Genomic DNA, 57,461 nt, shown 5'->3' on the forward strand with positions numbered 1-57,461 from the left:
CCTTTGCGGTCCGCCAGGCTGCCCCACAGCGGTGATACCAATGCAGATACTAAAAAAGTGCCACTGAATACCAGACCGGACCAAATACTCAGAGATTGATGGCCGCTAACACCGAGCTGTTCGACATACAGCGGGAGAAAAGGGAGGATTTGGCTCATTGCCAGCCCGGTAAAGAAACAACCGAGCCAGACCGAAATCAGATTGAGTTTCCACGCTTCCATCAGCTTGTCGTACCACTTTGAATTAGGAGGGAATTATTGAGCAGAATAATAATAACACCAGTTATCAGACCGTGCCGGGTGAAATAAGTGAGCAAAAGTAAAACCCGCCGGGCGGCGGGGAGATTTACGGCTGGTTATCTTGCTCTACGGCGTCGTAAAGTCGCTGCAAAATATCAGGGAAGGCGGACTGCACACGGTTCCAACTCGGTACAAAAGGCTTATCGCCGGGATTTTCGCTAAAGGCGTGGCCCGCCTGTGAAATCACGCGGGAAAACAGTTCGACCGCCGATTCTTCGCTGTGACGATCGAAGCTCAATCCATTCATTTTTGCATCATGTTCGAAGGCGTCGATCATATCCAGCGCAGTGCGATAATACGTGGCGCGCAGTACACGGAAAGAATCGCTGGTAATCGGCACACCCTGTATCGCCAATTTGCGATACAGCGCTTTGGTAATGTCATTCGCCATACGTTGCAGGCCAGTATGCGGATCATCCTCTGACATGGGTTGATGTTTGTGGTCGTAATGATCGGCAATGTCCACCTGGCAGATGCGGTTGGTGGCAGTGTTGCGGTGGATTTCTGATAATACGCCGATCTCCAGGCCCCAATCGCTGGGAATACGCAGGTTGTTGAGGATATGGGTGCGCATGGCGAATTCGCCGGAAAGCGGGTAACGATAGCTGCGCAGATAATCGAGAAAATCCGAGTTGCCGTAGACTTTTTGCAGCGATTTTAGCAGTGGAAACACCAGCAAACGGCCCACACGGCCATTAAGCTTACTGCCAGCCACCCGGGCGTAATAGCCTTTACAGAAATCGTAATGGAATTGCGGATTGGCTACGGGGTACAGCAAACGTGCCAACATGCGCCGATCGTAGGTGATGATGTCGCAGTCATGCAGTGCTACGCAACTGCTACGACGCGATGCCAGGGTGTAGCCGACGCAGAACCATACATTGCGGCCTTTACCCGGTTCGTTGGGCGCCAGACCTTCAGCACTAAGCTGCTCGGCAATTGCCGTTAGACGCAGTCCGTCATTCCACAAAATGCGATGGCGTTGTGGCAGGCGCGAAAAGAAATTTTTGGCATGTAAAAACTGCTGATGGTTGGCACGATCCAGGCCAATCACGATCTCTTCCAGATAGGGCACTTGCGCCAGGATATCGACAATCTTGTCCAGAGCAGGACCTTCAAGCTCGGAATAGAGCGAAGGTAAAATCAGCCCCATGGTGTTGCGCCCGGAAAATACCTGCAACTCGTATTCCAGCTCGGCCAATTCACGCTGGGCGAGGTTATGGAAGTTGGTGATGATGCCGTCTTGGTAAAATTCACTCATGGTGGGCACTCCCGTTTAGCAGAAAATAGTCCAACCCTTCGCGCCACCCGTGTGGGCCTTGTTGCCGAGTGCGGTACAGACGACCGGCGAAGTCGCCCGGCAAGTCGAGTGGTTTGGCTTGTTGGCCGCGAATCAATACCGCCAGATTGCTGGCGTACAGCAACGAGAGATCATTGGGGCCATCGCCCAGACTGAGGGTAATTAGTGGGAAACCTTGGCTTAATGGAAAGCGTGCTGCCAGCCAGCGAGCGGCATTGCCTTTGCTGATCTGTTTGCTCATTACGTGATAAAAGCGCCCGCCCTGAGTCAGGTGTAAATCATGCTGTTCCAGCAACCTGCGCAAGCATTCTAGCTGTTGGGCAGTGCCTTCCCAGCGCAAGGGTTCGGAGCCCGTACGCTGTCGTGCCTGATGTGCTTGCGCCAGTGTCAATCCAGTCCATTGTGCTACCGTCGCGTCATCCACGTCAGCAAACCCCAGAAAGGCGAACCCCGTCTGGCGGCGCAGTTCGTGCAATATTGCCGTCAGGTGGGTGTAATCCATGCCCAGGGTTTTCGACGGGTAGTCGGGATCATTGTGCCAGCCTTCGGGGAAAACAATCTGCGCGCCGTTTTCAGCGATAAAGGGCCAGTGACTCAGCCCCAGTTGCTGTTGCAACGTGCAGACTTCGGCCGCGGTTTTACTGGTGGTAATGATCAGTGGCGTCTGAGCTCGTGCCAGACGATCAAGCCAGGATTGTGCCGGTTGCCAACGGTAGCTGTGATGGTCCAGCAGTGAGCCGTCCAGATCGGTAAAAATTTACAGGTTGGGACTCAGCTTCAGCATTTCATCTCCATTCTATCGTGCACAATTCACTGATAAATAGGCGGATTACTTTGTTATTAACCGGGAAATCGACAGCGATATCTTCGCCGTAAGGACCCTGGAATTGTGATGCAAGTCACAGTTAACCCTAACGGCTTCTCACCGGTGGTGCAAGTTTGCCGATTGCCGGCGGTTATGCTGTCATGGTGCTATAGCAAGGAAACAACGTTGATCAGGAGATGCGGGGCATGACATTTAAGTTGCGAGAAATGGGGGCGGCCGATGTGGTACCAGCCTATTCACTGTCGCAAAAAGTACAGTGGCCTCATCGGCTTGAAGATTGGCAGCAGTCGTGGTCATTGGGGGCTGGGGTTATCGCTGAGGCTGACGGCGTGCTGGTCGGTTGTGCTCTGCGTTGGCTGTGGGGCGAGCATCGTGGCACGCTAGGATTGGTGATTGTGGCTGAGCAGCATCGCGGGAAAGGCATTGCCAGGGCGATGATGCAGAGATTGATGGCCCCGTTGGGCGACTATCAGCTTCAACTGGTGGCTAGCGACCAAGGGAAACCGCTGTATCGGCAGTTGGGGTTTGTCGATAAGGGCCCCTTGGCGCAACACCAATACCGGGCGTTACCTGCGCGTATCACCGCGCCATTGCCTAAGGGGTTAAGCCTGCGTCCCGCATTACCGCAAGACATTCCTGTGTTGAGTGCGTTGGACTTTTCTGCCAGCGGTATGCAACGTCAGCCGCTGTGGGCCGCATTGTTGGCAAGTGCAGATCAAGCGTTGGTGCTGGAACGACAAGGTATTGTGGTGGGGTTTGCCCTGCGGCGTCGTTTTGGTTATGGCAGTATGATCGGCCCCGTCGTTGCACCTGAACTTGCGGGGGCCATAGCCCTGATTGATGCTTTGTGTCAGCCTTGCAGCGGCCAGTTCTTGCGGGTGGATACACCGCTGGACAGTGGTCTTAGCGAATGGTTGGTTGGGCGGGGGTTGCCCTGTATTGATACGCCCACCATCATGGTTAGAGGCGAGTCTTATAGACCGAATTACGATCTTGCACAGACGTTTGCATTGGTTTCGCAAGCGCTGTCATAAAATTGAAAATCAGTGGTTCATGGCAGTGCATTGCCAGATGCATTGCCCAAATGTTGTGCAATAGTTATCAACTGATGACTATGTTGTAACCGTTGGCGCTGCTGTTCCTGCACCGCTGTACGCCGCCGCGCGAGAATTATTCCCCAGCTATTCGCAATTGGCACAGGCCATGCATTGTCATCATCAGTCTTTGTTATCTGAGTAACAAAGGGTGGCGTGATGACAACTCAACAACAGCGGGCGAACTATGGCAGAGCATCCAGATGTAATCGCACAAATCGAAGCGTCCTTTGCAGTACAGACCCCGACCGGGAAACGTATTGCCGGATATCTGCTGGCCAATTTGGCACAGGTGCCGTTTGAAACCGCCGACAGTATCGCCCGCAGCACAGCCACCAGCGGCATTTCAGTCGGACGCTACCTACGCAGTCTGGGTTACCGCAATCTTGACGATTTTAAACGCACGCTGCGTGAACAGGGTACGGCGCTGTATCAACCTTGGGGCGTGACCGATCGCCTGGGCGCTTATCGCCAACGACGCGAACAGCCACAGCCGCAAAAACTGCGCCAGTCGCTAACGCTGGAGCTTGAAGCGATCGAGCATGTGTATCAATTAGCCGGTGGTGATGCTTTTGCCTTGGTCAGTCGACAGTTGGCGCAGGCGGAAGCGGTGTTTGTGGTCGGTATTCAGTCCACACGTGGCATTGCCAACGCCTTCTACAGCCATTTGGAATACCTACGGCCCAAGGTTTACTACGCCGATGGTCTGTCTGGTACCTACGTAGAGTCACTCAATTCAGAATTCAACTCACCGTATCTGGTGCTGACCGATACCCGAGCCTATTCCACTATCGCTCAGAAATACTGTCAGGCGGCCTGCGCGCGTGGGCTGCGGCTGGCACTGATTACCGATATTTACTGCCCCTGGGCACGAGATTATCCCATTGACCTGTTGCAGGTGAAGACTGACACCGGCCAATTTTGGGATTCATTGGCACCGCTGAGCTGCTTGTTCAACCTGCTGCTGTCCTCCGTGCTGGAACAAGGGGGGGCGGCGGTAGAACAACGACTGGCGAATAACCGCATCCTGCAAAAAGAATTGGGGCAATTTGAATCTTAATCGCTATGGGAAAATGCAATGAGTGACAATGTAACGTTAATCAATCTGGCAGCCACATTCCCCGACTTGCCGATTGATCTTAAATACGCCACCGCGGACAACCTGACCGGTCGGGCAATCTACCGTGAAAGCCGCTGCTTGCTGCATCCTGATGCAGTGAAGGGGTTACGGCGCTGCTTGTTGGCTGCACGTCTGGCCGGTTTTTCTCTACAAGTGTTTGATGCTTATCGACCGCAGCAGGCGCAGGCACTGTTGTGGCTGGCATGTCCCGATCCACAGTATGTCACCAGCACACAAACCGGTTCACATCACAGCCGCGGTGTTGCGATCGATGTGACGTTGCTGGACACCAACGGCGTAGCGCTGGATATGGGCACTGGATTTGATGAGATGAGCGAACGTTCTCACCCGTTTTACCCTGACTTCTCTCCGGAGGTGCAACGCAATCGGCTGCTGCTGAATGCGGTGATGGCCGCCGGAGGTTTTCGCGGCATTGCCAGCGAATGGTGGCATTTTGAACTGCCTAACGCCGGTGATTACCCGCTGTTGGCCGATCAATTCGGCTGTTTTTCTTACGATTAAAACAACACACATTCAACGCATCAGGAGCTTTGTTTATGAATAAGATCAAATACGCCGCTCTGGCGGCTGCAGTGACGTTGGGCATGGTAGTCATGGGCCAGGCGCAGGCAGCGGTACCCAAAGACATGCTGGTGATTGGCAAGGCGGCCGACCCGCAAACGCTGGATCCGGCGGTGACGATTGATAACAACGATTGGACGGTAACTTACCCAGCTTACCAACGGCTGGTGCAGTACAAAACCGAGGGCGGTAAAGGCTCGACTCAGGTTGAAGGCGAACTGGCAGAAAGCTGGACGGCTTCAGACGATCAACTCGTCTGGACCTTTAAACTTAAACCGGGCAACAAGTTTGATGACGGTTCGGATGTCAATGCCGATGCTGTGAAATGGTCGTTTGAGCGCCTGATGAAGATTGGTCAGGGGCCGTCCGAAGCCTTCCCGAAAGACTTGCAGGTTACGGCGGTGGATCCGCTAACCGTGCGGTTCACCCTGAAAACTCCGTTTGCGCCATTCCTGTACACCTTAGCCAACGACGGGGCCGGTATTGTTAACCCGGCCATTGCCAAGGCTAATCCGGCCGATGAAGGTAAAGCCTGGTTATCGAATCACAGTGCAGGTTCCGGCCCGTACAAGCTGGATCGCTGGCAGAAGGGACAACAACTGGTATTGGTGCCGAACCCTCATTACAACGGAGCCAAACCGGCGTTTAAGCGTGTGACGGTCAAAATTATCGGTGAAAGTGCCACCCGTCGTTTGCAACTGACACGCGGCGATCTGGATATTGCCGAATCACTGCCGATCGATCAGCTCACTGCGTTGAAGAGCGAAAATAAGGTAGCGGTAAACGAATATCCGTCATTGCGGGTGACGTATTTATATCTCAACAACGGCAAAGCACCGCTGAATCAGGTGGATCTGCGCCGTGCCATCTCTTACGCGGTGGATTATCAGGGCATGGTGAAGGGGATTCTCGGCGGTAACGGCAAACAAATGCGTGGCCCGATCCCGGAAGGTATGTGGGGCTACGATGCTACCGCGCAACAGTACAGCCAAGATGCAGACAAGGCCAAAGCAGCGCTGGCGGCGGTGAAGGATAAACCCGCGTCGCTTAACTTCTTGTATTCGGTCAGCGATCCTAACTGGGAGGCGATTGCGCTTTCGGTACAAGCCAGCCTGGCGACAGTGGGCATCAACGTCAAACTGGAGAAATTGGCGAACGCCACCATGCGTGACCGCATCGGTCAGGGTAATTACGATATTGCGATAGGCAACTGGAGCCCGGACTTTGCCGACCCCTACATGTTCATGAACTACTGGTTCGAGTCCGACAAGAAAGGGCTACCCGGAAACCGTTCGTTCTACAGCGATCCGCAGGTCGATGCACTGTTGAAGAAAGCGGTATCGGTGTCCGATCAACAGATACGTACTGCTGATTATCAGGCGGCGCAGAAAATCGTTATTGACCAGGCGGCTTATGTCTATCTGTTCCAGAAAAACTATCAGGTAGCGATGAACAAAGAAGTTAAGGGCTTTGTATATAACCCAATGCTGGAGCAGGTATTCAACGTTGGGCAGATGAGCAAGTAATCTTCTTCGGGCAGCCGTTTGGCTGCCCATGCACCATGGGAAATCGCTATGAACGTTTGGAGCCTTATCCGTCAGCGTTGCTGGGGACTGGTGCTGGTGATGTTCGGGGTGTGCGTGATCACCTTTACCATCTCACACTTGATTCCCGGCGATCCGGCACGGCTGTTGGCCGGTGATCGGGCCAGTGAGGAAATCGTCCAGCACATTCGCCAGCAACTCGGGCTAGATCAGCCGTTATATGTGCAATTTGGCCGCTATGTGCTGGATCTGCTGCATGGCGATCTGGGGACATCTATCCGCACCGGGCGGCCGGTATTAGAGGATTTACGTGCCTTCTTTCCCGCTACATTAGAGTTGGCTTTTTGCGCGTTGTTGCTGGCGATCGCGTTGGGAGTTCCGCTCGGCGTGGTGTCGGCAGTTTACCGTAATAAATGGCCCGACCATTTGGTACGGCTAATGTCGGTGACCGGCATATCCACCCCGGCTTTCTGGTTGGGGCTAGGGGTGATCATTTTATTTTACGGCCAACTCAATCTGTTGCCCGGCGGCGGCAGGCTGGACGACTGGCTAGACCCACCCACGCATATCACCGGCTTTTATCTGCTTGATTCATTGCTGACCGGCAATGGCGAAGCATTTTGGAACAGTCTGAGACATCTGATTTTGCCAGCACTGACCTTGGCGTTCGTACACCTCGGCGTGGTGGCGCGGCAAATCCGCTCGGCAATGCTTGAACAGTTGGGGGAAGACTACATCCGTACCGCGCGTGCCAATGGCCTCTCACACTGGCGGGTGGTGCTGGGCCATGCTTTGCCGAATGCGTTGATCCCTTCGGTAACGGTGTTAGGGCTGGCGCTGGGAGACTTGTTGTACGGCGCGGTGCTGACTGAAACGGTATTTGCCTGGCCAGGTATGGGGGCTTACGTCGTGGACTCCATTCAGGCGTTGGACTTCCCTGCGGTGATGGGCTTTGCCGTTGTGGTGTCCTTTGCCTATGTAATGGTCAATTTGATCGTCGATCTGCTCTATCTGTGGATCGACCCGCGAATGGGGCGCGAGGGATAATGACGATGACTCAAATCGAACAACCGCCCGTGGCGGAAGTGCCGTTGCGTTTTGTCAGCCTGCGTCGTGCCTGGTACCGGGTACGTCGCAGTCCGCTAACGCTGTTGGGGGCGGCCATCATGATTGCTGTACTGTTTCTGATGCTGTTTTCGCCGTGGCTGGCACCGCATAACCCAGACGCTATCGATCTCACTGCACGGTTATTACCGCCTTCAGCAGAACACTGGTTTGGTACCGATGAGGTAGGCCGCGATCTGTTCAGTCGGGTGCTGGTTGGCAGTCGGCAGTCTGTGGCCGCCGGGTTGGCTGTTGTAGTGCTGGCGGGCGGTATTGGTTCATTGCTGGGCTGTTTTTCTGGTGTGATGGGGGGCACGGTAGATGCGCTAATCATGCGTTGCATGGACATCATGTTGTCAGTGCCCTCGTTGGTGCTGACCATGGCATTGGCGGCGGCGCTGGGTCCCAGTCTGTTCAACGCCATGCTGGCGATTGCCGTGGTGCGCATCCCATTCTACGTCCGGTTGGCGCGCGGGCAGACATTGACGCTTCGCCATCAGGCCTATATGCAAGCGGCACGTACCTTTGGCGCCTCACGCTGGCACCTGATCAGTTGGCACGTACTGCGTAATGTGATGCCACCGCTGGTGGTGCAGGCATCATTGGATATTGGTACCGCGATTCTGATGGCGGCCACGCTGGGCTTCATCGGCCTGGGTGCGCAGCAGCCAACCGCCGAGTGGGGCGCGATGGTGGCCAATGGCCGGAACTATGTACTCGACCAATGGTGGTATTCGGCGTTCCCCGGGACGGCGATCCTGATCACCGCCACGGGGTTCAATCTCTTCGGCGATGGTCTGCGTGACCTGCTGGATCCTAAAACCCGGGGGCGTTGATGAGTGAAGCTACCGTTTTATCTATTGATGAGTTGCAACTGGAATTCCCGGTTTACGGCGGCAGTATCAAAGCGCTTAACCGTGTGTCGCTGCAGGTGAAGGCTGGCGAAATTGTTGGCGTGGTCGGTGAGTCTGGTTCCGGCAAGTCGGTGACGGCGATGATGACGTTGCGTCTGTTGGCTGAGGACGGCTACAGCGTTACCGGCGGCTCGCTGGAAATGTTGGGCACTGACGTGCTTAACGCCAGTGAACAGCAAATGCGCCAACTGCGTGGCGCACGGGTGTCGATGATTTTTCAGGAGCCGATGAGTGCGCTGAACCCAACGCGCAAGATTGGGCGGCAAATGTGTGAAGTGATCCGCCTGCATCAGCAGTTATCTTCGCAAGTAGCACGAGACAAGGCGATCCAACTGCTGCGTGAGATGCAAATTGCCGACGCGGAACGGGTGATGGAGCGCTACCCGTTTGAGTTGTCTGGTGGTATGCGCCAGCGAGTGTTGATCGCCATGGCGTTCTCTTGCGAACCGGAACTGATCATCGCCGATGAACCGACGACCGCACTGGATGTCACGGTACAGCGGCAGGTACTGCGTTTGCTGCAACAGAAAGCGCGTGCCAGCGGCACGGCGGTGCTGTTTATCACCCATGATATGGCCGTGGTGTCGCAGCTGTGTGACCGGGTGTACGTGATGTATGCCGGCCACGTGATCGAAAGTGGTACCACGGCCAGGGTGATAGACAACCCCCATCATCCGTACTCTATCGGATTGTTGTTAGCCGCGCCGGAACGTGCCGAACCACGCAGTCTGTTACGCGCTATTCCTGGCACGGTGCCCAATCTTAGTGCGCTGCCGACCGGGTGCGCCTTCAGTAATCGCTGTAGTCATGCTGACGCTCAGTGTCTGCAAACACCGCGGTTGATGCCATTAACGTCTGAACCCACCCAGCACGTGGCCTGTTGGCATCCGCAGTCTATTGATTTGGAGGGGCGAAATGAACGTTGAAGCACTACTTGAGTTGCGCGATGTGCGTCTGCGTTTTCCTGCCAGTTATAACTGGCGTGGCAAACCGCAAGAGTATGTGCATGCACTCAATGGGCTGGATCTCAATATCATGCGTGGCGAAACGCTGGGTATCGTCGGTGAATCCGGCTGTGGCAAAAGTACCTTAGCGCAGTTGCTGATGGGATTGTTAAAACCGAGTAGCGGCGAATTGCTGCGTGCACGCAACGAGGGTTCTTGGTTTGGCAGCGGTATGCAAATGGTGTTTCAGGATCCGCAGTCATCGCTCGATCCACGCCTGCCGGTGTGGCGCATAATCACTGAGCCGGTGTACGTGCAGCAGCATAACAGTGTGGCACAGCGGCGATCACTGGCTGCGGAGTTGGCACAGCAGGTTGGCCTGCGGCCGGAGGCGATTGACCGATTGCCGCATGAGTTTTCCGGTGGGCAACGCCAGCGTATCTCCATTGCGCGAGCGCTGTCTTCGCAGCCGGATATCATCGTGCTGGATGAACCGACCTCTGCGTTGGATATTTCGGTACAGGCGCAGATCCTCAATTTGCTGGTAGAATTGCAGCGCGAACGCAATCTGACTTATGTGCTGATTTCGCACAACGTCTCGGTGATTCAGCACATGAGTGATCGTGTGGCCGTGATGTATCTGGGGCAAATCGTCGAACTGGGGCCGACCGCACAGGTACTGCGTCAACCGCAGCACCCCTACACGCGGTTGTTGTTGGATTCGGTCCCGCGAGCAGGCCGTTCGCTGAGTGACAGCGCGATTGAAGACCGCAAGGGTGAGCTGCCGGGTAATCGCCAATTACCGCCAGGCTGTTTCTTCCGCGAGCGATGTCCGTATGCCGGTGAGGGGTGTCAACTGCCGCAAAGTTTACGGATTAATCTGGGGGGATCGGCGGTACGTTGCCATAAGGTGACATGACGGCCATAGCGGTTCCATGCCATTCACAGCGCCCCCTATTAAAATCTGGGGCACTGTGAATGGATGGGTGTCAAACAGAGGCTCAACGTGAAACGCAATCAGTTATTGGTTTCTTCATTCAATATGTAATAAGACACAGGAACAGTTTCCATCTTATTAGCTTTGTCGGTCGTCATCTTTCGTGCTAATGCGGCATCGACATTAATAAGCTGGCGGCCATCTTCATTGAACAACATTTTACTTATTTCTTCGTCATTATACGTGGTGCATTGTTTATACACGTTGCGGAATAACGCATTGTAACCGTCGGAGAACTGCTTAATTTGTGCTATTTCGTTGGGCTTTAAATAGTCTTGCTTGATGTTTGACGCGGCAGCGGGGTGCAGCATAAAACTGGCGGCGGGCATGGCGAGCCTTTCTTTACCGGCACAATAGAACATAGTTGCCGCTGAACCAACAAACGCCGAGTTAATCGTGGTAATGGGTACCGGTGAGCTCTTGACTGCCTCATAAGCCATGTAGCCGCTGGACATATCACCGCCACCGCTGTTGATATACAAATACAGATGTTTTAATTCTGGGTAGGTGGCGTTAATTTCATCGATGGAGGCAATCAGTTCGGTGACACTCTTTTCCGTGACATTGCCGACATACAGAATTTTGGCGGATTCGACGTTATTGTTTTTTATATTGCTCTTTTTGACGACAGATACAGTCGCAAAAGAGGTCGTTGAAAATACCGCTGCGCAGACAAGTGTTATTATTTTAAAGGTGTTTTTATGCATTTGAATATTCCTTATTCAATTAATTCGTGCACTATTGTAAAGCGAGTTGGCGAACAGTTTTTGAATTAATTAGGTTGGTTTAGTGTTTATTTATCCCTACGAACAATACGGAAAGAATATAACATTGGCAACCGAGGCCAGTATTCACGACAGGCAAAGTGCAACGCACTCCACCTGTCTATCTATGCGGTTTCAGGGCATAGGCCAGTCGGTAGGGGTGTTGCTCACCACTTCGACATACATATCCCACGCGTTTGACCAGAAATGCACAAATCCTTCCTGGCTGAAACTGATGCCCATCAGGCCCATAACAAACCAACAGGTGGTAAATAGCCCCAGGCTACTGAACATAAATGCCATACCGTTGCGGCTGGTCTTACGGCAAACGACATTTAGCTGACTGGCCAAAAACATCATAACAGCGCTCAGTAACTCCCAGCGCATCATAATAAAACCTGTGGCTATGGTACTCATCGAACATGATCCTTGGTGAAAAAGCCGCACCCGGCGGTGCGTCGGGAAATCAGTGCGGGCAAGGGTAGGTTAGTGTGATCTGTGTCACATTGTAGCATCGCTGCAAATCATCGCTCAATCCCTGAGCGGGAGAAAAATCGGCATTTGGTAACATTCAAACATGCTGAAACATTTATGCCATTTCATTAGCAACCTTTTAATGGGGAGCGTTAGCCAATAACGCTATGCTTGCCGACTTTTCACTGCCCTGATTTATCTTGGGAAAATGTGACGTCAGACAGGTAACTCGCCACGTATGGCCCTATTAAAAGATAAAATTCGTGACCATTCCGCTGAGGAAATGTTGTTTATTCGCCGTGCTGGCGTGGCGATGGTGTTGGTTGTCGCCTGTTTTGGCGTGTTGATCGCAAACCTGTACCGCCTACAGGTTAAACAGCATGCTTTTTACCAAACACGATCCAATCAGAACGACATTAAAATGGTGCCGATTGCGCCGAGTCGCGGGCTGATATTTGACCGTAATGGTATCCCATTGGTGCGTAATATTACGCTGTACCAGATCCAGATTATCCCCAGTAAAATTGACAATATGGCTGCACTATTGCAGGCGTTGACGCCGATTGTCGATCTGACCCCCGAAGATATCACTGCTTTTCGCGATGATATGCATCACAACGGTCGCTATAAACCGGTGACGCTGAAAACGGGCCTGACAGAAACCGAAGTGGCACGTTTTGCGGTAAACCAGTATCGCTTTGACGGGGTGACCATTGATACCTATCAGCAGCGTGAATATCCCTACGGGGCCGAATTAGCCCATGTCGTGGGCTACGTCTCGAAAATCAATGACAGTGATTTAAAGCGATTGGATAAAGCTGGTTTGAGTGAGAACTATGCTGCCGACCGCAATATCGGTAAGCAGGGCATCGAGGCTTACTATGAGTCTGAACTGCATGGCACGACCGGGTATCAAGAAGTGGAAGTGGACAACCATGGCCGCGTGATTCGCCTGCTGAAGGAGCAACCGCCACAGGCCGGAAAAAATATCTATCTGACGCTGGATTTGTCTCTGCAACAGTACATCGAGTCGGTATTGAAGGGGCAGCGTGCGGCGGTGGTGGTTGAAGATCCGCGCGATGGTGGCATTTTGGCCATGGTTTCCAGCCCCAGTTACGATCCCAATCCTTTTGTGAAAGGCATCAGTTATAAAGCCTATAAAACACTGCTGACCAACCCAGATTTACCGCTTATTAACCGCGTCACGCAGGGATTGTACCCACCGGCCTCCACCGTGAAACCGTACATGGCAACGTCGGCGTTGTTTGCTGGTGTTATCACCCCCAACACCACTTTTTTTGGTGCGCCGACCTGGACACTGCCGGGCACCCAGCGCCGTTATCGTGATTGGCTCAAGAGCGGACACGGTATGTTGAATGTGACCAAGGCCATTGAGGAATCTGCCGACACCTTCTTCTATCAGGTGGCGTTTGAAATGGGTATTGACCGCATCCACAGTTGGCTAAGCCAATTTGGTTACGGACAGGCGACGGGGATCGATCTGAACGAAGAGTATCGGGGTGTGCTGCCAAGTCGTGAATGGAAACAGCGGGTGCATAAGAAGCCTTGGTACCAAGGGGACACCATATCGGTTGGGATTGGTCAGGGGTATTGGGTTGCCACGCCTATCCAGATGGTGAAAGCATTAACCACGTTGATCAATAACGGTAAGGTGAAAACGCCCCATTTACTGTATTCCATGCGGCAGGGTAATCAGGTAACGCGCTATTTGCCACCGAAGCAGGCGGCACAGGTAGGTGATGCCAAATCGCCGTATTGGGGCATCGTACGCAATGGGATGTATGGTATGGCCAACCTGCCGAACGGTACCGGCTATAAGCTTTTCCATACAGCACCGTACCAGATTGCCGCCAAGTCCGGGACTTCACAGGTATTCGGTTTGAAAGAAAATCAGACTTATAACGCCAAAATGATCCCGGTGCGGTTACGTGATCATATTTTCTATACCTTGTTTGCCCCTTATAAAAATCCACGAGTGGCAATGGCGCTGATTCTGGAAAATGGCGGGGGTGATGGTGTGGTGGCAGGGCCAACCGCGCGGGCGATTCTCGACCATATTTTTGACCCGGCTAACGCGCCGCAGCCTAACGCGGACCAGAAAGTTAAACCGGAGTTAAACGACAGCGCGGATGTGCAACAGTAAACGCGTTTGTTTTTACTTTCTTACAAACTGCAATCTTCTAAAGATTTCCGTCAGGTTAGACTGAAATAATTACATAATCCGAATAAAAACGCAGGGTTAACAGTGGCGCCATCAACAAAAAAAAGCGGTAAAAATTATTCAAGTCTTCGCTTTGGCTGGATTTGCGGCGGGATACTGGTGTGCTTTTTTCTGCTGGCGTTCAGGGTCGGTTATTTGCAACTGATGGAGCACCAGCAGTTGGCTGACCAGGCGGACCAACGATCGATCCGCACGCAAGTGGTGCCAACCAATCGGGGAATGATCACCGACCGCAATGGTGAAGCTTTGGCGGTGAGTGTGTCATCACGAGATATTGTGTTGGATCCCAAGCATATTCTGGATACCAATACCGATACCAGTAATGAGCGCTGGCAAAGTCTGGCTAACGTACTGAAAATGCCGCTGAGTGAAGTGCAGAAACTAATACAGACGAATGCTCATAAGCGCTTCGTCTACCTGGCACGTAAGGTAGAAGACGATAACGCAAACTATATCAGTAAGTTGCATTTGACCGGTGTGAGCACAGAACAGGACTTCAGTCGCTTTTACCCGATGAGTCAGGACGCTGCCGGGCTTATCGGTATTGTCGGGCAGGACAACCAGGGGTTGGAAGGCATTGAACTGGGCTTTAACCACCTGCTGCAGGGCAAAAATGGTCTGCGGGTATATCAGAAAGATGGCAGCGGAGCGGTGATTGGCGTAATCAAAAGCGTCGATCCTGTGCCGCCACCGAACGTGACACTGAGTATCGATAAATTCATCCAGTATGTGTTGTACGCACAAATTCGCGACGGTGTGGTAGCCAACCAGGCTGATTCCGGTTGTGCAGTGCTGGTGAAAGTGAACACCGGTGAAGTGTTGGGGATGGCTAGTTACCCGTCGTTCAACCCGAACAACTATGCCAATACGCCGGCAAAAGATATACGCAACGTGTGTAGCAGCGACAGTTTTGAACCGGGTTCCACGGTGAAACCGGTGGTGGTGATGGTGGGGCTGGAACATCGTCTGATTAAGCCGGATACCGTACTGGACACTACGCCTTATCGGGTCAACGGTCACTTGATCAAAGACGTGGGGCACTGGTCGAAGCTGACCATTACCGGCGTGCTGCAAAAATCCAGTGACATCGCGGTATCACATATTGCGCTGGCGTTACCCGCAACCGTATTGCCCGCTGTTTATAAGAGCTTTGGCCTGGGTATGCCGACGGATCTGGGCATTGGGAACGAAAGCAGTGGCTATTTGCCGCAACACCGCGAACGTTGGGCGGATATTGAACGTGCGACCTTCTCCTTTGGCTACGGCTTGCGCGTGACACCACTGCAGATGGCTCGTGAATACGCCACTATCGGTTCCTATGGTGTGTATCGTCCCTTGTCGATTACCCGGGTTACGCCACCCGTCATGGGGCAGCGTATTTTGCCGGAAGATACGGTAAGAACGGTGGTGCATATGATGGAAAGTGACGCTTTACCTGGTGGCAGTGGGCTCAGTGCCGCCGTGCCGGGTTACCGGTTGGCGATTAAAACCGGTACGGCAGAGAAGATGGGGGCTAACGGTAAATATGATGGGGGTTATATCAACTACACCGCGGGTGTGGCACCCGCCAGCGATCCGCAAGTAGCCTTGGTGGTCATGGTCAACAATCCGAAAGCCGGTAAGCACTTCGGCGGCTCGGTGGCGGGTCCGGTGTTTGGCAAGATTATGGCTCAGGTGTTGGAACATATGAATATCTTGCCTGACGCACAACCGCTGAACGTGGTGTCCCAGGTTAAGGGATAGCGCAATGCCCCCCGGTAGGTAGGGGGGCGGTCTGATTAGAAGTAGTAGCCGATGTTCAGGTTAGTACGGAAATACCATTTATTGCTGCCGGAGGACTGGGTGCTGGTCCAACCGGTGGCATTCTCGGCACCGCCCCACGGGTTGGCGTTTTGCGCCCAGGTCAAATCAACCCACACCATCACTGGCAGGGCAAAGACCTGCACCCCAAGGGTATTCATTTTAGAGTCAGAACCGCCGTCCTTATCTTTCCACAACACGCTGTAGTCGTTATAAAAACGCAGTTTTTTCACTGGCCCCCAGGGTACCTCGACATCACGCGCCAGGTTGATTGATGCCGTGGTGGCCTGCGCCGGAATTAAATAGGCAGGCGTCAGGCCGTTACCCCCCATTAAAATTACCGAGTTGTTTGCTCCCTCAGGCCCTTTGGCATCATAAGAATAACGGATAATTTGCGTCGACAGATGCCATGGATCGTGGTTCACCAAAGCATGCAGGCCCGTTGCCCAGAAGGTGCCATTATCCCCGGTGTCATGATTATAGAGTCGGGAAACGGCCAGCGAACCGCCGAGCTCGTTGTTCCAGTCGCCCTGATGGAATTCACGTGCCAGGCGTAGGTTTACCTGGTCGCGTTTCTCGTTAGCTTGCAAATGCTGCGAACCGTAGTTGGTATTTTTCAAATCGTCGAAATTGCCCACTTCCGGCGCATAGCGCACCCCTGCCGGCATCATGCGGGGAAAATAGGCGGCATCCAGCGCCCAGCCATTGTCATGGAATTGGTATTTGGCACCTAACCCGTTATTGACCCCGAAACCGAGATAAAATGGAATGCCATAGGACCAGCCGAACTGTGGGTAAGGCTGTAAGCCAAAGGGTTTGAAAGGTGCGCCCAGCTGCAGGTCAGAATTCCCGCTCAGGTGATAACCAACATAGGCATGGTCGATGGCGTATTTCCGGTGGTCCTGAAACCAAAAGCCGGAGTCGAAGTAAGCTTCATTATAATTGCCACTGGTATCGATACGAAAGGTATCAAAACGTAAGTGGGGTGGGTTGCGATAATTACTGCTGCCCCAGTCTTCATAACGATAATTGGCGCGCAATGCGCCACCGATATCAATGTTTTTATTATTATCCTCACTCTGCCAATGCAGATGTGGGAATGCCGAACTACTCTTCTTTTCCTCAGGCTTTGTGACGGGTTTCTCACTGACTGGCGTGAGGGTGCTTGCGTAACTCATTGGTGAGATTAGTAAAAATGCGATAATGGTTTTGCGCATAACGTTCCCCTGATGCTATCTGGTGTTTAAAAAGGCGAGAGTATTCCGCCATGAAATAATGGAGTTGCTCGTTTTGTTTTATATGTGAGACAAGTTTTAGTTAAGTATTTATTATTTTTATTCGACAAAGTTTCAAATGTGAAACTTTGTTTCAAATTTCTTGTGAAAACTATAATCCTGACGTTCTGTAAGTCAAGAAATAAAAATAACCGGGCTGGGGAAGCGGTAACATCGGTTGTGAAGACGTTGTAAATCGAGGGCGAGTGTTAGCAGGGCTGGGGTGATATTATAAATGAGATTTATGGTTCCGGCTTTATTTTGTGGGAAAATAAGAACCGCTGACATTATTAATGTGTTAATCAGAAATGATAAAAATAATAGATTAGAAAAACTTTCAGGTCGGTTATTTATCTTTAGCCCATAACCGACCCGAAATTTTATTTTTCTTGCAGGGATCAGCGACTGGTCTGGTGACCAATGATGCCGCCCAAGGCCGCACCACCCAGGGTTCCCAGTGTACTGCCATCAGTCAAGACTGCACCACCCAGTGCGCCGACGCCAGCGCCGATAGCGGTGTTGCGATCGCGGTGAGACATATTCCCACAGGCAGTCACGGAAAGCGTTGCCATGATAACAACCATTACGCCTGCGGCACGTTTAAGGTTCATAAGAGTTTCCTGGTAAATTGCCTAATTAACAGACAAAGAAAGTACTGATTAATCGGCCAGTAAAAGTTGAGATGAATGTATTCTTCCGGAAGAAAATAGAATAGGTAAATATTCTTAATTTTGAGAAAGCGCTTTTATTTAGCCACTGCTAAGTGCGTGCTTGGTGATTAAAACATCAGCGCCCCCTTCAGTGGGATGGGCTGGGAGGTCATTCAAATCCGTTAAAAATCCGAAGGCTCGTCATTATTATGACTTTTCAGAGCGTCGGGTGGAGAGGCCGTAGGGGCGGATCAAAAGCCCTGGAGAGAGCATTTTTTTGCATTGCGGTAATGCAACTGTGTAAGTTACATTAGCGACGTAAGGTTGTGATCTCCATCACAGATTGAAATCAAGCAAAAATAACCTTAAGAAATTCCAGGGAAATACCCCTTTCTGGAAGGGTATTCCTCTGCTTCAAAACCAGGAGAAAACGATGTTAGAAATGATTGAGAGTTTGGCAACCGTGGTGATCCTGGTGCCGGTAATGATAGCCGTGTTGCTCGGCTCGATTTATGGCTTGGGTGAGTTGTGCAATATTTTCTCTGCCATTGGCAGAAAAAAAGACTGAATTTAATGCTCTGGGGGCGCAATGCCCCCCGATGCAGGTTTAACGCAACGTCGTCACAAAGTCGTATGTTTTTTGATACAACGGCCTATCAAATGTCGGTTATAGCCTAGCCGGTTTTCTTGCTTTTCCCTGACTTATCAACCAGGCAGTGGATGATACGTACTCATGGAATAAATTTCCCTGCATTACGCCGTATTCCTCCCATGGGTAGATGACAGAATCATCGCCATCACGTTTTTGAACATGCTGCTATCAGGATTCGCCAGTGCGTTTACCAGCGTAAAATGATTGCTATGTCTGTCTTCCAGTAGCCTGACGTTGAGGCCTTTTTCTAGGCAGGCGTTGTAATAGGCCAACGTTTGGTTTTTAAACCCTTGTGTTTCATGGGCTCCGACGTCGAGCAGAATCTGCGGTGCATTCGCATTATCCGGCAGCATAAACAGTGGGCTGAGTGTTGCTGCTTGCTCAGGCATGAGACGCATCCAGTCGTTGACGTAGATATCACATAATGGGCGAATGTCGTACAGACCGCTCAACGCCAGTGCACCCTTGATCACATTGACCGGGACCCGGTAAAGATGCTGCCAGTCATCGGCGATCAACATGCCACTAAGATGGCCGCCAGCCGAACTGCCGCTGACAAAAATTCGCTCGGGATCGATGCCATATTGGCTGGCATGGTGATAAAGCCAGCTAATTGCGCTGCGTACCTCACGGACGATCTCAGCGAGTGTGGCTTCCGGTTGTAAGGTGTATTCCACTGTAGCGACCGCCACGCCATGGTGCGTGAAACTGGCAGCCATTGAACAGGCTTCTTCTTTACGTTGGGAATGCCAATAGCCGCCGTGAATAAAGACCAATAGTGGCGAAGGCTGGTTGGCTGCCGGGAACAAATCCAGCCGCTCTGCGGCACCCATTCCGTAATGAATGTCATAGATCCCCGGCGTTTGCGCTTTGGCCTCTGTGGCCAGCGCTGAGTATTGCGCCATACAGGCGTCAAAATCGTCAACCGAGGCACGGGCGTTGTATTGCACGGCGCGTTCAGCAAGGTCATTAAACATCAGGTCGATTTTCATCATGCCTCCTTGAGCAGGTTCTCCCATCATCTGCCTGAAGAGGTTTTGGTGCTTGCGCCTTAATGCGGGTCTATTTAGACAATGGCATGGCGTTCTATGCACTAATAAACTGCATGTGCTGCGTCTTCCGCCATGCTCTGTGCTGGAATAGGCTACTGAAAGATTCTTTCAGGAGACAACGCGATGAAGCGCAATGTTCACTATGCTACCGGCAATACAAACTCAAGCGGGATCCTCATCAGCCTTTCCCTGTCGATGCTGGTTTCATCGCTGGGTGCCAGCATTGCCAATGTGGGGTTACCCACGCTGGCACAGGCATTCAATACCTCTTTCCAGGCAGTTCAGTGGGTAGTTATTGTCTACCTGTTGGCCATCACTACATCCATTATCGCCATCGGTCGCCTGGGGGACCGGATGGGGCGGCGTCGTTTGTTGTTGTTGGGAATTGCACTTTTTACCTTGGCGTCTGGGCTATGTGCCGTTGCACCGGGTATTTGGCTGCTGTTGGTGTCGCGCATTGTGCAAGGCGTGGGAGCAGCAGTCATGATGGCGATGACTATGGCGTTGGTGGGAGAGACAATCGATAAAGAAAACACCGGTCGTGCCATGGGACTGCTTGGCAGTATGTCGGCGATCGGCACGGCACTGGGTCCGTCTCTCGGCGGTGCGTTGCTTTTTGCTTTTGGTTGGCGGGCGATGTTCCTGGTTAATATCCCAATGGGGTTGCTGGCGTTTATTCTGGCCTATCGCTACCTGCCGAGGGGACATCAGCCGTCACAAAAAGATCGCGGCAGATTTGATTTGCCTGGCACCTTGCTGCTCGGGATGACGCTGGCCTGCTATGCGCTATCTATGACGCTGGGGCGTGGTGATTTCGGTGCCATTAATTTGGCATTGCTGCTGTGTGCTGCGTTGGGGATCGGGTTATTTGTGCGGTTGGAAAACGTCACGGCATCTCCCCTAATACAACTGGCGCTGTTCCGGCAACCGGGGTTGGGTATTGGGTTGGCAATGAGTGCACTGGTGATGACAGTGATGATGACAACGCTGGTCGTAGGACCATTTTATCTGACGCGTGGGTTGGGATTGACGGTGGGGCAGGCCGGATTGGCAATGTCTGCCGGGCCGACCGTGGCGGCTTTGCTCGGCGTACCGGCTGGCCGATGGGTAGACCGTTTGGGTGTGTACAGAGTCACTGCTGCGGGTCTGGCGATCATGGCCGCAGGGGCGGGCGTGATGTCGATGATGTCGGTAAAGCAGGGCATCTTGGGTTATCTGGTACCACTTTGTTTGATCACCTTGGGATACGCGTTATTTCAGGTCGCCAACAATACGGCACTGATGAAGCATGCTGCTCCTGAGCAACGCGGTGTGATTTCCAGCATGATTAATCTCTCACGCAATCTTGGGTTGATCACCGGTGCTTCCGCCATGGGGGCATTGTTCATGCTGGCGGCGAACACCAGTGACATTAAACTGGCAACAGCGGATGCCGTGTCAAATGGCATGCGTGTGACATTCCTGGCGGCCGGCGTGTTAGCTGTTATCGCGCTGGTGATGACCCTCTGGACCCAAACAGCCAGTAAGCAGGGGGGCGATTACAGCAGATCACCTCGGTAGGCGATATGAATTTTGTTGCCATCAGCGTCGCGGCTCAATGAGTGATAAAAAGCGAGAGGCGACGAAAACAGCCTGACGTTATCAGGCTTTCTGTAATTTCGTGCTAATGGATGTGGTTCCAGCGCAGTCTTTACCTCTCGTTATTGCGCAGCCACGCCACTGTATCTTTAAGCGTTTGCTCCACCGGACGGAATGTCAGCCCCAGCTCCCGTTCACTTTTGGTGTGATTGAAATGCGAGCGATTAGCCTCTTTTACCATCAGACGCACTGTTGCCATACTGAGCAATACCGGTTTTCCGCTGAGACGGGCATAGGCCTCCTGGAGCGTTGCCACTAAGTACAGTAACGGCAGTGGCAGTGTGCGCGTTGGTGTTTTGACACCGGCAATGTTCCCCAACAGCGGTACCAGTTCGTGCATGCTCATATGGCGTCCGGCAGCCAAATAGCGCTCCCCGCATTTGCCCCGTTCTGATGCCAGGATCATGGCCAGAGCCACATCCCGTGCGTCAACCACGGAAAAGCTACCCGAGACTAATCCCGGTAATTTGCCATGTATTACGTCATTCGCCAATTGACCGGAAGAGGTGGGACCAAGATCGCCTGGTCCCCACATCCAGCCTGGCAAGATCAGGCAGCCGTTCATCTCTGGATACTGTTGCAGGAACTTTAACACCACGTCATCTGCCAGTATTTTACTGCGGTAGTAATCATCCGCATCTTCGGGGCGTCGCAAGCAGGTTTCATCGATCGGCATGCCGGGTTCGCCGTTGAGCACCGCGATAGAGGATGTATGCACAAAACGGCGGATGCCCGCGTGGTACGCCTGTTCAAGAAGTTGCGCGGTGCCATCGACGTTGATCGCTTTCAGTTGCGCCCAGTGACTACCGCCCTTGTAGTTATCACGGAAATACGCCGCGGTATGGAATAACACGTCACACCCTGGCAGGTGTTCGGCGAAGGCGGTTACGTCGGTCATATTGCCCGCAATCAATTCGATACTGTCTGTCGTTCCAAACTGTTGGCGACCTTTTTCAATCGAACGTACCAACGCTTTGACGTGATATCCCTGAGAAACCAGCTCACGTACCAGGTTGTTGCCGAGCAATCCGGTCGCGCCGGTGACAAACGCCGTTTTTATTTTCATCATGATTAAAATCTTACGTGGCTTTCAAATTTCAAGTGATATTTAAATCTAGAGCTAGAGCTTTAAAATATCAAGTGATATCTTGAATGCTTATAAGACAGCGTTAATCAACGTAGATTTGATACCTATGAGAATGATAAAAAAACGATTATCTCGCGAAGAGAGCCAGCAACAGACTCGGGAACGATTGATTGAAACCGCACGCCAATTGTTCACTGTCAGGGGATATGGTGGCACCTCTATTCGAGATATCGCCAGCCAGGCAGGTTATTCACAAGGGGCTTTCTATTCCAACTTTGCTTCCAAGGAGGATTTGCTGTTGCAGCTTTTACAGCGGCATATGGAGTCAGAAGCAGAGCAACTTACCCACCTGACCCAAAGTAATACTGGCAGCGCGGAGCAGGTGTTAGACGCGTTGGCGACCTGGTCGGCCACGTTAAACCGGGAAGTGGACTGGTGCATGCTGTCGATAGAACTGCAACTCCATGCTCAACGCAGTCCGTCCTTTGCCGTTGAATATCAAACCATCTGGGATGCCCACCAGGAAAGAATTGGCACGGTGATAAACTCCCTGTTTCAACAGCTAGGCAAGGTACCGCCAGCAGAACCCAATGAGTTGGCTGCTGCTTTTATGGCGATGGCACATGGGTTGGCGTTGCAACGCACGCACGCGCAAGCCGATCCCTCCGGCCGCTTGATTATGCTGTTTCTGCGCAGTCTGCTGACGGCGCCACCAGCAGACTGATCACGTTTTTATCCAACGGCAGACAGCGAAAATCGGTCATGATTTGCTGCTCTCCTGCTGCACTGATCGCCGTAACATAGCGTTTTCTGAATTCTGTGGGCGTCATACGGCAATATTTATTGAAGGCGAAAATGAGCTGTTTGTGGCCACTGAAACCGCAGCTGTAGCTGATCTCGGTAATCGGGATATTGGTGTCTTTTAACAACAGTTTGGCTTTGTTTATCCTGATCATGGTCAGATATTCTTTAAAGTTGTAACCGCTGATCTTTTTGAACGTTCGTGAAAAATGGTGGTAACTGACACCGGCATTCTCAGCAATAGTTGCCAGATTGAGCTCATCGTCAAAATGTTGGTTGATAAACGCGATGCCATATTTGACCAGCTGTTGATCTTTCTTTCTGACGGTAAGTTGTTGCCGTACAGACATTGTTTCCCCCGCAGACAGCAGTGCGCCAAGTAGTTGATAGACCAAGGCAATACGGGTAAATGACGGTTGTGAACCGATCACATGCTCCAGCAGAGCGATGACACTATGCTTAACCTTCAAGTCTGTCTCGCGTTCTTTCTGGGTTGCCAACAGCGCATAGTCCATGATGGGGGCTGGGTGTGTTTCATCGAACAAGTTGGGGGAGAATTGAATCGTCAGTAATTGACTATTGGGTTTGTGTGCTTCTAACGAATGAATTTCGTCCGGGTTGATATAAAGCAGGCTGCCTGCGGCGGCAACCGAGGTGGCATGTCCCAGGGTGACAGAGAACTCGCCCGACAGAATGCAGATCAGCTCGGGAGCTGAGTGCCAGTGGGGTTCGCAATAGTAAACTTCGGCAGCGAACACATTCAGTTTTTCTGCGTCAAACGAGATCAACTCATAGCCGCTCCCTTCATGGATCGCCGTAGATGCTTGCCGATGCGATTTTAGCCTTGGCTGTTGCGTGACAGAAAATGGAAACATCAGCTCGGTTCTCCATGGGGTAAAGTAGGGCGCGTTATGTTGCGCCCGTTAGCAACTATGTCCTAACGCGCGTATCCACGTCAGGGTCTTGCAGCGCTGCGGCTAACTCTGACCGGGTTATATCAATGGCAAGGAATTCCGTTAGGGCAATAAACAATCCGCAAAACAGATCTGGTGCAATGGCTATCAATTTTTCTCTTACCTGTGATTCTGGCAAGGCATTTTTACTGACGAGCAGTTTAACCACACGATCAAAAGCAGGCGGGTTATTGATCAGTTGTTGCAACGAATTGTCTGCTTTTAGTGGCAGATAATAGGGTTTGACGCACAGACTGACTGTTGTGCTGATCGCAATATCTCGTGATGAACGTGCGACGTGAAGGTGATATTCACCGGCGTCCACAACCCAGGCAGCAAGAGCAGGGTGGAAACAGGCAAAATCTTGCCAGTTAAGCACCAACGTCACGGTTTTGGTTTCGCCCGCGTTAAGGTGAACTTTGGCAAAGGCTTTCAAGGCTAGTGCTTCGCGTGTCAGCTCCCCTTGAGGGGCGGACAGATATAGTTGCACGATTTCTTTACCCGCCATTTTGCCGCTGTTGGTCACGTCAACACTGACGCTTAACGCATTGCCTTCCAGAAGTTGTGAAACCGAGGTCGTCAGATTGGCATAACTGAACTGGGTGTAGCTCAACCCAAAGCCGAACGGGAATTGTGGCGTGAGTTTACGCCGGTCATAGTAACGATAACCTACGAATATGCCTTCGCTGTAGTGATGCCGCAGGTTTTCTCCAGGATAACTGAGCCAAGCGGGCGTCTCTTCCAGCGTGTTTGGAACTGTTATCGTCAACTTACCGCTGGGGTTGGCATGCCCGAACAGAATGTCGGCCACTGCGCGGCCCATACCTTGTCCAGCAAAGAAGGTTTCCAACAATGCCTTGCAGTCCGATAACCAAGGCATGACCACGGCATCGCTATTTGCAAGCACCACCACCACGTTAGGTTGTTGTCGGGCGACGGCACGAATCAGCGCGTCGTGGCTAGGCAAGATATTCAGATCTTTGCGATCGCCATTCTCCCCATCTTCGCCAATGGCGGTGCTGACGAAAACGATCGCGATATCGGCGTTTCTGGCCACGTCGACGGCGTGAGCTTGGGCGTCTTCATCGATACTGTTATCTTCAGGAGTTCCGATGGCATATTGGATCGTGAAATCGTCACCAGCCACGTCAAAAATTTCATCGAGGGGGCGGTCGAGCCTATAAGGCACCGTTGTCGCACAACCTGAGCCTTGGATCACCGGTTCTTGCGCCGGCTTACCTAACACCGCGATGGTAGTTTTTCTCCCGGCTTGCAGTGGCAGAATATTGTCTTCATTTTTCAGCAGGACAATCGACTCTGCGGCAAGCTGCTGCGCAAGTCGGTGATGCTGGTGGTAATCAGCTTTGACGCCCACTTTGCGGTGTTGCTGTACTTTGTCGACCAACGTCAGCATCCGCATGCAGGACTCATCGAGGACGTTTTGTGGAATTTCACCCTGATTGATCGCCTGCAATAACGTCTGCTTATCGTGTTGAGTTTCCGGCATCGCCAAATCGTTCCCAGCCAGCAGGGAGGCAGGACGGTCTTTGATGCCGTACCAATCTGACATGACCAACCCTTGGTATTGCCACTCATGGCGCAATACATGCGTCAGTAACCAGGGATCTTGCGACGTCTGCGCACCATTGAGCAGGTTATAAGACGACATCAGGGTCCAGGGATTGGACTTATCGATGGCACGCTTGAACCCAGACAGATAAATTTCACGTAGCGCACGCTCTTCAACCACTGAATCCATTTCGGTTCGCCGGTATTCCGAGTTGTTTGCAGCAAAATGCTTCAGGCTAGCGCCGACGCCACCGTCTTGTAAGCCATTGATTAACGCGGCGGCAATATCGCCACTGACGACGGGATCTTCCGAATAATATTCATAGCCGCGGCCAGCCAAAGGTGTTCGCCGAATATTGATACCCGGTCCGAGTAAAATACCCACGCCCATTTCCTGGCACTCTTTGGCTAAGGCTTCACCCATTTGGTATACCAAGTCAATGTCCCAACTGCATGCCAGCGTGGATCCATTAGGGAAACATGTCGCTGGCTTTGATTGGCTAAACAGCGCTTCAGAACCGCCTTTTTGTTCCTCTTGTTCAACGTCACCAGCACTTTGCCCAATCACGGCAAGAAAGTCAGTGATGTTCCAGTTTTCCCCTTGTTCAATCTGGCTGGTGCTATAGCGGACGCCATAGGTACCATCAGTCATGACAATGTCACCAATACCATGTTGCGGGAAGGCCGCTGTACGCCACAGGCCGCTGCCGGTGAGCAGCGCCACTTTTTCTTCAGCAGTCATGGCGGCTATGATGGTGTGGAAATCTTTTTTCATGTGAAATACCTGTAGGTTACTGTGCAACAAGCTTGCGTGATTCGATGTCTTTGATGATGTTGCGATAGGTGTTTTCATCCAGCGCATAGAAGAAAATAAACACCATACCCAGTGCAAACATCAGGCCGGGGAACAGGGTCATCATCAGATTGATGCCGTTTAACGCGTTGGTGCTGATATGGTCAGAAGAGTAATCAAAGTAATCGAGCATCAGCCCGGCGCATCCACCACCAATCGCCATGGCAATTTTGGTGATGAAATTAAAGAAACCATAAATCGCGCCTTCGGTACGTACCCCATGTTTCCATTCGGCGTACTCGACGGTATCGGCGATCATCGACCACATCGCCACGAAGCCCATTCCCAGCGTAATACTGAACAGACACACGCCTGTCATCACCAGGTAGCTGTTATCGCCCGCCATAAAGTACTGGAAAGACACGCCGGCAATCCCCACCAGCAACGCCAGTAACACCATTTTCTTTTTGCCCATCAGGCTAATGAGTTTTTCTGACAGGATCGTGCCGACCACATAGGCCGCAGACTGAATAGCAAAAAACTTGGCGGTAAAGGCTTCATCACCCAGTTGGTACTTGATGAAGTAAATCGCGATAGCCATCCACACCGTGTAAGCGATATAAAAAAATACCGTGAACATCGACAGATTAATGAGCGGTAAATTGCCTGAAACCGCGGTAATCATCTCTTTGAGTGTCGGTGGTTTTTGATCGGGCAGGCTAACGACTCGCTCTTTGGTCATGCCAAAACATGCCAGGAAAAAGAAGGTCGCTAATAAGCTGAAACAGCTGACGGCGAACACATACCCCATTTTCTGATCGGTAAACTGCGAGATCAGCAAGTCAGCGCTGGTAGAGACAATCAGATAACCGACTATAGCAAGCACAAAACGGTAGACCGACAAGGAAGCTCGCGACCCTTCATGTTGCGTTAACATATTGGTCATGGCGGAATAGGGTGTATTGACGGTGGTGTAGGCTAAACAGTAGACAGTGTAAGAGATCAGCGCGTAGTAGAACTTGAACTCGCTATCGAAGGTGCTGAAACACAGAACGGTCAGGATCCCCAGTGGCACTGCGCCATACAGCAGGTAGGGACGGAGCTTGCCGTGGCGGGTGTGTGTTTTATCAATAAAGTAGCCGATAAAGATATTAAACAACGCGTCAAGAATACGCGCGATAACAAAGATTAAACTCGCCTGGACCGCAGTAATGCCATAGATGTTGGTATAGAAGAACAGCAAGAAAAGAGAGACAAACCCAAACGAAAGGTTAGAGGCCAGGTCGCCAAACCCATAACCGATTTTTTCTCGAACGCTGACCTTCACATAGCTATCAGAGGTGATTTCAACTGCTGCTTTCATATTGCTCGCTCATTCAGATTGGCTTCGTCATGAGTATACCGAGGGGGCATTTGGCAGCTTGCCACCCTTTGTCGAAACAGTTCCTACTTTTTGCGCCAATCTGGCTTTGTGATGAAGTTGTGAATGCCGTCACAGGTGGGGGGGCGATATGACTTCTGCATGTGCATCCCACAGCTTCATCAATGCCGTGACGGCATCATCCAGCACTCGGTAGTGGATACCGTCACGCGCCAGCGTCGAGACGCCCAACAGGAAACTGTCAAACAGGGTAGCAATGACGGCAGGATCCGTCTGTTTCACCAGTTCGCCGGTCGCGATGCCTCTTTGAATACAGTGAATAAAACCGTTCAATGTACGTTGGCGAGAGTCTGTCAACGGTTTCAGCACGGCCGCATGTTCATCTGCCCCTCCGGACATTACGGCCAAAGCCACCATACAGCCTTTGGGATGATGCTCTTCGCATTGCATTTTAACCGAGCGTCGCAATGACGTTTCAATGGCTTGTTTTGGCGGCAGTGAATCATCCCACAATGCATCGTTGACCCGTCCATAGCTATTGAGATAGCAAGACACCGTCTCTTTGAACAGGGCTTCTTTAGACCCAAAAGCGGCATAGAAACTGGGTGCGGTAATGCCGCCGCCAATGTGCGCCTTAAGTTGTGCCAGAGAAGTGGATTCATAACCGTGCTGCCAAAACAGATGCAGCGCTTGTTGGACGGCCTGGTCCCGATCGAACCGGCGAGGGCGACCCATTTGTGCCATAACTGACTCCCTGTGCGCTAGTTATATACTGATCAGTATAAATGTGATTGACACCCTTATCATACCCGCTTAGCATTATTATACCACTCGATACATAAATCAATTTACGTGACGGACCTCTGTCTTGAACGTCAGTTCTACCGTCAGAATCCTGATAGCTCTGGCGACACACTGGCGCAGATAACTGTTGCCAATATATATACCGATCGATACATAATGAGGTTATTGATGAGCCAGATTCCAATGAGGTGTAGTGAAGAGAGGGAGATATCCGGGCAAGCACAGCGTTTGCCCATGGCGGCGCTACTGGCACTGGCCATGACGGGTTTTATTTGCATTGCTACCGAAACCTTACCCGCAGGCTTGCTGCCGCTGATCGCTTCCGGTTTACAGGTATCGCCTTCGTTGGCCGGGCAGATGATTACTGCCTATGCATTGGGTTCCGTGTTAGCCGCGATCCCGCTGACTCTTGCCACTCAACGTTGGCGTCGGCGTCGTGTTTTACTGCTGACTATTGCGGGTTTCTTTGTCTTCAACACGATCACTGCCTTGTCATCCCACTATGTAGTTACGCTGATCGCGCGTTTTTTTGCGGGTGCTGCTGCGGGGTTGGCGTGGAGCCTGCTCGCGGGTTATGCACGCAGGATGGTAGTGCCGCATCTGCAAGGAAAAGCCATGGCGGTAGCGATGGTCGGCACCCCCATTGCCTTATCACTGGGGGTGCCCTTGGGAACATGGTTGGGGGCGGTTGTGGGTTGGCGCACAGCCTTTGGTGTGATGTCAGTTATGACGCTAGTGCTCATGGTTTGGGTGCAGGTAAAAGTGCCTGATTACCCTGGCCAAGTTGGGCCACAGCGGATGCCGCTGTATAAGGTATTGATCACACCTGGCGTCAGGCCAGTACTGGGTGTCGTTATGCTGTGGATGTTTGCGCATAATATTCTCTACACCTATGTTGCCCCGTTGGTGACACCCGCAGGCCTGGTGAATCAGGTTGATGTGGTACTGCTTATTTTTGGCCTGTCGGCGTTGGTCGGGATCTGGCTCACCGGACGGGTGGTCGACGGCCATTTGAGGAAAACGGTGCTGGCTAGCTTGGCATTATTCGCGGTGACGACGCTGTTGTTGGGGATTGGCATTCACTCTGCGGTCGTGGTGTATGGTGGAATGCTGCTGTGGGGCTTGAGTTTCGGTGGTGCCGCAACATTATTGCAGACCGCGTTGGCAGATACCGCCGGTGACGGTGCGGACGCTGCGCTGGCAATGAACGTCGTTATTTGGAACAGCGCTATTGCCGTCGGCGGTTTCTTTGGCGGTATCTTGCTTGATCGCTTCGGGGCCGAGTCATTCCCTTGGGCATCGTTGATCTTAATATTGGGCGGTTTGGTGCTGGTGCTGGCGGCCAAACGCCATGGTTTCTCTGCTGAGGCACGCCAAAGCTAATTGCGGCAGGCATTTCAGATGGCGCTAACCGGGCGCCATCTGATCTCAGACGTTATCCACTCGTGGGTTAGAGTGGGTCGGTTGGCTAGGATACTCAACCTGGTGCTTATGCAGATAGTCGCGTATGAGCTGACGGATCACCTGAGAAGGGGTGACGTCTTGTTGCAGACACAACTCTTCCAACGCTTTTTTCTTATCCGGATCAATGAGTACGGTCAAACGCGCCGTTTTCTTTTCCATGAGGGTGACTCCAGAGAATGATAATCAAAGGGTAATAACAAGCGCGCCGAGTTGCCTCAGCTAAAATGCAACCGCTCAATCTTGCGTGACAGATAACCAAGATCGCAATTGAAGCTCGGTCCAATCTCGGCAGAAAGGCGGCGCAGTAAGCTTAGCGGTGTTTCGACATCGGCAGGTGATGCATAGATAATCACATTACCGCTTGGCGCTACACAGTACAAAACAGTGTTAAATACGCGGTGTAAACTATGGTATAGCAATGAGTCCTCATCGGGGACTTCATGGTAATTCAGCACCAGCCAACCCTGTGGTGAAAGCCGCGCGGCACATTGTTCGAGAAAGTGCTGGGTACCCTGTTGAGGATCCATCGTAAAGGCGCTGTAGAGGTCAGAAAAAATCAAATCATAATACCGCGTTGCGGCAGCCTGCAAAAAATCGGCGGCATCCGCGACGTGCAAAATCACCGTTTGGTCCGCAGGTAGCGTGAAATACTGACGAGCAACAGACACGACTGCCTGACGCAGCTCTACCACTTCCAGCAGCATATTGGCGTCATAGGCGTGCAGTGCACGTACCAAACCGCCACCTCCCAGCCCCAGAATTAGCGCAGCAGAAGGCGGTTGCCAGGCCACAGCCATCAGCATGGTTTTAATGTAATTGTGAACCGGCACCTGTGGTGCGCTGATACACATTTTGCTCTGTTCGCAGATGCCGTCAAAACGCAGGGTCCGGTAGCCTTTATGGTCGGACACAATAATTTCACCACAGTGGTCTTGTTCCCGGGCGATCACCTGACCGCGAGGAGTGAAATCCAGGGTATTAAGCAATTTATCAACCAAAGACATAACGTTTCGTTGAGCCTCCATCAGAAAAAACAACCTTACTTACGGGCACACATAAATTCGGCAGTACAGATACGACGGCCATTGACCGTGGCGCGGCCAGTAAAGCGTGCAAGGCCCGAACGTTGTCGAACAAAAGCGACGTCCATACGAAGTTGGTCACCGGGGCGGGCAGAACGGTAGAAGCGGGCATGATGAATGGCCGCAAAGTAATAATGTTCACCGGGGAGCAGCGGCTTTAGAAAGTAGTGTGCCAGCAGCCCTGTACTCTGCGCCAAAGCCTCCACCATTAATATGCCGGGGAAGACGGTTGTTTGGTGATGACCAGTCCAAAATGTGGGTTCATTGGCGGTAATGTTTTTGATGGCGCTTAGACGACCCTCCGAAATAGAGGTGCCGTCAGCCAGAATACGATCGACCAGCAGACAGGGAAATCGGTGTGGCAGGATGGATTGAACGTCCTGGTACTGTAGTGGATTACCATTCAGCGGCATGATTGATCTAGGTCCTGTCAGCGGAAGAGTTCAGCTTGCGCCAGACTCTGCGCTTGTCGAAGTGTAATAACATTATAATGTTATTATCATTAGATGGCACTAAGTGAAATTCGAAAAGTGATAGCGATGCACCTTTAGGTGACGGCGTCACTTTAAGTAGGCGATAAAGTACATATTCAATGAATTGATTTTTAATGTTTTATTTTAACAGAAGGCAGAGAGGTAGCCGCCATTGGGACATGGCGGCTGAAGAGGCTCAGTGCTTGTAGCGTGTCAGTTTATCGAGGTAACCCATGACGAATGCGGAGAGCACAAAGGTGAGGTGGATGATCACATACCACATCAGCTTATTGTCCGGCACATTCTTGGCATCCATAAACACGCGCAACAAGTGAATAGAGGAAATGGCGACAATTGACGCGGCAACCTTGTTCTTCAGAGAGGTTGCGTCCATCTTGCCCAACCAGCTCAGTTTTTCTTTGTCGTCGCTGATATCGAGTTGCGAAACAAAATTCTCGTACCCCGAGAACATCACCATTACCAGCAGGCCGCCAACCAATGCCATGTCGATCAATGAAAGCAGAGTCAGAACCAGGTCTGCTTCGGCGATGGAGAAAATGTTCGGCAGAACATGAAGGATCTCCTGGAAGAATTTTATCGACAGTGCCAACAAGGCCAAAGACAGGCCAAAGTAAACTGGAGCAAGCAGCCAGCGAGAGGCGTACATGGCATTTTCTAGAAAGCGTTCCATAGTCATCTGAGTTCGTTACAAAAAGCGGGGCGTAGTATAACGCAAGAGGCCTGGAAAAATGCAAGTTGCCGTGGCTCGATTGAGGGGGCCATCCCTGGAGATGAACACGTCCCGGCGCCATTGAGTTATTCACCCTAATAATAAGATATTAAAAAGATGATTACTCCATCATAAATTATTTCATCAAAATATATTGAGGTATCTGAAAATCATACTAGCATTTAAATGCTGCGATATGATGTTGCGGTAATTCTATATATCGAAATTTTATTTCTATATAACGGAAATGAATTAACCTACTGGAGATGGATATGGACAGTTCCCTAAATGGAAAGACCAGCGGTTGGGATGATGTTAATGATTTGCTGAATTATCATAATAGAGGTAATGATTTAATCATCAATAATAAGCCTTCTTTCGGTGTGGAAGAGGCTGGCAAGCAAATAGCGCGTAGTGAACAAACCTGGAATGGTATTCATGTTACTGGCAAAGGCGCTACCGTCACTTACTCATTCCCAGACTGGGATTATAATCAGAGTAATTTAAATTTCCGATTTGGCGTCAACAATCAAGATACCGGACTTAGTGCCTTTACTGCGGAGCAAAAAGCTCAGGCCAAACTTTCTCTGCAATCTTGGGCTGATGTCGCTAACCTTAAGTTTGTTGAGGTTGCCCCGGATCAAAAGTCCAATATTACCTTCGGTAATTATGAGGGTTCTGGCCAGGCTTATGCAATTAAGCCCTTTAGCGGTGCGGGTAACGACTATCGTGGGCATAATACCGATGGTCAAAGCTGGTTCAATATCAATTACGACTACGCTGATCCCCGAGATGGGGTTTACGCCAATCTGCATCCTGAATTGGGTAACTACGGTCGTTTGAGTATCACCCATGAACTGGGGCATACGTTAGGGCTGGATCATCCTGGTAAATATAATGCCGATGAAAATAACCCACCCAACTATAGCATGGCGAATTACGCCGAAGACACGCGTCAATTCAGTGTAATGAGTTATTGGAATGAGTCACTCACCGGTGGCGATAACGGCGGTCATTATGCCGCAGCACCGTTGGTTGATGATATTGCCGCTATTCAGTACCTCTATGGAGCCAATACGACTACGCGCACCGGGGATACGGTGTACGGGTTCAATTCTAATACCGGAAGGGATTTCTACACGCTGACGGACAGCAACCAGAAACTGGTGTTCTCTGTCTGGGATGCAGGCGGTAATGATACGCTCGATTTTTCCGGCTATTCACAGAACCAACGCATCAACCTGACAGAAGGTTCCTTCTCTGACGTTGGCGGTTTGAAGGGCAACGTGTCCATTGCTCTGGGCGCTATCATTGAAAATGCCATTGGTGGTTCCGGCAATGATGTTATTGTCGGTAATAACGCTGCCAATATTATCCACGGTGGTGCCGGTAATGACGTTATTTACGGTGGCGGTGGGCAGGATCAGTTATACGGTGGTAGCGGTAACGATATTTTTGTTTTCTCAGCGGTAAGTGATTCACCTTTCAAATCGCCTGATAAGATCATGGACTTTGAAACCGGTATCGACAAGATTGATCTTTCCTTCTTTAATCACGGCGATAAAGGTGCGGGCTTTATTCATTTTGTTGACGATTTCAGCGGCCAGGCAGGGGAAGCACTGCTGACTTATAATTCACAAAGTAATTTAAGTGAACTGGCGTTGAATATAAATGGTCAGGCCGCACCAGACTTCTTGGTTCAAATTGTAGGGCAGGCGAATACGGCGACAGACTTTATTGTTTAACTCTTACACGGTGGGTTATGCCCACCGTTTCCCTGTGGATTTCTAATCCCCGCACCCCGTAACATTCCTCTCCTACCCAGGTTCGTGCCGCCTTGTAAGAATGGCGTAAGCCACTGGGAATTACTCATTCTATTATTTCAATAATTCTGTGGCGATATTAGACGATCAAAATACGGTTCATGTACGTAACAGGCTTAAATCGATCCGCCACTTATTAATTTTGTTATACAGCGTGGTCCTCGATAGCCCGAGTAAACGGGCCGCCTGCCGCAGGTTACCACCGCTGGACTCAATCACCTGAATGATATGAGCACGTTCATTATCTTCGAGCCGGCTTGAAGGTGAGGCGTCCGGTTCTGGCGATATCCGCGTGATGTCTTCGGGCAGGTCGGCAACATCTATCAGTAATCCTTCACACAGGTTCACCATGCGTTCCACCAGATTTTCCAGCTCACGCACGTTGCCGGGCCAGTGCCAGGCATTCAGGTAAGCCATAGCGTGCGGTGAAACCTGTGGTGGAATCTTTTTCATCCGCGTGCTGAGCTTGTGAATAAAGCCATTGATCAACCCGGCAATGTCTTCCCGCCGTTCACGGAGTGGAGGAACCGGGATGGAGAGTACGTTCAACCGGTAATAAAGATCGCGACGAAACGCGCCTTTCTCGACCGCTTGCACCAGATCACAATGGGTGGCCGCAATAATGCGCACATTCACTTTTACCGGATGCGCCGCACCTATGCGCAACACTTCACTCTCTTGCAGTACGCGTAATAGACTGGTTTGCGCATCTAATGGCATTTCGCCGATTTCATCGAGCAACAAAGTTCCGCCGTCTGCCAGCTCGAACTTGCCCGCAGAACCCCCGCGTCGCGAGCCGGTAAATGCCCCATCGACATAGCCAAACAGTTCACTCTGTACCAGGTCGCGGGGTAAGGCACCGCAGTTGACCGCAACAAAGGGTTCATTACTGCGCGAACCACCGTTGTGGATCGCTTGGGCAAACAGCTCCTTGCCGGTGCCGCTTTCGCCGGTGAGCAGCACCGTGCTGTCACTGCGGCTACAGGTCCGCGCCTGCATGATTGCTTCGCGCATGCGGCTGGCATGACCGTAAATCATCTCGAAGGTATAACTGGCACTGACGCCCATTACGCGGCGGGTAATGGCACGGATACGTTGATTTTCACGCACTGAAAGCACGCGCCCGTCATCCGGCGCGGGCATCAATGAAATGACACAGGAAAGAGCGGGTTTACCGGCTGGCATAAACACCATTTCACGATCGTTACAAAATGGCATGGTCAGCAGCGATCCCGATTGTGGGCACAACAGTGCGTCGATGGGAATATTGCCCGGTTCCAGGCCATCGAAAATCTGGCGGGCATACCGGTTGACGGTTTTCAGTCTGCCATGGCGATCACAGACCATGACACCCTCATTCAGCGTTTCCAGAATGGATTGTTGTTCTGCCAACAGTCTGTGCAGTTTTAGCTGCTGGCCAACGGCTTCTGCCGCGGCCTGCACAGTCCCCAGAGTATGGGCATTGAAATTGTCCGGTGTGGCGGTGAGTGTTAACACACCAATCATGACTCCCTCGGCGTTACGCACAGGTGCTGCGGCACACTGCCTATGGCGTTGGCGCAGGCCAATCTTCCAATTCTCACCGCTGAGTACATACACCAAACGCTGTTCCAGCAGGCAGCGTGCGGTGCAGTTGGTGCCCTGAACCTCTTCACGCAGGATACTGCCGACCGGTGTCATGTCTGCACCGCAGTAGTGGAGGGTGACACCATTAGCATCGGTCAGATTGATGTGACCATCGGGGTTATAAGCCAACAGGTTCTCCATGATGCTGCGCGCCACGGTAATAAGCTCGGCATTGTGCGACAGAATGGCCTGCAGTTGGTCTGCCGGTGGCGCGTGATAGACAAACTCATCGGGATCGATGCCGTATTCACGCGAGCGCCGCCAGGATTGTAGTATGGACTTGCGTATCCAGCCTGGTTGCCCGCCATCGTTAAATGCCTGCCATCCTTGCCAAAACAGGCTGTCCCATTCGCTGGCTTCCGGTCCTTCCGGCAGACTGAAAATCGGATCGCTTTCATCTTTGATTGGCCTCAGGCCTGCGGCGGTATGCATTGGCATCTCCGAATCGGAATGTAATGTTCATTTTATTGACATGTGAAATTGACATGTCAATTTAGTTGTCACTTTGTTATGGCTATCTGTGCAACGCCTCACAAATTCCCCGCGTTTTAAGCTGGCATCCCCTTTGCAATACCCACAGTGCACTCCGTTGCCCAATAGGGCGCTACTTCACATAAGGAATCACTATGAGTCATTCATCCCAACCCCTGCGTGTTGGTCTGATCGGTGCCGGCAGAATGGGCACCTTCCATGCAGAATCGTTGGCACGACGCGTGCCGGGCGCAGTATTGGCAGCGGTGGCCGATCCTTTGCCGGGTACAGCGCAGCGGCTGGCAGAACGCTTGGGCGTGAAAGCCTACAGTGATTTGCAGGCAATGCTGGATGATCCTGCAATTGATGCCGTAGTCATCGCTTCACCGGCACGCACACATGCGGAGTGGGTGATCGCTGCGGCTCAGGTGGGCAAGCATGTATTTTGTGAAAAGCCGATGGCCATCACGCTAGATGAGGCGGACCGAGCTATTGCCGCAGTAAAAAGGGCGGGAGTGGTTCTCCAGGTGGGGTTTAACCGCCGTTTTGTCAGTGGGTTTGCTGCCGCCATCGCCACCGTGAAGTCGGGGGAAAATGGTACCACGCAGCTGTCTCGTTCGGTGACGCGCGACCCCTTGCTGCGCGATCCGGCGCCGATCCCGGCGTGGACCATCTTTCTGGAAACCTTAATCCATGACTTTGACACACTGTTGCATTTCAATCCGGGCGCCAGGCCGGTAGACGTCTATGCCTTGGCGGATGCGTTGGTGCGCCCGGACTTCAAGGACAAGGGATTGCTGGATACGGCCGTGGTCACGATTCGCTTTGATAACGGAGCTATCGCCACTGCCGAAGCCAATTTCCAGGCGGTCTACGGTTACGACGTGCGTGGTGAAGTGTTCGGCAGCAAAGGGATGTTACAGGCGGGCAATATCAACCTGAATAACTGTGTGCGCTATCACGCTGGCGGTATCGCCATTGAGACATCGAGGCAGGATACCGACTTGCTGCACGACGCCTACGTGGCAGAACTGACCGAATTCGCGCACTGTATTCAACAGGGTCAAAGCCCACGCGCGACCGGTCAGGATGCACGTAATGCGTTGGAGATCGCACTTGCCTGTATTGAGTCGGTACAACAGGGCAAACCCGTCACACTGAGGGGGCAATGATGGCGCGTTATCAATTGTCCGTTTGTGCCGAGATGGTGTTTCTCGATCTGCCCTTTGTTGAACGTGTGGCACGTATTGATGCACTTGGCTTCGGCGTTGAAATCTGGAATTGGGCCAACAAAGACATCGATGCGTTGGTCGCTACCGGCGCGCGCTTCACGTCAATGACCGGCTATCTCACCGGCAACCTGACCGATGACGAAGAAATTGCCCAACTGCTACAAACCGCGGAACAGTCGCTGGCGATAGCACAGCGCCTGAACTGCCAAAACCTGAACCTGCACGGAACCGGTTTAGATCCGCAGGGGTTACCGGTAAAACCGGTGGAGACAGTGACTGGCGCAATGTGGTTGAAAGCAGCCGATACCCTGAGCGGCTTAGCGCAGATGGCGGAGCGCGCCGGGAAAGTATTTACGCTGGAAAACCTCAACTTACCACGGGATCACCCTGGTACGCCTTTCGCCAAAGCCTTCGACACCCTGACTCTGGTGGAGGCAGTTAACCGCCCGGGGCTGAAAATGAACCTCGATCTTTACCATGCGCAAATTGGCGAGGGTAACCTCATTGAACTGATTCGCCGCTGTGGCCCAGCCATCGGCGAGATCCAGGTGGCTGACGTACCGGGGAGGCAGCAGCCCGGCACCGGTGAGATCAACTACCGTGCAATAGCGCGCACGCTGGAGGAGATGGGTTACCAGGGCGTGGTGGCGATGGAAGGATGGGCCTCCGGCGACAGCACTGAAGCATTGCAACAGTTCCGTGACCATTTCACTCGTTGATCCAAATAAAACCGGGTATTGGCCTGTTGCCCGGTACAGGCAGTGATGCGTTGATTTTAATAATAAATAAACCTCAACCTACAGGATGTCATCATGAAAACGAAAACGTTACTTTTGATACTGCTGAGCATGGTTATGGCTTTCAGCGCCCAGGCGAAAACTTATAAAGTCGGCGTAGCGCTGGCTAATTTCGATCTTAACTTTGTCTCTATTTTACGTTCGCAAATGGCGAGTGAACTTAAGCAACTGAATATGGATAGTCAGTTTGCCGACGCGAAAGGGGATGTGGCGCTACAGGTGCAACAGGTGGATGACTTTATCAACCTTGGGGTGGATGCCATCATCCTCAATCCTGTTGATACACAGGGCGTAAAGCCGATGATGGACGCTGCTGAGCGCGCTAATATTCCGCTGATTTTTGTCAACCGCAAGCCGGAAGTGAAGTTGGGTAAGGATATGGCCTATGTGGGTTCAGACTCGGCGGCAGGCGGTGAAATGCAAATGGAAGCGTTGGCCAAGAAAATGAATTATCGCGGCAACGTGGCAATCCTGATGGGGGCGTTATCGAACGAAGAGGCGCGCGAGCGCACCCGTGCCGTAGAAGCGGTGATCGCCAAATACAAAGACATGAAGGTATTGGAAAAACAGACTGCCAAATGGCAGCGCAATGAGGCGGTGGACGTGGTGTCCGGCTGGTTACTGAATGGTCGCCCGATTGACGCTATCGCGGCCAACAACGACGAAATGGCCATTGGTGCCATCATGGCGCTGAATCAGGCCAAAAATAAAAGCATCCTGGTGGCGGGGATCGACGGCACGCCGGACGGTCAACAGTTTATTAAAAATGGCGGCATGACGTTAACCATTTTCCAGGACGCCAAAGGGCAGGCCATCGGTGCTGTGCAGGTAGCCAAGGCGCTGTTGGAAAAACACAAGGTCGAGCCGTATAACTGGGTGCCTTACAAAACGATCACTCAAGATAATGTGGCGTCGTTCGTGGCGGATAATCAGAAGTAGATAGTGTTATTGCAGTGGTCGGCAGATTGAATAAGAATTACTTTCATTTGCCGACCGTTATGCCATAGTGAAAGCCCTGTTGCCCGCTATCTGAACACGCGTACACCATGACAACCATGCCGTCTTTCGCAGTACAACATCAGCCCATCATCACGCCAGTTCCGCATCCCGAACGCCTAAAATTTGCACCGCACATCCTATTGCATAGTGGTACCTTGCTGGAACAGCAGTCTGCCTGGGAGGATGATCCGTTGATCAACGGTATCAAGTTGGCGTTCGTGCACAGTGGCGAGATGCAATGCCGGGTTACAGGGCAGGCTGAACGGCATATCGCCGAACCTTCACTTTGTGCATTCAGTAACCTTGGCAACTTCGCAGTGACACACCGTTTTAAACGGGATACCCCTCTGCGCTACACCATTTTGCAATTGGAGAGCGACGGCCAGGATCAACATGCCGAATTGTTTCCCGCAGCATTAACGTCTCGGGCAGGGCAGCCGCCGAAAATGGTTATCGGTCCGGCCCCCAAACTGTTATTGGCGTTGTCCACACAGATTGCCACTTGCCCGTTGCAAGGGGCCACGCGCGATCTGTATTTGGCGGGCAAGGCGATGGAACTCATCGCGATGAGCCTGCAACACCTGTCCGATGTCCCGTCAAAGGCAGTCGTTCTACGGCTCACTCGTTCGGACATTGAACGCCTCCACGCCGCGCGCGATCTATTGATTTCCAACCTGCCACATCCTCCGGGGTTGGATCGTTTGGCAGCACAGGTGGGGATTAACACCCGCAAACTCACCAACGGCTTCCGTCAGATCTTTGGCAACAGCGTGTTTGGATGGTTGCAAGAGTATCGTCTGCAACAAGCCCACCGCATGCTCAGCACTGAGGAGGCCAATGTGGCCACCATCGCCTATCGTGTGGGTTACAGCCCAGCACATTTATCCATCGCATTCCGCAAGCGCTTTGGCATTTCCCCCCGAGCGGTGATGGCGCGCTAACCGGCGGGCTAAATAAAAAGTCCCGCTGGCAAAAGTATCCCCACCTGAGCTCACCTGATTTTCCGCTATCGTAAGGTATGGAATTTTAAGGAGAGATCACGATGAAAGGGGCATTACATCGCCTGTTACGGCCGTATTATCGGCCATTGGCGGCGGCCATATTTTTGCAGGCGTTGGCAGGCATATGTTCATTGATACCTTGGATCCTGCTGGGATATATCGCAGCAGAAACTCAATCTGTTGCTGAAATTCGCTGGCTGTGGCCTATCGCCGTCAGCGGTTTGGTGTGGTTGTTCGGTCAAACATTGGCGTTGTATCTGACGCACAGCGTGGATGCCGGGCTTTGCCATCAACTGCGCTTAGCCCTGGCGGAAAAGTTGCAGCGTTTGCCGCTGAACTGGTTTGTACACCAGGGCCAGGATGGCGTAGCCCGTTACGTTGAGCAGGACGTAAGAGCACTGCATCAGCTGATCGCACACGCACCGACGGATTTGGTGAATTTGCTGATTGTCCCGTTGGTGGCCTTTGGCTATTTGTTTTCACTGAATATGTCGCTGGCGTTGTTTGCGTTATTGCCTCTTTGCGCTGCAGTTGGGTTGTTCCTGGCGATGCGAGCCTCTCGGTTTCGTGCCGATGTCGAACAACGCGACCGTACGATGGAGGAGATGCTGGAAAGCTACGGTACGCTGGCCAGTCATCCGGTGGCAGTGCGGCAATATCCGCAGGCCGGGGTACAAGCTCAGGCACAGGCGGCAACCGATCTTTTTGTTACGGCATTCAGCCATTGGGTACAGCGTATCGGCCGTTTGAGCGCGGGTATGCAACTGTTGCTGGGAGCGCCACTGCTTGGCGTTTGGGTCATCGCTGGCGCGTTGGGCTTGGGTGCGACGCCATTGCCGGTCGCTCAGTTGTGCGTATTTTTGTTGTTGGTTAAGGCAATTGCCGCGCCGCTGCAGGCGATGGGCCACGGCGGTGATGCATTGCGCAGTGCCCGACTGGCGGCGGAGCGGTTGAATGCGTTGCTGGCTACGCCAGACATGGTGAACGGAACACAACAGCCTGATCTGAACGCCCCAGCCGATATCGAAGTACAGGCGCTGAGTTTCCATTACGATAATCAACCAGTTCTACAGAACATCACTTTTTCGCTGCCAGCCGGCAGTGTCACCGCGATTGTTGGGCCATCGGGGGCAGGGAAAAGCAGCTTGCTGTTGCTATTAGCACGGTTTATGGACCCGGACTGCGGGCAAATTCGGGTCAGCGGTCACCCTTTGGCGAGTTTGTCTTCTGCTGGTCGTTTTCAATTAATCACCCCGGTATTGCAACAGGGATGTGCGCTGGCACGACCGTTGGATCAAAACATTGCGCTCTATCGTCCAGATGCCGATCAGGCCACCATCCATGCCGCGGCAAAGGCTGCCTGTCTGCATGAGGACATTATGGCACGGCCACTTGGTTACCAAAGCATACCGGGCCAAGACTTGCAGCTTTCAGGCGGTGAACTGCAACGCCTGTCTATTGCGCGCGCCTTGCTGTCACCAGCGCCAATTTTGTTGCTGGATGAACCCACGTCGGCGCTTGATCCGCAAACCGCCGCAGCCTTATTAGGTCGCCTACGCCAGCGATCTGGCACCACGGTGATCGTCAGTCACCGATTGGCCGATGTCATGGATGCCGACTGTATTTTGGTGCTGGAACGTGGGCAGTTGGTCGCCAGTGGCAACCACCGGCAATTATTAGCCGCCGGGGGGCTTTATCGCCGGCTTTGGGACAGTCAGGGAGACATTTATGGCTATTAATATGGCGCGCTTGAGATCTTTGGCTCCGCAGGATCGGGCTTCGCTGATGAAAACACTGCTGTGGATGACGGCGTGCGCCATGCTGGACGGTGTCGCTGGTCTGATGCTAGTGCCACTGATTGTTGCCTGGTTTAGTGGTGATATCGCGCAAATTTGGCCGGCATTGTGGGGCTTGCTGGCGACCACGGCGGTGTATGGTGGCGTGATGTTTTGGGCGACGCTGAAAGGGTATTTGGCCGGATGCACGGTAGTACGGATGTTGATCGGTGCCTTGATCCTGCATATCCCGCGAATTCCCGCTAACCTGCTTGGCCGGGTGCACTTGCCGAGTTTGGTACGTGGGCCGGTGTTGACGACCATGGCAATCCCGGCGCATTTGTTGGCTCCACTGATTACGGCGGTAGTGACCCCTGCAACGGTTATTATTGGATTGGCGTTTATCGATTTTCCACTGGCCTGTTGCCTGTTGATCGCCGCTGTATTGTTAGGTGCGTGGCTACGCTGGGGAGGGCGACGGACGCTAACCCTGGAAGATCAGCTGCATCAGGCTGAGCACGACAGCGCCACACAGTTGGCTGAGTTTGGACAACAGCAAGCGTTACTGCGTACCACGGGACTGAATCAACAGGCAGGACAGCGGTTGGTACAGGCACTGACCGCCCAATACCAGAAAGTGGTGCATCTCCAACGACGCTCATTACCCATCACGTTGGTCTTTGCGGGTGCGGTACAGGCGGTATTCTTGCTGGTGTTAGTACTGGGGGCCTGGCGTGTCGGTATTGGTGCGCTGACAACCCCATTGTGGATCGCCGAAATGGTGCTGTTAGTCCGATTTATCGAACCCTTGGCGGCAATGACGCAGCTCGCCCAGTCGCTACGTAATGCCTGGCAGGCGCTAATGCAGGTATTCATGGTGTTGGAAACACCCGCGCTTCAATTTGCGCAGTCTGGCGACATACCGGCGGACAGCCATGTGATTGCGCGACAGGTCGGCTATCGCTTGCCGGACGGTACAGCACTGCTTAGCAACATTGACCTTGATATTCCACCCGGCAAATTACTGGCCATCGTCGGTCCATCTGGCGCCGGCAAAAGCACCTTGCTGGGTATACTGGCACGTAACACCGACGTGACAGACGGACAGGTGACTATTGGCGGAGTGGATATTCGTCAGCTTGATGCCCCAACATTGGCAGGGTGTCGCAATGTGTTGTTGCAGGATACGCCGCTGTTCCGGGGAAGTGTTCGCTGGAACCTCCAATTAGCTAACCCTGCGCTAAAAGAACATGAAATGCAGGAGGCACTGTCGGCGGTAGGTTTGCAGCAGGAGATCGCCCGTTTACCGCACGGGCTAGACAGCGAGGTTGGCGTGGGGGGCGCTGCATTGTCCGGCGGGCAGCGGCTGCGCCTGTGTCTGGCACGAAGTTTGTGTGCCAGGACACCAATACTTTTGCTGGATGAACCGACCGCAAGCCTTGACTCACTCAGCGTTAACCGCGTGATGGCATTGCTGGCACGTCAGCGTGGACGAACAAGCTGTATTTATGTCACGCATAACCCCCGATTGGCGGCTCTGGCAGAGGATATTGTCATTGTGGCAGCAGGACGGTTACGTCGCAGGGGTAGCCATACTCAGTTGTTAGCCGAAGATAGCTGGTATCGTGAGTTTTGTGCCGAAAACAGCCAAGAGGCCGAGTGACGTTAAAATACAATAGCCGCAGACGTTGCGGCTATTTTTAGACGATCTACACCATCAGGCTGCGGCTCGCGAGGGGGCCTTGACCAACATCCGTAGCACTAATCCTCCTGTCGCCACCACTGTTGCTAATGCGATCACACCAGACCAACCGGCACTTTCCAGAATCTTGCTCCCTAAAGCAGCACCGGTCGCCATGCCAATAAACACCAGAGTAAACATGATGGCATTAAGGCGACTGCGGGCGGCCGGATTAATGGCGTAAATAATCGTCTGATGCGCCACCAGTGTAGCCTGTATCCCGAGATCAAAACCTACCGCGCTCAAGGCGATCAGAGCCAACTGTGCGGGTACTGACAGTAATGGCAGCAGAAACATCAGGGCAAATGAACACACCACCATGGCTGCGCCGATTTTAGTGACGTAATCAGGGCCATGACGATCGGCCAGTGCGCCTGCCAAGGGAGCAGCCAGTGCACCTGCCGCGCCCGCCAATCCAAAAGCACCGGCTACTGCGCTACCTAACTGATACCGCTCTGCCAGCATTACTGCCAGTGTTGACCAGAAAGCACTGAACGCAACTGACAACAAACCTTGCGCCAGTGCTGCACGCCGCAATTCCGGGTACTCTGCCCACAGCTTGCCTAATGAACGCAGCAGCGCCGGGTAGCTCAACGTGGTGTTGGGTTTAAAGCGCGGTAATACAGCCCCAATCGCGAAGGTAATAATCAACACGCCAACTGCCGCCAGGAAGTAAACGCTGCGCCAGCCAAAATATTCCGCGACCACACCGCTGAAGACACGCGACAGCAAAATGCCAGCTAACAGCCCGGTCATTACTGTCCCCACAGTTTTGCCTCGGTTGGCGTCAGAAGCGAGCGTAGCGGCTGCCGGTATGATGTCTTGCGCTACCGTAGCGGCTAAACCGATCGCCAGACTGCTGATTAGCAGCAACGGGAATGAAGAGGAAAAACCACAAAGCAGCAAGGTCAGCGCCAACAGTACGCCTTTAACCCGGATGATCTGCCGACGATCGTGACGATCCCCCAGCGGGGCCAATAATAAGATTCCCAGCGCGTAGCCGACTTGTGTCAGTGTCGGTACCAAGCCGGTATCACTCACCCCGGCGTGGAATGCATCCCCCATAATGCCCAGCATAGGTTGGCTGTAGTAGATGGATGCCACACTCAGACCAGCGCCCGCCGCCAGCAGAAAGACAACGTTGGGGGAAAGCGTGGTGGTGTTATTGGTTGATGAAAGTAGGCTCATGTTGGTTATCCTGAACTCGTAAAGTGCGGCTATTTTTGCCGGGCTTCGCCGCAAACTGTAGCCCCCGTACAGGTAAAACTGTTATACGTATTACGTATGAATAAAAACTCATTTCCGAATGGCGACCGCATAGCCATGTTGCAAACGCTGGTACGTATTGTTGACAGCGGCAGCCTCTCAGCTGCGGCGGCGCAAATGCACACGTCACAGCCCACTGTCAGCCGGCGCCTACAGGTGCTGGAACAACTGCTGGGCGTTAAGTTAATCCAGCGCACGACACACACCATGAAGCTGACGGATGACGGCGAACGGTGTTATCAGCATGCGCGTAAGCTGATTGAACAGTGGCACATCATGGAAGATGAGCTACGTGGTACACGCGATGAGCCGGTCGGCATATTGCGGGTGAGGGCGCCGCATGCCTTTGGTCAGGATCAACTGATTGGGCCGCTGGGCGATTATTTACAACGTTATCGTCAGACCAGTGTGGAATGGACGCTCAATGATCACTCGCCAGACTTCATTCCTGAAGGCGTGGACTGCGCGATCCACGTCGGTGCAGTGACCGATCCGTCGGTGGTTGCCGTATTATTGGCGGAAGTGCCGCGCATCGTGGTGGCGTCACCTGAGTTATTAGCAGGTAATGCGCCACTGAGCCAGATAGGCGATTTAGCGCAACTGCCTTGGCTGGCGCTAAACAGTTTTTATCGCAATGAAGTCACGTTAACCCATCACGACAGCGGTAAGTCCTGCCGTTTTGACATCGCGCCAAGGTTAAGCACTGACAGTCTCTACGCAGTGCGTAAAGCCGCGTTAAACGGTGTTGGGGTCGCAATGTTGTCATCCTGGGTGGTTAAACAGGATCTCGAACAGGGCCGACTTATCGCATTGATGCCGGACTGGCGGGCAGCCCCATTACCGATATATTTGCTTTACCCGTACGCCAGTTACTATCCGGCACGCCTGCGTAAATTCCTGGCGTTAATGAAAGAGGTGATGCCGCGTATCACAGGTGCGCAACCGCCTGTTCCGTGAAAAGGGCGCACAGCGGAATTGGTCGTTATCGAAGGAATAAACAGCGCAAATGTAGAGTAGCAGTGGGTGGATTCAACCTGATTAGCAGCGGTATCTGTTTGATAATCGAAACAACAGTGACCGTCCTTTCCAATAGAGAGAATCGCCCATGCACTTTACCCAAGCCATTGCCAGACTCCCTGCTGATAGCTGCGCCAGCGGCCAAACCACGGCCCAATTGGGCGCGCCGGATATTGTCACCACGGGCCAGCAGTTTTTGGCCTACGTGGACACCTTGCTCCGCCTGGGATTAAAAGTGACAGTGTTACCTGCTGCACCGGTATTTCCTGACGCACACTTTGTTGAAGATACGGCAGTCGTGATGCCTGAACTGGCGGTGATCACCCATCCCGGTGCACCAAGTCGCCAGGGCGAAGTTGACACTATTGCCCCCTTGTTTGACGGTGAGCGGCCAGTGGTGCGGATGAGCGCACGCGGTCATCTTGATGGTGGTGATGTGCTGTTGGTCGATCGTCAGTTTTTTGTCGGTCTGACGTCACGTACGGACGAAGTCGGTATTGGCGAATTTGCCGCAGCGGTGGAACCCCATGGTTACCGAGTGACTGCGATTGAGGTGAGCGCCGGGCTGCACCTGAAATCGATAGTCAACTATGTTGGCCGCAATACCCTGTTGCTGACAGAAGCTTACCAGCACCATCCAGCCTTTAGCGCTTTCAACAGCATCGTCATTCCAGAAGTGGAGTCCTACGCCGGAAACACACTTTGGATCAACGATACGTTGATTACCCCCAAGGGCTATCCACAGACCTTGGCGCAAATCGAAAAGTTAGGGATGCCGATCGTTCAGCTCGACACCAGTGAATTCAAAAAAATGGACGGCGGCCTGACCTGCCTGTCACTTCGTTTCTAGTATTTTCTTTCACCGGGGATCTCAGCCATGAAAAAAACATTAGCCGTTTTATTGACTAGCCTGGCACTGGGCGGCCCAGCAGCGGCCCAGACTTTTGACACCATCAGTTTTGGCGTTGACGGCGGTTATCCACCCTTTGATGTGCTTGCGCCCAATGGTGAGATCACCGGTTTCGATATTGATATTGCCAATGCGCTGTGTACCCAACTGCATGCCAAATGTGTGTTCGTCAAACAACCTTTCGAAAGCATGATCGCCGCGCTTAACGCACATAAGTTCGATGCGATTATTGCTTCGCTGACCATTACTGATGAACGTAAAAAGGAAGTGGACTTCACCGATCGTTATTACCGCAGTTCTGCCCAGTTAGTGGCACGTAAGGGCAGCGATTTATTGCCAGACGTCGCCAGCCTGAAAGGAAAAACGGTTGGCGTACAGACCGGCTCAATCCATGAAGCCTATGCGAAACAGCATTGGGGCGGAAAGGGCGTAAAAATTGTCTCTTATGCCAATCAGGATAATGTCTATCTGGATCTGATGTCCGGGCGTATTAATGCGTCGTTACAGGATAACACTCAGGCTGCCAGCAGCTTTATCGACACGCCTCGCGGACAAAAGTTTGCCTTCGCCGGTCCGGTGATCAAAGACAGCAGTATTTCCTCCGACGTGGGCATCGCCGTAGGCAAAGACAACCCAGCTCTACGAGATGCGCTTAACGGTGCGATCAAAGCCATTCGCGCCGACGGCACCTATGCGGCCATCCAGAAGAAATATTTCAGCTTCGATATTTACGGTGACTAAGCCGGCTCCGCTAACGCCGGCTGACCCGGCATTCAGTCAAATATGGGAGGCCGGGAATGGTCGTAGAGTATTTACCGTTGCTGGTACAGGGTGCGGCGTTGTCGTTGTGCGTGATGCTGGTTTCACTCGCCGTTGCCTTGGTGCTTGGGCTGATTAATGCAGTGATCAAACTGTTCGGTCCGCGTTGGTTGCGTTGGGTTTCAACGGGCTATACCACACTGGTGCGTGGCATTCCTGAACTGGTGATCATGCTGCTGTTGTTCTTTGGCGGCGAGATGCTGGTTAACGGCGCGCTTGGTCTGTTGGGGCTGGGGCCACTGCATTTCAACACCTTTATCTCCGGTGTACTGGCAATAGGCTTCGTGTTTGGTGCCTACTACACCGAAACTTTCCGTGGCGCATTTCTCACCGTGGAGCGCGGTCAACTCGAGGCGGCGATGGCGTATGGCATGAGCCCCGGCCAAGTATTTCGACGCGTGCTGCTACCGCAAATGCTGAGTTTCGCCATTCCCGGCATTAATAATAACTGGCTTGGGTTGATGAAGGCCTCGGCGTTGGTGTCGATCCTCGGGCTGGAAGACATGGTGTGGTTGGCGGAGCAAGCGGGGCGCGCAACGCAAAAACCTTTCTTGTTCTATTTCCTGGTGGCGCTAATTTATATGGTGATCACCGCGATCTCCAGTTGGGGATTTAGCCGGCTATCGCGGCGTTATGCGCTGGCGTCGTCGAATTCGGCGGGAGTACGCTGATGAACCTGCAAAACATGCTGGAAGCCGTGCCGAGCTTTTTGTGGAGTGATGGCTCTGATGTGACCGGACTGGCAATGACCGCCAGGTTATTTTTGCTGTCGGTTGTACCCGGTTTATTGCTGGCGATGCTAATGGCGATCGGCCAGGTTTATGGTCCACGCCCCGTGGCTTGGCTCATCCGCAGCATCACCTATTTTTTTCGCAGTACGCCGCTCTACCTACAGTTAATGCTGATTTACTATGGCCTGTCGCAGTTTGATGTGGTGCAGTTGGGCTGGCAGAACGATCAGCCATTCTGGTTGCTGTTTCGTGATGCGACGTTCTGCGCCACGCTGGCGCTGGTGCTCAATACCAGCGCCTACGTCGCACAGTTGCTGGCTGGCATGATGGAAACCTTCCCGCGCCAGGAGTGGATTGCCGGCGAAGCCTATGGCATGAGCCAGTGGCAGATCATTCGCAGGCTGGTCCTGCCTGCAACGCTGCGACGTGGCATTCCTGCGCTGAATAACGAAATGGTCTTCTTGCTGCATGCCACATCGCTGGCCAGTACCGTTACGCTGTTGGATATCACCGGGGTGGCGCGCGCGCTTTATGCCGCAACGTATTCGCCTTTTGTTCCGTTCCTGATGGCAGCGGCGCTGTATCTGCTGTGCACCTTCCTGCTGATTTTCCTGTTTTCACGGGCAGAACGCCGCTGGCTGGCGTTTATCCGCCGTGATTGATCCGGCTCAGGAACGTTTAATGGATTGTAATTCGGTCAGCGTCACGATTTTATCCACCCGAAACTTTTTGCTGGTTAGCCAGGTATCGGCCAGTAGCCGGTAGTTTTCCATGCTGCGACACCCGATACGCACCAGAAAATCGAAATTGCCGCTGACCAGCCAGCAGTCCAGCACTTCCGGCGTATTGCGCATTTCCTGCTCGAACGCCGGTTGGGAATGGCCATGGTCGGCCAGCGCAATCTGCGCCTGAATGACAAACGCATGTTCCGGCTCAGGCAATTCGATAATGGCGCTGTAGCCACGAATAATGCCGTCACGCTCTAACCCACGAACCCGCTCCTGGCAAGGGCGAGCGGTCAGATTGACCTGCTCGGACAGCTTTTGATAGGAAATGCGGCCATCCCGGCACAGTATTTCGAGGATCTTTTTGTCGATGCGATCAAGCCGGGCTTTTTTTTCCACAGATAGGGCGTCCAATGAAAAGTAAACATCATAAGTTACCTGAACATGCCTTGGGTGGGCAGCGCCAATTTACCAGTTTTCATTTCGGCGAGTCGGGTAAAGGCGAAAAGATCTACCTGCAAGCCGGTTTACATGCCGATGAACTGCCCGGCATGCTGGTGTTGCATTATCTTAAAAGATTACTCAGCCAGGCGGAACGGCGCGGGGAACTGCAAAGTGAAATAATCATTGTCCCGGTCGCCAACCCGCCGGGATTGGCTCAGGTGCTGCTCAATGGCGGCGTGGGGCGATTCGACCTGGTCAGTGGTCGTAATTTCAACCGAGACTTTCCCGACTTAACCCAGTTGTTACTCAACCACGCGTTCAGTATTGATGAATCCTTACATCAGCAGGTGCGTGCCGCAATGCGTGAAGCTTTACTGTCAGCACTCGACACCAGCGAAGTCACGGCACTACGTCGCCAATTGTTGCTGTTGGCCTGTGATGCTGATGTGGTACTGGATCTGCACTGCGATGACCGAGCGATCTTGCATATGTATGCCGACCCGGCCTGGAGTGAACAGGCTGAAGTATTGGCGTGCTTTATGGATATTGGCGCAGTGCTGCTTTCACAAGACAGCGGTGGCGGATCCTTTGATGAGGCTTGCGGCCTGCCTTGGCACCGTTTGGCGACACAACATTTTGCGCTAAAAGACCTGACACCCGGCTGCATGGCGGTCACGCTGGAGCTGCGTGGGCAACGAGATATTAGCCACGAACTGGCCAGTGTTGACGCTGAACGTCTCTATCGTTATTTACAACACCGGGGTGCCGTTGCCGGTGAGTCACCCGAGATCCCCCAGCGAGACGTGGCAATGCTACCGTTCGCTGCCGGAGAGATCGTGACAGCACCTGCCAGCGGTATTCTGTTGTTGCTACGTCAGCCGGGGGAGTGGGTAGAGGCGGATGAGGCCGTGGCCGAAATTGTCGACCCGATCACCGATACGGTAAAAGCGGTGCGCGCCAAGGCTGGCGGGCTCATCTACGCCTGCAGGCAAGCTCCTTTTGTCACCTTGGGGGCCGAAGTCATGAAGATTGCCGGTAAGACGCCATACCCAGGTGGCGGCGGGTTGGCGTCTTGATAGGGCTCCAACAGCCGATATTTATCGCACCAGCACTCGGCTAATTTCCGGGCCATAGCCGGTAATTGATAGCTTATCGCCGTCCAGCTCAACCACGGCGAACGGCAGCAGTTCGTCGCCATCGACCATGCCCTTTAGGGTGATGAAATCGGTATTCCCCACGCGAACATAATCACCCAAATGATAATGACCGGCAAAGTAAGCGCGTACCTGATAGCGGCATAGCAGATCCACCAGCGCATTGCAGTTCCACAGGTTATGTTCATTGGCCGGTGCTAATGGGTAGTGCCCAAACACCACAACGGTTTCCCCTTTGCTTTGTGCGTCCGCCAGGCTGCACTCCAGCCAACGCAGTTGTTCATCACCGACGGCGCCGTTCCAGCTTTGCGCTTGCGGTTGATGCTCGGCACGGATACGGGCCAGCAACTGCTGTGCTTGTGCGTGTTCATCACCGTTGGCTTGATTGCAATACAGGCTGAGGTCATTACCGTCAATCACGATAAAGCGATAACCGTTCAGGCTGAACTGGTAATAGTGTTTGGGCAGTGCCAGCACAGGGGATTGCGTTGCCAGATGGCGGGATATCACATCGGCATCATGGTTGCCCATAATCACCGCATGCGGATGACGTAACTGCTGGTACACCGGCAACAGTTCGGCGTAACTGCTCCAGTTATCATCTACCAAATCCCCGAGGGTGGCGACAAAAGCCAGCGGCAAGTCATTAAGCTGAGTAATGGCCTGGGTCAGTTTACGCAGGCTGTTACGGTAGTAGCGGTTATATTCCAGATTGGGATCGGCATTGGCATATTGTGGATCGGCGATTAAGCCAAAGCGCAGGGCGCCCGACGCCATGGGCTCGCCCGAGAATTGGGGTTGCTGGTAAAGAGAGCTAACCTGACCCAGGGCCAGAGACTGTGCTTCGGTGAGGTGTGAAGTCATGGGTTACCTGCTCAGCGCTAGCGAATGCCGGCGCGCATAAAGGATTGAACAAATTGACGCTGAAACACTAAAAACAACACGAGTAACGGCACAGAGGTCATCAGCGTCGCGGCCCCTATTAAGGCCCATTGCACGCCTTGCTCCGGTGCTGAAAATAGCTGTAGCCCCACGGTCAGCGGCCGTACGTTAACCGAATCGGTAATGACCAGCGGCCAGAGAAAATCATTCCAGTGAAAACTGATTGAGACCAAGGCAAATGCGACATACACCGGTTTCGCCAGCGGGATATAAATACGGCGTAATATGTAAAACCGGCTGGCACCTTCGACAATTGCCGCTTCTTCCAGTACCAATGGGATGCTTTTAAACGTCTGTCGCAACAGGAAAATAGCGAATGCTGAGGCAAAATAAGGCAGGGCAATCCCCAAAAGGGTATCGCGCAGCCCCAAGGCGCCAATGGTCTGGTAGTTATTCAGGATCAGCACGTCCGGGCTGATCATCAACTGCAAGAGCACCAGAGCAAACAGTATGCCTGCGCCTTTGAGCCGGAACCGTACCAGGGCATAGGCTGCCATGGTAGCCAGTATCAGTTGAAAGAAAACAATCAGCAGTACCAGCGAGATGGTGTTGAGGAAATAGCGTCCAAAAGGGGCGGCATGCCAGGCATTGATAAAGTTTTGGGCGGTTAAAGGGGCGAAAAGGGAAAAACCGCCTTGATCGGCGGCGGGATGAATCGCTACCCAGGTCGCGACCAGGATCGGGAAGATCCACAGTAAAGCGGCCCCCCAGGTAAGTAAGTTCCAGCCAATACGGCGTAACGACACGGATTGTGTCGGCGCAGCGGTGAGGGAAAGGCTCATTGATAGTAGGCTCGCTTATCCAGCAAATTGAATTTAATTAACGCAATTGACGCCAAAATGACCAGCAACACGGTGGTCATTGCTGAGGCGTAAGGCAGATCCCAATAGCTGAACGCCGTACGGTAGATGTAGAACAGCAGCAGGCTAGTGCTGTTGTCCGGTCCCCCGTTGGTCATGGCGATCACTTGGTCGACAATGCGGAAAGCATTCATCGAGGCGTTGATCAGGATAAACAGTGTGGTTGGCATCAGCAGTGGCCATTGGATCCGTCTAAAGAAGTAGCCGCGTGACGCCCCTTCGATCTCGGCAGCTTCAGCCAGTTTGGGGTCAATCTGCTGCAGCGCGGCCAGATAAAAAATCATGAAGAAACCGGCTTCACGCCACACCGACACGGCCATCAGGCAATACAGCGCAGAGTCCGGATCGCCCAGCCAGTTCACTGCTGGCAGCGAAAACATCGCCAACAGTTGATTCAATAACCCCACTTGAGGGGTATAGAAGAACAACCACAGATTGGCGATTGCTACCATCGGTAGCAGTGACGGAATAAAGAAGGCGGCGCGGGCAAATGCGGTACCGCGCATGCGCCGGTTTACCGCCAAGGCCATCAACAACGCTAATCCAACAGCCAGCGGAATGGTGATTGCCGCATACAGCAGGTTATTGCGTAAGGCCAGAATGAAGGTTTCGTCGTCCAGCAATGCACGGTAGTTTTCCAGCCCAACGAATTGGGCCGGTCGGTTATTGTGCGCTGCGCTGAAGACGCTTTCCCACACCGTAGCCAGCGCCGGATAATGGGTAAAGGTAATCAGAAAAACCAATGCCGGCAGAACCAACAAATAGCCATAAAGCTGTAAAGAGAAACGCTTATGGCGGGCGGCGGGCAAAGCAGAGTGCGATATGGTCATGCCGGCCCCGGTTATTGGTAACGTTGCAACAGGCGATCAGCCTGCTTTTGCGCGCTTTCTAACGCCTGCGCCGGGGTTTTGCCTTGCGTCACAGCCGCCTCTACGGCGCGGTTCAGCAACTCCTGAATCTGCACGCTGTTATAGGTTGAGAGCTCCGGTTGCGAATAGGCTAACTGCTCACGCGCGACAGTCGCTTGCGGGACATTGACCGCATATTCTTTCATGGTTGCGGTTTCCCATGCGGCCGGTGAGGTGGCGACATAGCCCGTGGCGATGCTCCAGCGAGCGGCTTGTTCTGGCGCTGAAAGCCAGCGCATAAAGGTCACGGCGGCTTTTTGTTGTGCCGGACTTGTCCCTTTGAACAAATACAAGTTGCCGCCGCCGGTTGGGCTACCGCGCTGCGTTTTCTCTGGCAGCATGGCGACCCCAAATGGGAACTTGGCGTTTTCACGTACGGTGGTCAGGTTACCGGTTGTGGTAACCATCATGGCGGTTTTGCCGTCGATAAAGTCCTGCGGCGTTGTACTCCAGGTAATGGCACCCTTTGGCGATACTTGATATTTCTGTGCCAGATCGGTCAGCCAGGTCAGTGCTTCAACGTTAGCAGGGGTATTAAAAGTCACGGCCGTTCCCTTGCCATTATCCAAATGACTGCCATTGGTGGCAGCAATCCCCTGGAAGGTCCAGTAGCCAATCGGGGTGGAAGGGATCTCAATCCCCCATTGCTTAACCTCGTTGCCATTGCGCACTACCAATTTTTGACCAAAATCAACCACCTGTTGCCAGTTGGCTGGTGGGGTTTCGCCATTTAACCCCGCTTGCTGAAATGCCTGTTTATTCCAATACAGCACCACGGTAGAGCGCTGGAAAGGAATGCTCCAAACCTTGCCCTGGATTTTGCGAATAAATGCCGGGTAGAAACCGTCGATCCAGGCTTTACCAGCCTCATCATTAGCCAAATCACTGACCGGTAAAATGGCACCCGCGTCAATCAATGAATAGGCTTCGATATCGCCAATCACGGCAATTTGTGGGGCATTGCCGCCGCGGAAGGCGGTTAATGCTTTAGTCACTGTGGTGGCGTAGTCACCGGTATAAACGGGTTGAATACTGATATCTGGGTGCAGTTTCTCGAAATCAGCCACTAACCCTTCAACGGTATGGCTAATTTTCCCGCCGACGGCAATCGGATAGTACATTTGCAGCTTCACGGCATCCGCTGCCAGGGCAGAAACAGAAACGCCAAACAACAGCACGGCAGCGCTTAATGTAGATAAACGGATAGAGACGGACATGGTTTTCCCCTGAAGTAAAATAGTGCTTTTGATTATTGAACTGCGTATTGATACGTCACTGTCTGAAAGGCGTGTTCCAGGTGGTGGCAACGCTCACCACTGCTGGTTGAAAATAGGTACTGCGCCGCTGCTGCCCATTGCAGGCCAACCAGGCTGCCTTCGGTAAAATGTTGCATGCCGGGTATTTTGACTGTGATCTGCCCCGGAACCGCAGGCAGATGGCAAACGGCGAGCGTATCGGCGCCCATGTATTCCGCACTGAGGATCTGGCCGGTGAGGTTGCCGCTGCCCGGAGCGCAGAGACGAATGTCTTCGGCGCGGATACCTAAACTCAGAGCCGTCTCCTGATGGCCAGGTACGACGGGCAGCGGGGCGTTACCGATATGGTGTCCACCGCCTTTGCGAGTTAGGGGGATGATGTTCATCGGGGGGGCGCCAATAAACTGAGCGGCAAAAATGCTGGCCGGGTTGTTATATAAATTGTCTGGGGTATCGTGCTGCTCAATGCGGCCATCGTTCAGCAGAATGATCTTGTCCGCCATACTCATGGCTTCAGTTTGATCATGGGTGACATACAACATGGTCAAACCCAGTTTGCGTTGCAGAGCACGGATTTCTCGGCGCATGCTCTGACGCAGTTTGGCGTCCAGGTTGGATAAGGGTTCGTCCATCAGACACAGTTTGTTTTGGGCTATCACCGCACGGCCTAATGCCACACGCTGTTGCTGTCCACCGGAAAGCTGTGCCGGCAGGCGATCCAGCAGCGGCTCTAACTCCATCAGCTTACTGATCTCCGCCAACCGAGCGGCAAAATGCTGCTTGTCTTCGCCCCGAGCTCGCAGGCCAAACAGCAGGTTCTCACGCACGCTGAGGTGTGGGAATAACGCATAAGACTGGAAAACCATAGACAGCTTACGTTGGGAAGGCGGCAGGGCCGTCACGTCACGTTGCTGGATCTGAATTATGCCGCTGTCGGCGTTCTCTAACCCGGCCAAAGTTCGCAGCAGGGTTGATTTTCCACAGCCGGAAGGGCCCAGAAGTGCAACAAAGTCACCTTCCTGCACGTCAAAGCTGACGTCATCCAGCGCGGTTTTGTCGCCCCAGGTTTTTTTGATGTTATTGAGTGATAAATAGCTCATGGCGCTTCTTAAAGTGGCGTGTTCTAGCCACCCTAGCCGCAGCATATTTATCTGGTATGAATAATTAATGACAGTTGTATGTCGCCCGGTGTAAACACCCAGGCAGGAAAGATGGCTTGCCGACCGTCGTCCATGTTAAATTTAACACCGAGACTCCGTAGCCCCTGATGACAAAGAGAATTTAACATGAAGAACGGCTATTTTTGTTCCATTGCGATGGGCGTTTCAGTCGGGTGCATGCTGACCAGGATGTGTGACGTGGCTATGCCACTACGGGCGGTTGAATATCATCGATAATCACGCTGAGTCTGAGCCGTCAGTGACTAAGCGCACAGCCAAACCACGCCGCCCGCACGGACGGTGGGTCTACTATATTCTGCATGAAGATATTCTGTGGCCTTGCCCGGTAAAGTGGGAGTGGGAAAGCAGTTACCATGCCTGGCTGCCTTTTTACTATTCACCGACGCTGGAGTTTGTGGCCGGCAACCCTGCCAAAGCGACAAAAATCACGAAAACCAAGCGTTAATCTTTATTCTCGCTTATAAGCCCTGTTTGTCTCACTCGCTAACCATATAGTTTAACTCCCTGTTTTTAAACAAAACAGCGCATACCTTGCCCTCAGCAATTACAGTAACTACATTAACAACTGGACTTTCAACGTAACCTGAGAGGATATGCCCTATGAAAGCTGCCGTAGTCACCAAAAACCACAGTGTAGATATTCAGGAAAAGCAGCTTCGCCCATTGAAGCACGGCGAAGCGGCACTCAAGATGGAGTGTTGTGGGGTGTGTCATACCGATCTTCATGTCAAAAATGGGGATTTCGGCGAGGTACCCGGTATCACCTTGGGCCATGAAGGGGTCGGGGTTGTCACTTCGGTTGGCGAAGGTGTGACCTCGTTAAAAGTGGGGGACCGTGCCAGTGTTGCCTGGTTCTACCAGGGCTGCGGCCACTGTGAATATTGCGTCAATGGCAACGAAACCCTGTGCCGTTCGGTCAAAAATGCCGGTTACAGCGTTGATGGCGGCATGGCAGAGGAATGCATCGTAGTAGCAGATTACGCTGTCAAGGTGCCTGATGGCCTGGACTCTTTTGCTGCCAGCAGCATTACCTGCGCTGGGGTCACCACCTATAAAGCGGTGAAGATTTCCGACATTAAACCTGGGCAGTGGATCGCAATTTATGGTTTGGGCGGTTTGGGTAACCTGGCTTTGCAGTACGCCAAAAATGTGTTTAACGCCAAAGTGATCGCCATTGACGTTAACCAAGGGCAGTTGGATTTCGCAAAAGAGATTGGTGCGGACCTTGTGATCAACTCTAAAACTGAAAACGCCGAAGAGATTATTCAGCAAAAAGTCGGAGGTGCCCATGCTGCCGTGGTCACCGCCGTGGCGCGCTCTGCCTTTAACTCTGCCGTGAATGCCGTCCGTGCCGGGGGCAAAGTGGTTGCCGTGGG

General features: G+C 52.7%; 54 protein-coding genes (2 of these 54 running past the window's edge). 29 read left to right on the plus strand and 25 right to left on the minus strand.

Annotated elements, in window-relative coordinates:
* The 3 genes from SGBXF1_RS11775 to SGBXF1_RS11785 all read right to left on the minus strand — a co-directional run.
* Positions 1-221: the beginning of a multidrug efflux MFS transporter gene (locus SGBXF1_RS11775; protein ID WP_037415014.1), read on the minus strand. Its footprint begins 976 nt before the window's first position; 221 of the gene's 1,197 nt are visible here — the first part of the coding sequence; the start codon lies at positions 219-221; its stop codon lies beyond the left edge, outside the window.
* Between the two features lie 124 nt (positions 222-345).
* Positions 346-1,560 carry a glycosyltransferase family protein gene (locus SGBXF1_RS11780; RefSeq protein WP_186428423.1) on the minus strand — a complete coding sequence of 405 codons (1,215 nt, stop codon included), beginning with the start codon at positions 1,558-1,560 and terminating at the stop codon, positions 346-348.
* Positions 1,553-2,356: a mannosyl-3-phosphoglycerate phosphatase-related protein gene (locus SGBXF1_RS11785; RefSeq protein WP_238321043.1), complete on the minus strand. Its 804-nt coding sequence runs from the start codon at positions 2,354-2,356 to the stop codon at positions 1,553-1,555. The genes SGBXF1_RS11780 and SGBXF1_RS11785 overlap by 8 nt, the downstream gene beginning before the upstream one ends.
* 254 nt (positions 2,357-2,610) lie before the next feature.
* Between SGBXF1_RS11785 and SGBXF1_RS11790 the strand changes: the two genes are divergently transcribed.
* From SGBXF1_RS11790 to SGBXF1_RS11825, 8 genes are all read left to right on the plus strand, one after another.
* Positions 2,611-3,459: a GNAT family N-acetyltransferase gene (locus tag SGBXF1_RS11790; RefSeq protein WP_238321032.1), complete on the plus strand. Its 849-nt coding sequence runs from the start codon at positions 2,611-2,613 to the stop codon at positions 3,457-3,459.
* A 247-nt stretch (positions 3,460-3,706) separates the two neighbouring features.
* Positions 3,707-4,579, plus strand: coding sequence for a MurR/RpiR family transcriptional regulator (locus tag SGBXF1_RS11795; protein ID WP_037415020.1), 873 nt, complete (start codon positions 3,707-3,709; stop codon positions 4,577-4,579).
* Between the two features lie 18 nt (positions 4,580-4,597).
* A complete protein-coding gene (gene ddpX / locus SGBXF1_RS11800) occupies positions 4,598-5,161 on the plus strand; it encodes a D-alanyl-D-alanine dipeptidase (RefSeq protein WP_186428425.1) in 564 nt (187 codons plus the stop codon).
* 83 nt (positions 5,162-5,244) lie between these two features.
* Entirely contained in the window at positions 5,245-6,747 is a 1,503-nt protein-coding gene (locus SGBXF1_RS11805; protein ID WP_227021854.1) for an ABC transporter substrate-binding protein, read from the plus strand.
* A gap of 48 nt (positions 6,748-6,795) precedes the next feature.
* On the plus strand, positions 6,796-7,812 hold the full coding sequence (locus tag SGBXF1_RS11810) for an ABC transporter permease (protein ID WP_061806182.1): 1,017 nt from the start codon (positions 6,796-6,798) through the stop codon (positions 7,810-7,812).
* 5 nt (positions 7,813-7,817) lie between these two features.
* The gene (ddpC, locus tag SGBXF1_RS11815; RefSeq protein WP_037415905.1) at positions 7,818-8,705 is read left to right on the plus strand and encodes a D,D-dipeptide ABC transporter permease; all 888 of its coding nucleotides are present in this window, start codon (positions 7,818-7,820) and stop codon (positions 8,703-8,705) included.
* Positions 8,705-9,709 carry an ABC transporter ATP-binding protein gene (locus tag SGBXF1_RS11820; protein ID WP_186428426.1) on the plus strand — a complete coding sequence of 335 codons (1,005 nt, stop codon included), beginning with the start codon at positions 8,705-8,707 and terminating at the stop codon, positions 9,707-9,709. The genes ddpC and SGBXF1_RS11820 overlap by 1 nt, the downstream gene beginning before the upstream one ends.
* Positions 9,699-10,646 (plus strand): oligopeptide/dipeptide ABC transporter ATP-binding protein, encoded by a 948-nt coding sequence (locus SGBXF1_RS11825; RefSeq protein WP_037415043.1) that lies wholly within the window; start codon positions 9,699-9,701, stop codon positions 10,644-10,646. Before SGBXF1_RS11820 ends, SGBXF1_RS11825 begins: the two co-directional genes overlap by 11 nt.
* Before the next feature lie 98 nt (positions 10,647-10,744).
* On the opposite strand, the gene SGBXF1_RS11830 is transcribed toward SGBXF1_RS11825, so the two are convergent.
* Positions 10,745-11,431 carry an ATP-dependent Clp protease proteolytic subunit gene (locus SGBXF1_RS11830; RefSeq protein WP_051922508.1) on the minus strand — a complete coding sequence of 229 codons (687 nt, stop codon included), beginning with the start codon at positions 11,429-11,431 and terminating at the stop codon, positions 10,745-10,747.
* Positions 11,432-11,623: 192 nt separating this feature from the next.
* A complete protein-coding gene (locus SGBXF1_RS11835) occupies positions 11,624-11,905 on the minus strand; it encodes a YjcB family protein (RefSeq protein WP_037415046.1) in 282 nt (93 codons plus the stop codon).
* Positions 11,906-12,200: 295 nt separating this feature from the next.
* Between SGBXF1_RS11835 and mrdA the strand changes: the two genes are divergently transcribed.
* Together mrdA and SGBXF1_RS11845 are read left to right on the plus strand one after the other, a co-directional pair.
* Entirely contained in the window at positions 12,201-14,126 is a 1,926-nt protein-coding gene (mrdA, locus tag SGBXF1_RS11840) for a penicillin-binding protein 2 (protein WP_186428427.1), read from the plus strand.
* A 102-nt stretch (positions 14,127-14,228) separates the two neighbouring features.
* Positions 14,229-15,947, plus strand: a complete 1,719-nt coding sequence (locus SGBXF1_RS11845; RefSeq protein ID WP_186428428.1) for a penicillin-binding transpeptidase domain-containing protein — start codon at positions 14,229-14,231, stop codon at positions 15,945-15,947.
* A 35-nt stretch (positions 15,948-15,982) separates the two neighbouring features.
* On the opposite strand, the gene SGBXF1_RS11850 is transcribed toward SGBXF1_RS11845, so the two are convergent.
* Positions 15,983-17,221 (minus strand): hypothetical protein, encoded by a 1,239-nt coding sequence (locus tag SGBXF1_RS11850; protein WP_186428429.1) that lies wholly within the window; start codon positions 17,219-17,221, stop codon positions 15,983-15,985.
* Positions 17,222-17,676: 455 nt separating this feature from the next.
* Entirely contained in the window at positions 17,677-17,889 is a 213-nt protein-coding gene (gene osmB / locus SGBXF1_RS11855) for an osmotically-inducible lipoprotein OsmB (protein WP_037415059.1), read from the minus strand.
* Between the two features lie 472 nt (positions 17,890-18,361).
* On the opposite strand from osmB, the gene SGBXF1_RS11860 reads away from it, so the two are divergent.
* Entirely contained in the window at positions 18,362-18,496 is a 135-nt protein-coding gene (locus tag SGBXF1_RS11860; protein WP_037415062.1) for an AcrZ family multidrug efflux pump-associated protein, read from the plus strand.
* Between the two features lie 185 nt (positions 18,497-18,681).
* Here the strand turns inward: SGBXF1_RS11860 and SGBXF1_RS11865 are convergent, their stop codons facing one another.
* Entirely contained in the window at positions 18,682-19,572 is an 891-nt protein-coding gene (locus tag SGBXF1_RS11865; protein ID WP_037415065.1) for an alpha/beta hydrolase, read from the minus strand.
* Between the two features lie 183 nt (positions 19,573-19,755).
* Here SGBXF1_RS11865 and SGBXF1_RS11870 point away from each other — a divergent pair, with 183 nt between their 5' ends.
* Positions 19,756-21,192 (plus strand): MFS transporter, encoded by a 1,437-nt coding sequence (locus SGBXF1_RS11870; RefSeq protein ID WP_186428430.1) that lies wholly within the window; start codon positions 19,756-19,758, stop codon positions 21,190-21,192.
* A 130-nt stretch (positions 21,193-21,322) separates the two neighbouring features.
* Here SGBXF1_RS11870 and SGBXF1_RS11875 read toward each other — a convergent pair whose 3' ends face one another.
* Positions 21,323-22,339, minus strand: a complete 1,017-nt coding sequence (locus SGBXF1_RS11875) for an SDR family oxidoreductase (protein ID WP_130380638.1) — start codon at positions 22,337-22,339, stop codon at positions 21,323-21,325.
* A 130-nt stretch (positions 22,340-22,469) separates the two neighbouring features.
* On the opposite strand from SGBXF1_RS11875, the gene SGBXF1_RS11880 reads away from it, so the two are divergent.
* Positions 22,470-23,081: a TetR/AcrR family transcriptional regulator gene (locus SGBXF1_RS11880; protein WP_238321033.1), complete on the plus strand. Its 612-nt coding sequence runs from the start codon at positions 22,470-22,472 to the stop codon at positions 23,079-23,081.
* Here SGBXF1_RS11880 and SGBXF1_RS11885 read toward each other — a convergent pair.
* The 4 genes from SGBXF1_RS11885 to SGBXF1_RS11900 all read right to left on the minus strand — a co-directional run bounded on the left by SGBXF1_RS11885 (position 23,035) and on the right by SGBXF1_RS11900 (position 28,598).
* Entirely contained in the window at positions 23,035-24,033 is a 999-nt protein-coding gene (locus SGBXF1_RS11885) for an AraC family transcriptional regulator (protein WP_037415072.1), read from the minus strand. The two genes, SGBXF1_RS11880 and SGBXF1_RS11885, sit on opposite strands and share 47 nt — an antisense overlap.
* A 55-nt stretch (positions 24,034-24,088) precedes the next feature.
* Positions 24,089-26,455: a beta-glucosidase family protein gene (locus SGBXF1_RS11890; RefSeq protein ID WP_186428431.1), complete on the minus strand. Its 2,367-nt coding sequence runs from the start codon at positions 26,453-26,455 to the stop codon at positions 24,089-24,091.
* A 16-nt stretch (positions 26,456-26,471) separates the two neighbouring features.
* Positions 26,472-27,836, minus strand: a complete 1,365-nt coding sequence (locus tag SGBXF1_RS11895) for an MFS transporter (protein WP_061806192.1) — start codon at positions 27,834-27,836, stop codon at positions 26,472-26,474.
* A gap of 129 nt (positions 27,837-27,965) precedes the next feature.
* On the minus strand, positions 27,966-28,598 hold the full coding sequence (locus tag SGBXF1_RS11900) for a TetR/AcrR family transcriptional regulator (RefSeq protein ID WP_037415078.1): 633 nt from the start codon (positions 28,596-28,598) through the stop codon (positions 27,966-27,968).
* A gap of 228 nt (positions 28,599-28,826) precedes the next feature.
* Between SGBXF1_RS11900 and SGBXF1_RS11905 the strand changes: the two genes are divergently transcribed.
* Positions 28,827-30,041, plus strand: coding sequence for an MFS transporter (locus SGBXF1_RS11905; protein WP_238321034.1), 1,215 nt, complete (start codon positions 28,827-28,829; stop codon positions 30,039-30,041).
* 45 nt (positions 30,042-30,086) lie between these two features.
* On the opposite strand, the gene SGBXF1_RS11910 is transcribed toward SGBXF1_RS11905, so the two are convergent.
* From SGBXF1_RS11910 to SGBXF1_RS11925, 4 genes are all read right to left on the minus strand, one after another.
* Positions 30,087-30,281 carry a ribbon-helix-helix protein, CopG family gene (locus SGBXF1_RS11910; RefSeq protein WP_037415083.1) on the minus strand — a complete coding sequence of 65 codons (195 nt, stop codon included), beginning with the start codon at positions 30,279-30,281 and terminating at the stop codon, positions 30,087-30,089.
* Between the two features lie 56 nt (positions 30,282-30,337).
* Positions 30,338-31,126 carry a spermidine synthase gene (locus SGBXF1_RS11915; protein ID WP_061806194.1) on the minus strand — a complete coding sequence of 263 codons (789 nt, stop codon included), beginning with the start codon at positions 31,124-31,126 and terminating at the stop codon, positions 30,338-30,340.
* Between the two features lie 35 nt (positions 31,127-31,161).
* On the minus strand, positions 31,162-31,617 hold the full coding sequence (fabZ, locus tag SGBXF1_RS11920; RefSeq protein WP_037415089.1) for a 3-hydroxyacyl-ACP dehydratase FabZ: 456 nt from the start codon (positions 31,615-31,617) through the stop codon (positions 31,162-31,164).
* A 256-nt stretch (positions 31,618-31,873) separates the two neighbouring features.
* On the minus strand, positions 31,874-32,368 hold the full coding sequence (locus SGBXF1_RS11925; protein WP_037415911.1) for a TIGR00645 family protein: 495 nt from the start codon (positions 32,366-32,368) through the stop codon (positions 31,874-31,876).
* Between the two features lie 311 nt (positions 32,369-32,679).
* Between SGBXF1_RS11925 and SGBXF1_RS11930 the strand changes: the two genes are divergently transcribed.
* Complete coding sequence (locus SGBXF1_RS11930) at positions 32,680-34,152, plus strand: serralysin family metalloprotease (protein WP_272947695.1); 1,473 nt, start codon at positions 32,680-32,682, stop codon at positions 34,150-34,152.
* Between the two features lie 177 nt (positions 34,153-34,329).
* Here the strand turns inward: SGBXF1_RS11930 and SGBXF1_RS11935 are convergent, their stop codons facing one another.
* Entirely contained in the window at positions 34,330-36,288 is a 1,959-nt protein-coding gene (locus SGBXF1_RS11935; protein WP_186428433.1) for a sigma-54-dependent Fis family transcriptional regulator, read from the minus strand.
* Between the two features lie 194 nt (positions 36,289-36,482).
* Here SGBXF1_RS11935 and SGBXF1_RS11940 point away from each other — a divergent pair, with 194 nt between their 5' ends.
* From SGBXF1_RS11940 to SGBXF1_RS11965, 6 genes are all read left to right on the plus strand, one after another.
* A complete protein-coding gene (locus SGBXF1_RS11940) occupies positions 36,483-37,499 on the plus strand; it encodes a Gfo/Idh/MocA family oxidoreductase (RefSeq protein ID WP_186428434.1) in 1,017 nt (338 codons plus the stop codon).
* On the plus strand, positions 37,499-38,278 hold the full coding sequence (locus SGBXF1_RS11945) for a TIM barrel protein (RefSeq protein ID WP_186428501.1): 780 nt from the start codon (positions 37,499-37,501) through the stop codon (positions 38,276-38,278). The genes SGBXF1_RS11940 and SGBXF1_RS11945 overlap by 1 nt, the downstream gene beginning before the upstream one ends.
* Before the next feature lie 93 nt (positions 38,279-38,371).
* Positions 38,372-39,295, plus strand: coding sequence for a substrate-binding domain-containing protein (locus SGBXF1_RS11950; RefSeq protein ID WP_061806199.1), 924 nt, complete (start codon positions 38,372-38,374; stop codon positions 39,293-39,295).
* Positions 39,296-39,402: 107 nt separating this feature from the next.
* On the plus strand, positions 39,403-40,296 hold the full coding sequence (locus tag SGBXF1_RS11955) for a helix-turn-helix transcriptional regulator (RefSeq protein WP_186428435.1): 894 nt from the start codon (positions 39,403-39,405) through the stop codon (positions 40,294-40,296).
* A gap of 101 nt (positions 40,297-40,397) precedes the next feature.
* Positions 40,398-42,095: an ABC transporter ATP-binding protein gene (locus SGBXF1_RS11960; RefSeq protein WP_186428436.1), complete on the plus strand. Its 1,698-nt coding sequence runs from the start codon at positions 40,398-40,400 to the stop codon at positions 42,093-42,095.
* Entirely contained in the window at positions 42,085-43,794 is a 1,710-nt protein-coding gene (locus SGBXF1_RS11965; protein WP_186428437.1) for an ABC transporter ATP-binding protein, read from the plus strand. Before SGBXF1_RS11960 ends, SGBXF1_RS11965 begins: the two co-directional genes overlap by 11 nt.
* A gap of 54 nt (positions 43,795-43,848) precedes the next feature.
* Here SGBXF1_RS11965 and SGBXF1_RS11970 read toward each other — a convergent pair whose 3' ends face one another.
* Entirely contained in the window at positions 43,849-45,060 is a 1,212-nt protein-coding gene (locus SGBXF1_RS11970) for an MFS transporter (protein WP_186428438.1), read from the minus strand.
* A 96-nt stretch (positions 45,061-45,156) separates the two neighbouring features.
* Between SGBXF1_RS11970 and SGBXF1_RS11975 the strand changes: the two genes are divergently transcribed.
* The 5 genes from SGBXF1_RS11975 (at position 45,157) to SGBXF1_RS11995 (ending at position 49,277) form a co-directional block, all read left to right on the plus strand.
* Positions 45,157-46,095: a LysR family transcriptional regulator gene (locus tag SGBXF1_RS11975; protein WP_037415103.1), complete on the plus strand. Its 939-nt coding sequence runs from the start codon at positions 45,157-45,159 to the stop codon at positions 46,093-46,095.
* A gap of 148 nt (positions 46,096-46,243) precedes the next feature.
* Positions 46,244-47,005: a dimethylarginine dimethylaminohydrolase family protein gene (locus tag SGBXF1_RS11980; RefSeq protein WP_186428439.1), complete on the plus strand. Its 762-nt coding sequence runs from the start codon at positions 46,244-46,246 to the stop codon at positions 47,003-47,005.
* A 27-nt stretch (positions 47,006-47,032) separates the two neighbouring features.
* The gene (locus SGBXF1_RS11985; RefSeq protein WP_037415110.1) at positions 47,033-47,806 is read left to right on the plus strand and encodes an ABC transporter substrate-binding protein; all 774 of its coding nucleotides are present in this window, start codon (positions 47,033-47,035) and stop codon (positions 47,804-47,806) included.
* A 56-nt stretch (positions 47,807-47,862) separates the two neighbouring features.
* On the plus strand, positions 47,863-48,555 hold the full coding sequence (locus tag SGBXF1_RS11990; protein ID WP_037415113.1) for an ABC transporter permease: 693 nt from the start codon (positions 47,863-47,865) through the stop codon (positions 48,553-48,555).
* Positions 48,555-49,277, plus strand: coding sequence for an ABC transporter permease (locus SGBXF1_RS11995; RefSeq protein ID WP_037415116.1), 723 nt, complete (start codon positions 48,555-48,557; stop codon positions 49,275-49,277). Before SGBXF1_RS11990 ends, SGBXF1_RS11995 begins: the two co-directional genes overlap by 1 nt.
* Before the next feature lie 6 nt (positions 49,278-49,283).
* Here the strand turns inward: SGBXF1_RS11995 and SGBXF1_RS12000 are convergent, their stop codons facing one another.
* On the minus strand, positions 49,284-49,739 hold the full coding sequence (locus tag SGBXF1_RS12000) for an Lrp/AsnC family transcriptional regulator (protein ID WP_037415921.1): 456 nt from the start codon (positions 49,737-49,739) through the stop codon (positions 49,284-49,286).
* A 14-nt stretch (positions 49,740-49,753) separates the two neighbouring features.
* On the opposite strand from SGBXF1_RS12000, the gene SGBXF1_RS12005 reads away from it, so the two are divergent.
* Positions 49,754-50,860 (plus strand): succinylglutamate desuccinylase/aspartoacylase family protein, encoded by a 1,107-nt coding sequence (locus tag SGBXF1_RS12005; RefSeq protein ID WP_186428440.1) that lies wholly within the window; start codon positions 49,754-49,756, stop codon positions 50,858-50,860.
* A 21-nt stretch (positions 50,861-50,881) separates the two neighbouring features.
* Here SGBXF1_RS12005 and SGBXF1_RS12010 read toward each other — a convergent pair whose 3' ends face one another.
* Genes SGBXF1_RS12010 through SGBXF1_RS12030 form a run of 5 tightly spaced genes read right to left on the minus strand, consistent with a single transcriptional unit; the run spans position 50,882 to position 56,004 of the window.
* A complete protein-coding gene (locus SGBXF1_RS12010) occupies positions 50,882-51,802 on the minus strand; it encodes a metallophosphoesterase (RefSeq protein WP_186428441.1) in 921 nt (306 codons plus the stop codon).
* Positions 51,803-51,819: 17 nt separating this feature from the next.
* Positions 51,820-52,662, minus strand: a complete 843-nt coding sequence (locus tag SGBXF1_RS12015) for a carbohydrate ABC transporter permease (RefSeq protein ID WP_130380666.1) — start codon at positions 52,660-52,662, stop codon at positions 51,820-51,822.
* A complete protein-coding gene (locus SGBXF1_RS12020) occupies positions 52,659-53,570 on the minus strand; it encodes a carbohydrate ABC transporter permease (RefSeq protein ID WP_186428442.1) in 912 nt (303 codons plus the stop codon). The genes SGBXF1_RS12015 and SGBXF1_RS12020 overlap by 4 nt, the downstream gene beginning before the upstream one ends.
* Positions 53,571-53,581: 11 nt before the next feature.
* Positions 53,582-54,865, minus strand: coding sequence for an ABC transporter substrate-binding protein (locus tag SGBXF1_RS12025; RefSeq protein ID WP_061806209.1), 1,284 nt, complete (start codon positions 54,863-54,865; stop codon positions 53,582-53,584).
* Positions 54,866-54,897: 32 nt separating this feature from the next.
* Positions 54,898-56,004: an ABC transporter ATP-binding protein gene (locus SGBXF1_RS12030; RefSeq protein ID WP_186428443.1), complete on the minus strand. Its 1,107-nt coding sequence runs from the start codon at positions 56,002-56,004 to the stop codon at positions 54,898-54,900.
* 319 nt (positions 56,005-56,323) lie between these two features.
* On the opposite strand from SGBXF1_RS12030, the gene SGBXF1_RS12035 reads away from it, so the two are divergent.
* On the plus strand, positions 56,324-56,530 hold the full coding sequence (locus SGBXF1_RS12035) for a hypothetical protein (RefSeq protein ID WP_037415930.1): 207 nt from the start codon (positions 56,324-56,326) through the stop codon (positions 56,528-56,530).
* Positions 56,531-56,685: 155 nt separating this feature from the next.
* A protein-coding gene (adhP, locus tag SGBXF1_RS12040; RefSeq protein ID WP_037415129.1) for an alcohol dehydrogenase AdhP crosses the window boundary here: on the plus strand, positions 56,686-57,461 show its 5' portion. The gene runs 238 nt beyond the window's last position; 776 of the gene's 1,014 nt are visible here — the first part of the coding sequence; it begins with the start codon at positions 56,686-56,688; the stop codon falls past the right edge of the window.

It is taken from the genome of Serratia grimesii (assembly GCF_900186025.1).
GTDB lineage: Bacteria > Pseudomonadota > Gammaproteobacteria > Enterobacterales > Enterobacteriaceae > Serratia > Serratia grimesii.

Bases quoted from the DNA above. Each gene is read 5' to 3' on its own strand.
- SGBXF1_RS11780 (WP_186428423.1), bottom strand. From the start codon at position 1,560: ATGAGTGAATTTTACCAAGACGGCATCATCACCAACTTCCATAACCTC.
- SGBXF1_RS11790 (WP_238321032.1), top strand. From the start codon at position 2,611: ATGACATTTAAGTTGCGAGAAATGGGGGCGGCCGATGTGGTACCAGCC.
- SGBXF1_RS11795 (WP_037415020.1), top strand. From the start codon at position 3,707: ATGGCAGAGCATCCAGATGTAATCGCACAAATCGAAGCGTCCTTTGCA.
- ddpX (WP_186428425.1), top strand. From the start codon at position 4,598: ATGAGTGACAATGTAACGTTAATCAATCTGGCAGCCACATTCCCCGAC.
- SGBXF1_RS11805 (WP_227021854.1), top strand. From the start codon at position 5,245: ATGGTAGTCATGGGCCAGGCGCAGGCAGCGGTACCCAAAGACATGCTG.
- SGBXF1_RS11810 (WP_061806182.1), top strand. From the start codon at position 6,796: ATGAACGTTTGGAGCCTTATCCGTCAGCGTTGCTGGGGACTGGTGCTG.
- ddpC (WP_037415905.1), top strand. From the start codon at position 7,818: ATGACTCAAATCGAACAACCGCCCGTGGCGGAAGTGCCGTTGCGTTTT.
- SGBXF1_RS11820 (WP_186428426.1), top strand. From the start codon at position 8,705: ATGAGTGAAGCTACCGTTTTATCTATTGATGAGTTGCAACTGGAATTC.
- SGBXF1_RS11825 (WP_037415043.1), top strand. From the start codon at position 9,699: ATGAACGTTGAAGCACTACTTGAGTTGCGCGATGTGCGTCTGCGTTTT.
- SGBXF1_RS11830 (WP_051922508.1), bottom strand. From the start codon at position 11,431: ATGCATAAAAACACCTTTAAAATAATAACACTTGTCTGCGCAGCGGTA.
- SGBXF1_RS11835 (WP_037415046.1), bottom strand. From the start codon at position 11,905: ATGAGTACCATAGCCACAGGTTTTATTATGATGCGCTGGGAGTTACTG.
- mrdA (WP_186428427.1), top strand. From the start codon at position 12,201: ATGGCCCTATTAAAAGATAAAATTCGTGACCATTCCGCTGAGGAAATG.
- SGBXF1_RS11850 (WP_186428429.1), bottom strand. From the start codon at position 17,221: ATGCGCAAAACCATTATCGCATTTTTACTAATCTCACCAATGAGTTAC.
- osmB (WP_037415059.1), bottom strand. From the start codon at position 17,889: ATGAACCTTAAACGTGCCGCAGGCGTAATGGTTGTTATCATGGCAACG.
- SGBXF1_RS11860 (WP_037415062.1), top strand. From the start codon at position 18,362: ATGTTAGAAATGATTGAGAGTTTGGCAACCGTGGTGATCCTGGTGCCG.
- SGBXF1_RS11865 (WP_037415065.1), bottom strand. From the start codon at position 19,572: ATGAAAATCGACCTGATGTTTAATGACCTTGCTGAACGCGCCGTGCAA.
- SGBXF1_RS11870 (WP_186428430.1), top strand. From the start codon at position 19,756: ATGAAGCGCAATGTTCACTATGCTACCGGCAATACAAACTCAAGCGGG.
- SGBXF1_RS11875 (WP_130380638.1), bottom strand. From the start codon at position 22,339: ATGATGAAAATAAAAACGGCGTTTGTCACCGGCGCGACCGGATTGCTC.
- SGBXF1_RS11880 (WP_238321033.1), top strand. From the start codon at position 22,470: ATGATAAAAAAACGATTATCTCGCGAAGAGAGCCAGCAACAGACTCGG.
- SGBXF1_RS11885 (WP_037415072.1), bottom strand. From the start codon at position 24,033: ATGTTTCCATTTTCTGTCACGCAACAGCCAAGGCTAAAATCGCATCGG.
- SGBXF1_RS11890 (WP_186428431.1), bottom strand. From the start codon at position 26,455: ATGAAAAAAGATTTCCACACCATCATAGCCGCCATGACTGCTGAAGAA.
- SGBXF1_RS11895 (WP_061806192.1), bottom strand. From the start codon at position 27,836: ATGAAAGCAGCAGTTGAAATCACCTCTGATAGCTATGTGAAGGTCAGC.
- SGBXF1_RS11900 (WP_037415078.1), bottom strand. From the start codon at position 28,598: ATGGCACAAATGGGTCGCCCTCGCCGGTTCGATCGGGACCAGGCCGTC.
- SGBXF1_RS11905 (WP_238321034.1), top strand. From the start codon at position 28,827: ATGAGCCAGATTCCAATGAGGTGTAGTGAAGAGAGGGAGATATCCGGG.
- SGBXF1_RS11910 (WP_037415083.1), bottom strand. From the start codon at position 30,281: ATGGAAAAGAAAACGGCGCGTTTGACCGTACTCATTGATCCGGATAAG.
- SGBXF1_RS11915 (WP_061806194.1), bottom strand. From the start codon at position 31,126: ATGTCTTTGGTTGATAAATTGCTTAATACCCTGGATTTCACTCCTCGC.
- fabZ (WP_037415089.1), bottom strand. From the start codon at position 31,617: ATGCCGCTGAATGGTAATCCACTACAGTACCAGGACGTTCAATCCATC.
- SGBXF1_RS11925 (WP_037415911.1), bottom strand. From the start codon at position 32,368: ATGGAACGCTTTCTAGAAAATGCCATGTACGCCTCTCGCTGGCTGCTT.
- SGBXF1_RS11930 (WP_272947695.1), top strand. From the start codon at position 32,680: ATGGACAGTTCCCTAAATGGAAAGACCAGCGGTTGGGATGATGTTAAT.
- SGBXF1_RS11935 (WP_186428433.1), bottom strand. From the start codon at position 36,288: ATGCATACCGCCGCAGGCCTGAGGCCAATCAAAGATGAAAGCGATCCG.
- SGBXF1_RS11940 (WP_186428434.1), top strand. From the start codon at position 36,483: ATGAGTCATTCATCCCAACCCCTGCGTGTTGGTCTGATCGGTGCCGGC.
- SGBXF1_RS11945 (WP_186428501.1), top strand. From the start codon at position 37,499: ATGGCGCGTTATCAATTGTCCGTTTGTGCCGAGATGGTGTTTCTCGAT.
- SGBXF1_RS11950 (WP_061806199.1), top strand. From the start codon at position 38,372: ATGAAAACGAAAACGTTACTTTTGATACTGCTGAGCATGGTTATGGCT.
- SGBXF1_RS11955 (WP_186428435.1), top strand. From the start codon at position 39,403: ATGACAACCATGCCGTCTTTCGCAGTACAACATCAGCCCATCATCACG.
- SGBXF1_RS11960 (WP_186428436.1), top strand. From the start codon at position 40,398: ATGAAAGGGGCATTACATCGCCTGTTACGGCCGTATTATCGGCCATTG.
- SGBXF1_RS11965 (WP_186428437.1), top strand. From the start codon at position 42,085: ATGGCTATTAATATGGCGCGCTTGAGATCTTTGGCTCCGCAGGATCGG.
- SGBXF1_RS11970 (WP_186428438.1), bottom strand. From the start codon at position 45,060: ATGAGCCTACTTTCATCAACCAATAACACCACCACGCTTTCCCCCAAC.
- SGBXF1_RS11975 (WP_037415103.1), top strand. From the start codon at position 45,157: ATGAATAAAAACTCATTTCCGAATGGCGACCGCATAGCCATGTTGCAA.
- SGBXF1_RS11980 (WP_186428439.1), top strand. From the start codon at position 46,244: ATGCACTTTACCCAAGCCATTGCCAGACTCCCTGCTGATAGCTGCGCC.
- SGBXF1_RS11985 (WP_037415110.1), top strand. From the start codon at position 47,033: ATGAAAAAAACATTAGCCGTTTTATTGACTAGCCTGGCACTGGGCGGC.
- SGBXF1_RS11990 (WP_037415113.1), top strand. From the start codon at position 47,863: ATGGTCGTAGAGTATTTACCGTTGCTGGTACAGGGTGCGGCGTTGTCG.
- SGBXF1_RS11995 (WP_037415116.1), top strand. From the start codon at position 48,555: ATGAACCTGCAAAACATGCTGGAAGCCGTGCCGAGCTTTTTGTGGAGT.
- SGBXF1_RS12005 (WP_186428440.1), top strand. From the start codon at position 49,754: ATGAAAAGTAAACATCATAAGTTACCTGAACATGCCTTGGGTGGGCAG.
- SGBXF1_RS12010 (WP_186428441.1), bottom strand. From the start codon at position 51,802: ATGACTTCACACCTCACCGAAGCACAGTCTCTGGCCCTGGGTCAGGTT.
- SGBXF1_RS12015 (WP_130380666.1), bottom strand. From the start codon at position 52,662: ATGAGCCTTTCCCTCACCGCTGCGCCGACACAATCCGTGTCGTTACGC.
- SGBXF1_RS12020 (WP_186428442.1), bottom strand. From the start codon at position 53,570: ATGACCATATCGCACTCTGCTTTGCCCGCCGCCCGCCATAAGCGTTTC.
- SGBXF1_RS12025 (WP_061806209.1), bottom strand. From the start codon at position 54,865: ATGTCCGTCTCTATCCGTTTATCTACATTAAGCGCTGCCGTGCTGTTG.
- SGBXF1_RS12030 (WP_186428443.1), bottom strand. From the start codon at position 56,004: ATGAGCTATTTATCACTCAATAACATCAAAAAAACCTGGGGCGACAAA.